Origin of the sequence: Veillonella sp. AF13-2, from assembly GCF_003603295.1 — a bacterium.
GTDB classification, from domain to species: Bacteria; Bacillota; Negativicutes; order Veillonellales; family Veillonellaceae; genus Veillonella; species Veillonella parvula_E.
In genome coordinates, this window is record NZ_QTMT01000002.1 from 346,029 (window position 1) to 403,699 (window position 57,671).

At 39.3% G+C, this 57,671-nt stretch carries 48 protein-coding genes and 1 pseudogene (1 of these 49 only partly in view); 19 read left to right on the forward strand and 30 right to left on the reverse strand.

Features of this window, described 5'->3' with window-relative positions; translation table 11 throughout:
- Window positions 1-29: 29 nt before the first annotated feature.
- The 5 genes and pseudogenes from DWV85_RS05470 to DWV85_RS05490 form a co-directional block, all read right to left on the reverse strand.
- Complete coding sequence (locus tag DWV85_RS05470; RefSeq protein WP_123138231.1) at window positions 30-1,094, reverse strand: ATP-binding protein; 1,065 nt, start codon at window positions 1,092-1,094, stop codon at window positions 30-32.
- 471 nt (window positions 1,095-1,565) lie between these two features.
- Window positions 1,566-2,714: pseudogene (locus tag DWV85_RS05475) on the reverse strand (glycoside hydrolase family 3 N-terminal domain-containing protein).
- Window positions 2,715-3,103: 389 nt separating this feature from the next.
- Window positions 3,104-4,534 carry a [FeFe] hydrogenase, group A gene (locus DWV85_RS05480; protein WP_038125620.1) on the reverse strand — a complete coding sequence of 477 codons (1,431 nt, stop codon included), beginning with the start codon at window positions 4,532-4,534 and terminating at the stop codon, window positions 3,104-3,106.
- 436 nt (window positions 4,535-4,970) lie between these two features.
- Window positions 4,971-5,345 (reverse strand): hypothetical protein, encoded by a 375-nt coding sequence (locus DWV85_RS05485; RefSeq protein WP_004694437.1) that lies wholly within the window; start codon window positions 5,343-5,345, stop codon window positions 4,971-4,973.
- A 112-nt stretch (window positions 5,346-5,457) separates the two neighbouring features.
- On the reverse strand, window positions 5,458-6,555 hold the full coding sequence (locus DWV85_RS05490) for a metalloregulator ArsR/SmtB family transcription factor (RefSeq protein ID WP_123138232.1): 1,098 nt from the start codon (window positions 6,553-6,555) through the stop codon (window positions 5,458-5,460).
- Window positions 6,556-6,657: 102 nt separating this feature from the next.
- Here DWV85_RS05490 and DWV85_RS05495 point away from each other — a divergent pair, with 102 nt between their 5' ends.
- Window positions 6,658-8,013, forward strand: coding sequence for an MFS transporter (locus tag DWV85_RS05495; RefSeq protein WP_123138233.1), 1,356 nt, complete (start codon window positions 6,658-6,660; stop codon window positions 8,011-8,013).
- 314 nt (window positions 8,014-8,327) lie between these two features.
- Here DWV85_RS05495 and DWV85_RS05500 read toward each other — a convergent pair whose 3' ends face one another.
- From DWV85_RS05500 to sfsA, 4 genes are all read right to left on the reverse strand, one after another.
- On the reverse strand, window positions 8,328-8,699 hold the full coding sequence (locus tag DWV85_RS05500; RefSeq protein WP_123138234.1) for a hypothetical protein: 372 nt from the start codon (window positions 8,697-8,699) through the stop codon (window positions 8,328-8,330).
- Between the two features lie 78 nt (window positions 8,700-8,777).
- Window positions 8,778-11,246 (reverse strand): DNA gyrase subunit A, encoded by a 2,469-nt coding sequence (gyrA, locus tag DWV85_RS05505; protein ID WP_004698046.1) that lies wholly within the window; start codon window positions 11,244-11,246, stop codon window positions 8,778-8,780.
- Between the two features lie 170 nt (window positions 11,247-11,416).
- Window positions 11,417-12,223, reverse strand: coding sequence for a hypothetical protein (locus DWV85_RS05510; RefSeq protein ID WP_123138235.1), 807 nt, complete (start codon window positions 12,221-12,223; stop codon window positions 11,417-11,419).
- Between the two features lie 222 nt (window positions 12,224-12,445).
- Window positions 12,446-13,711: a DNA/RNA nuclease SfsA gene (sfsA, locus tag DWV85_RS05515; RefSeq protein WP_123138236.1), complete on the reverse strand. Its 1,266-nt coding sequence runs from the start codon at window positions 13,709-13,711 to the stop codon at window positions 12,446-12,448.
- A 391-nt stretch (window positions 13,712-14,102) separates the two neighbouring features.
- Here sfsA and DWV85_RS05520 point away from each other — a divergent pair, with 391 nt between their 5' ends.
- From DWV85_RS05520 to DWV85_RS05530, 3 genes are all read left to right on the forward strand, one after another.
- A complete protein-coding gene (locus DWV85_RS05520; protein ID WP_004694418.1) occupies window positions 14,103-15,059 on the forward strand; it encodes a DUF1858 domain-containing protein in 957 nt (318 codons plus the stop codon).
- 1 nt (window position 15,060) lies between these two features.
- On the forward strand, window positions 15,061-15,726 hold the full coding sequence (locus tag DWV85_RS05525) for a hypothetical protein (RefSeq protein WP_119563120.1): 666 nt from the start codon (window positions 15,061-15,063) through the stop codon (window positions 15,724-15,726).
- Window positions 15,727-15,959: 233 nt separating this feature from the next.
- Window positions 15,960-16,247 carry a DUF1637 domain-containing protein gene (locus DWV85_RS05530; RefSeq protein ID WP_123138237.1) on the forward strand — a complete coding sequence of 96 codons (288 nt, stop codon included), beginning with the start codon at window positions 15,960-15,962 and terminating at the stop codon, window positions 16,245-16,247.
- Window positions 16,248-16,409: 162 nt separating this feature from the next.
- On the opposite strand, the gene DWV85_RS05535 is transcribed toward DWV85_RS05530, so the two are convergent.
- From DWV85_RS05535 to DWV85_RS05585, 10 genes are all read right to left on the reverse strand, one after another.
- Window positions 16,410-16,931 (reverse strand): nitroreductase family protein, encoded by a 522-nt coding sequence (locus DWV85_RS05535; RefSeq protein ID WP_123138238.1) that lies wholly within the window; start codon window positions 16,929-16,931, stop codon window positions 16,410-16,412.
- 88 nt (window positions 16,932-17,019) lie between these two features.
- A complete protein-coding gene (locus DWV85_RS05540; RefSeq protein ID WP_004698051.1) occupies window positions 17,020-17,478 on the reverse strand; it encodes an OmpH family outer membrane protein in 459 nt (152 codons plus the stop codon).
- Window positions 17,479-17,758: 280 nt separating this feature from the next.
- Window positions 17,759-18,136 carry a spore germination protein GerW family protein gene (locus tag DWV85_RS05545; protein WP_123138239.1) on the reverse strand — a complete coding sequence of 126 codons (378 nt, stop codon included), beginning with the start codon at window positions 18,134-18,136 and terminating at the stop codon, window positions 17,759-17,761.
- Between the two features lie 77 nt (window positions 18,137-18,213).
- Window positions 18,214-19,353 (reverse strand): hypothetical protein, encoded by a 1,140-nt coding sequence (locus tag DWV85_RS05550; protein ID WP_123138283.1) that lies wholly within the window; start codon window positions 19,351-19,353, stop codon window positions 18,214-18,216.
- 29 nt (window positions 19,354-19,382) lie between these two features.
- On the reverse strand, window positions 19,383-19,961 hold the full coding sequence (locus DWV85_RS05555; protein WP_004694402.1) for a cob(I)yrinic acid a,c-diamide adenosyltransferase: 579 nt from the start codon (window positions 19,959-19,961) through the stop codon (window positions 19,383-19,385).
- Between the two features lie 129 nt (window positions 19,962-20,090).
- Complete coding sequence (locus tag DWV85_RS05560; RefSeq protein WP_105087297.1) at window positions 20,091-21,047, reverse strand: M23 family metallopeptidase; 957 nt, start codon at window positions 21,045-21,047, stop codon at window positions 20,091-20,093.
- 9 nt (window positions 21,048-21,056) lie between these two features.
- A complete protein-coding gene (locus tag DWV85_RS05565; protein WP_004694397.1) occupies window positions 21,057-21,578 on the reverse strand; it encodes a DUF4446 family protein in 522 nt (173 codons plus the stop codon).
- 216 nt (window positions 21,579-21,794) lie between these two features.
- Complete coding sequence (gene hydF, locus DWV85_RS05570) at window positions 21,795-23,060, reverse strand: [FeFe] hydrogenase H-cluster maturation GTPase HydF (protein WP_123138240.1); 1,266 nt, start codon at window positions 23,058-23,060, stop codon at window positions 21,795-21,797.
- A 339-nt stretch (window positions 23,061-23,399) separates the two neighbouring features.
- Window positions 23,400-24,329: a ParB/RepB/Spo0J family partition protein gene (locus DWV85_RS05580; RefSeq protein WP_123138242.1), complete on the reverse strand. Its 930-nt coding sequence runs from the start codon at window positions 24,327-24,329 to the stop codon at window positions 23,400-23,402.
- A 180-nt stretch (window positions 24,330-24,509) separates the two neighbouring features.
- Window positions 24,510-25,280: an AAA family ATPase gene (locus DWV85_RS05585; protein WP_004698040.1), complete on the reverse strand. Its 771-nt coding sequence runs from the start codon at window positions 25,278-25,280 to the stop codon at window positions 24,510-24,512.
- 901 nt (window positions 25,281-26,181) lie between these two features.
- On the opposite strand from DWV85_RS05585, the gene DWV85_RS05590 reads away from it, so the two are divergent.
- From DWV85_RS05590 to DWV85_RS05600, 3 genes are read left to right on the forward strand one after another with little or no spacing between them, the layout of a single operon-like run.
- Window positions 26,182-26,949, forward strand: coding sequence for a methionine synthase (locus tag DWV85_RS05590; protein WP_123138243.1), 768 nt, complete (start codon window positions 26,182-26,184; stop codon window positions 26,947-26,949).
- 47 nt (window positions 26,950-26,996) lie between these two features.
- A complete protein-coding gene (locus tag DWV85_RS05595; RefSeq protein WP_123138244.1) occupies window positions 26,997-29,432 on the forward strand; it encodes a homocysteine S-methyltransferase family protein in 2,436 nt (811 codons plus the stop codon).
- A 21-nt stretch (window positions 29,433-29,453) separates the two neighbouring features.
- Window positions 29,454-30,311 (forward strand): methylenetetrahydrofolate reductase, encoded by an 858-nt coding sequence (locus tag DWV85_RS05600; protein ID WP_123138245.1) that lies wholly within the window; start codon window positions 29,454-29,456, stop codon window positions 30,309-30,311.
- A 305-nt stretch (window positions 30,312-30,616) separates the two neighbouring features.
- On the opposite strand, the gene rsmG is transcribed toward DWV85_RS05600, so the two are convergent.
- The 8 genes from rsmG to rpmH all read right to left on the reverse strand — a co-directional run bounded on the left by rsmG (window position 30,617) and on the right by rpmH (window position 37,472).
- Window positions 30,617-31,369 carry a 16S rRNA (guanine(527)-N(7))-methyltransferase RsmG gene (rsmG, locus tag DWV85_RS05605; RefSeq protein WP_123138246.1) on the reverse strand — a complete coding sequence of 251 codons (753 nt, stop codon included), beginning with the start codon at window positions 31,367-31,369 and terminating at the stop codon, window positions 30,617-30,619.
- A gap of 119 nt (window positions 31,370-31,488) precedes the next feature.
- A complete protein-coding gene (mnmG, locus tag DWV85_RS05610) occupies window positions 31,489-33,360 on the reverse strand; it encodes a tRNA uridine-5-carboxymethylaminomethyl(34) synthesis enzyme MnmG (RefSeq protein WP_123138247.1) in 1,872 nt (623 codons plus the stop codon).
- A gap of 50 nt (window positions 33,361-33,410) precedes the next feature.
- Entirely contained in the window at window positions 33,411-34,796 is a 1,386-nt protein-coding gene (gene mnmE / locus DWV85_RS05615; RefSeq protein WP_123138248.1) for a tRNA uridine-5-carboxymethylaminomethyl(34) synthesis GTPase MnmE, read from the reverse strand.
- Between the two features lie 189 nt (window positions 34,797-34,985).
- The gene (gene jag / locus DWV85_RS05620) at window positions 34,986-35,783 is read right to left on the reverse strand and encodes an RNA-binding cell elongation regulator Jag/EloR (protein ID WP_123138249.1); all 798 of its coding nucleotides are present in this window, start codon (window positions 35,781-35,783) and stop codon (window positions 34,986-34,988) included.
- An 11-nt stretch (window positions 35,784-35,794) separates the two neighbouring features.
- Window positions 35,795-36,460, reverse strand: a complete 666-nt coding sequence (locus DWV85_RS05625; RefSeq protein WP_123138250.1) for a YidC/Oxa1 family membrane protein insertase — start codon at window positions 36,458-36,460, stop codon at window positions 35,795-35,797.
- Window positions 36,461-36,628: 168 nt separating this feature from the next.
- A complete protein-coding gene (gene yidD / locus DWV85_RS05630) occupies window positions 36,629-36,850 on the reverse strand; it encodes a membrane protein insertion efficiency factor YidD (RefSeq protein WP_012865047.1) in 222 nt (73 codons plus the stop codon).
- Between the two features lie 48 nt (window positions 36,851-36,898).
- Window positions 36,899-37,258: a ribonuclease P protein component gene (gene rnpA, locus DWV85_RS05635; RefSeq protein ID WP_004692947.1), complete on the reverse strand. Its 360-nt coding sequence runs from the start codon at window positions 37,256-37,258 to the stop codon at window positions 36,899-36,901.
- A 79-nt stretch (window positions 37,259-37,337) separates the two neighbouring features.
- Window positions 37,338-37,472 carry a 50S ribosomal protein L34 gene (gene rpmH, locus DWV85_RS05640; protein WP_004692946.1) on the reverse strand — a complete coding sequence of 45 codons (135 nt, stop codon included), beginning with the start codon at window positions 37,470-37,472 and terminating at the stop codon, window positions 37,338-37,340.
- 1,058 nt (window positions 37,473-38,530) lie between these two features.
- On the opposite strand from rpmH, the gene dnaA reads away from it, so the two are divergent.
- The 9 genes from dnaA (at window position 38,531) to DWV85_RS05685 (ending at window position 48,054) form a co-directional block, all read left to right on the forward strand.
- Window positions 38,531-40,105 carry a chromosomal replication initiator protein DnaA gene (dnaA, locus tag DWV85_RS05645; protein WP_123138251.1) on the forward strand — a complete coding sequence of 525 codons (1,575 nt, stop codon included), beginning with the start codon at window positions 38,531-38,533 and terminating at the stop codon, window positions 40,103-40,105.
- A gap of 326 nt (window positions 40,106-40,431) precedes the next feature.
- Window positions 40,432-41,544, forward strand: a complete 1,113-nt coding sequence (gene dnaN, locus DWV85_RS05650; protein WP_004698016.1) for a DNA polymerase III subunit beta — start codon at window positions 40,432-40,434, stop codon at window positions 41,542-41,544.
- A 23-nt stretch (window positions 41,545-41,567) separates the two neighbouring features.
- Complete coding sequence (locus tag DWV85_RS05655; protein ID WP_105087308.1) at window positions 41,568-41,801, forward strand: RNA-binding S4 domain-containing protein; 234 nt, start codon at window positions 41,568-41,570, stop codon at window positions 41,799-41,801.
- Between the two features lie 3 nt (window positions 41,802-41,804).
- Window positions 41,805-42,899: a DNA replication/repair protein RecF gene (gene recF / locus DWV85_RS05660; RefSeq protein ID WP_123138252.1), complete on the forward strand. Its 1,095-nt coding sequence runs from the start codon at window positions 41,805-41,807 to the stop codon at window positions 42,897-42,899.
- Window positions 42,892-43,794, forward strand: a complete 903-nt coding sequence (locus DWV85_RS05665) for a DUF721 domain-containing protein (protein WP_012863617.1) — start codon at window positions 42,892-42,894, stop codon at window positions 43,792-43,794. Before recF ends, DWV85_RS05665 begins: the two co-directional genes overlap by 8 nt.
- A gap of 13 nt (window positions 43,795-43,807) precedes the next feature.
- Window positions 43,808-44,056 carry a hypothetical protein gene (locus tag DWV85_RS05670; protein WP_058948347.1) on the forward strand — a complete coding sequence of 83 codons (249 nt, stop codon included), beginning with the start codon at window positions 43,808-43,810 and terminating at the stop codon, window positions 44,054-44,056.
- A gap of 77 nt (window positions 44,057-44,133) precedes the next feature.
- Window positions 44,134-46,035 (forward strand): DNA topoisomerase (ATP-hydrolyzing) subunit B, encoded by a 1,902-nt coding sequence (gyrB, locus tag DWV85_RS05675; protein WP_123138253.1) that lies wholly within the window; start codon window positions 44,134-44,136, stop codon window positions 46,033-46,035.
- A gap of 10 nt (window positions 46,036-46,045) precedes the next feature.
- The gene (locus DWV85_RS05680) at window positions 46,046-47,527 is read left to right on the forward strand and encodes an amino acid permease (RefSeq protein WP_004698078.1); all 1,482 of its coding nucleotides are present in this window, start codon (window positions 46,046-46,048) and stop codon (window positions 47,525-47,527) included.
- A 209-nt stretch (window positions 47,528-47,736) separates the two neighbouring features.
- Entirely contained in the window at window positions 47,737-48,054 is a 318-nt protein-coding gene (locus DWV85_RS05685) for a YbjQ family protein (protein WP_004692937.1), read from the forward strand.
- 237 nt (window positions 48,055-48,291) lie between these two features.
- Here the strand turns inward: DWV85_RS05685 and DWV85_RS05690 are convergent, their stop codons facing one another.
- From DWV85_RS05690 to DWV85_RS05700, 3 genes are all read right to left on the reverse strand, one after another.
- The gene (locus DWV85_RS05690; protein WP_123138254.1) at window positions 48,292-51,354 is read right to left on the reverse strand and encodes an efflux RND transporter permease subunit; all 3,063 of its coding nucleotides are present in this window, start codon (window positions 51,352-51,354) and stop codon (window positions 48,292-48,294) included.
- Window positions 51,351-52,415 carry an efflux RND transporter periplasmic adaptor subunit gene (locus DWV85_RS05695; RefSeq protein ID WP_123138255.1) on the reverse strand — a complete coding sequence of 355 codons (1,065 nt, stop codon included), beginning with the start codon at window positions 52,413-52,415 and terminating at the stop codon, window positions 51,351-51,353. The genes DWV85_RS05690 and DWV85_RS05695 overlap by 4 nt, the downstream gene beginning before the upstream one ends.
- Window positions 52,416-52,844: 429 nt before the next feature.
- On the reverse strand, window positions 52,845-54,200 hold the full coding sequence (locus tag DWV85_RS05700; RefSeq protein ID WP_123138256.1) for a hemolysin family protein: 1,356 nt from the start codon (window positions 54,198-54,200) through the stop codon (window positions 52,845-52,847).
- 301 nt (window positions 54,201-54,501) lie between these two features.
- Here DWV85_RS05700 and DWV85_RS05705 point away from each other — a divergent pair, with 301 nt between their 5' ends.
- The 3 genes from DWV85_RS05705 to DWV85_RS05715 all read left to right on the forward strand — a co-directional run.
- Window positions 54,502-55,101 (forward strand): class I SAM-dependent methyltransferase, encoded by a 600-nt coding sequence (locus DWV85_RS05705; protein ID WP_123138257.1) that lies wholly within the window; start codon window positions 54,502-54,504, stop codon window positions 55,099-55,101.
- 338 nt (window positions 55,102-55,439) lie between these two features.
- Window positions 55,440-56,618, forward strand: a complete 1,179-nt coding sequence (locus DWV85_RS05710) for a transcriptional regulator (RefSeq protein ID WP_123138258.1) — start codon at window positions 55,440-55,442, stop codon at window positions 56,616-56,618.
- 411 nt (window positions 56,619-57,029) lie between these two features.
- Window positions 57,030-57,671: the 5' portion of an alkaline phosphatase family protein gene (locus DWV85_RS05715; protein ID WP_123138259.1), read on the forward strand. The gene runs 1,392 nt beyond the window's last position; 642 of the gene's 2,034 nt are visible here — the first part of the coding sequence; its start codon is at window positions 57,030-57,032; the stop codon falls past the right edge of the window.

Genomic DNA, 57,671 nt, shown 5'->3' on the forward strand with positions numbered 1-57,671 from the left:
GTAGTAGTATTCAATCTGAGATTGTCTGATTAAATCGCAATACACGCGGCTTGGACAAAGTCGTTTAGCTGCGGTTTTACATGATTATAATATACATCAGCGCCATAACCGCGCACGATATCGCCCCAGTATTTATATACATAGCGGTACCAGAAATGGAACATACTATTCGTGAAATGGTAATCCGCGTACTTCGCGTTCCCACGGTTACTTGCCTGAATGCGGCCCACGAGTCCCATAGACATAAGATCGTTCAAACGAGATGTAAAGGTACCACTTTTAATTTGGCTTTCTTGTAAAAGCTCCACGTAATACGGTCTTTCCAAGCTAGCAAGGCCCGTTAAAATGGCATTGGCACCGGTTATATTTTTCATATCTCGATGCAAAATATATTGTGTTTCTTCAAAGAGAGCTCCCGTTACTGAGAAGAACAAATTAATAATATTCGTATCAATGCTTTCACCATTATCAAAGTATTGCACATAGGCAGGTAACCCACCGGTTACGGCAAAGACGGTGCGCAAATCATCCTTTGCATAGTGAAGGCCCAAAGATTTCATATCAACCAAGGAAAATGGTTTCACCTCGAGATATTCGGACACGAAAGGACCGATAAGGCTGCGATCGCCAATGATGCGGCCATCGAGTTGTTCCATGCCGTTCGCCATCAAAATGATGTTCAAACGACTCGTATCTTTATAGGTATCTAATAAATCGCGCAAGTGAATGGGAAACTGAGGAACTGCTTCCACCAAGGATGGATAATCGTCAATCACCACAGTTTGAGGTGTTTTCACACTGCTTTCAAAAAGTCTCACAAAAGCCTGCTGCAAACTCTCTACAGGCTCGAATGTATCTTGAGCATTAGCAGGAACAAAACGTGCCTCAAGAGCTCTATTTATATCAGCCACATGGACTGATTCATTGGCCATGCGCCCCGCCAAATATATCGCCTTATGACGGCGTACAAGTTGCGAAGCCACATAGGATTTACCACTGCGATGAGGACCATATACAACACATAAACTCATTTGGCCCATTGCAATTCGGGACTGGATACGCTCTATAATTTCAGCACGTCCCACAAAATTCATATACTCACCTCCAACTATTTACGGAAATTATTATATCATAATTTTAAATCATTATTAAACTTTTTTTCATATAGTTAACATAGCTTTTTATTATGTTAATTTTTTTACGCATCAAATCAGAGCTTTTATGCGATACATGTTGCCTTATCATCATAAAAGGCCTTATGATTACTTTATTTTCATATACATTTGATATCAACATATCCTATAAGGCGTGGTTATATAAGTTATACATTATAAGCTATACATATTAAACTATAGATTTTAATCTATATAGTTTAATATGTATAATTTAATCTATATATTTTAAAAATGACGTGCTACCTGAGAGGTATAGCACGTCATTTGCATATAAAGTATATTAAATTGTTACCGAATTTTCTTATACTAAGTTTCTTAATAGTAAATATCTAACTTGTAAATATCTAATTCGTAAATTCCTAATTACAAAATCTAATATTCCTAAATATCTTATGGATCCATTTGCGTTTGCATTTTCATCAATAAGATGCGCTTAACCGATTCGTTAAGCCGCTCGGTCGTAATCGTTCCATCCGCCACCGCTTGCGTCAGCGCACGATGGACTTCATCGATATGAATCGTATCCGCATCAACAAGAATGAGATCACTGCCCGCCAAAATAGAGGCCACAGCGTAATCGCCTATCTTTTGATTGGATTGCAACGCACCCACATCGATACGATCCGTCATAACGATACCTTTATAGCCGAGCTCCTTGCGAAGCCAACCATCAATAATCGGCTTAGAGGAACTCGCCAAGTGTTCGTTATCGATAGCAGGAATCTGGATATGGCTCATCACAAGCATATAGCTATTCGCCGTCGTCTGCGCAATAAGCCGTTTAAAGACGGCTACATCATTATTGCTGAGATACGCTTTCGCCTCATTAGCTGATCCAAAGGATGCATCCCCTAAGGTCACTGCCGGAAAGTAGTTATAAGCAGACCACATATGATTAATTTGGTAACGCTCCACCATGGCAAGGTTTATATGACCTGCCTACGTGGGGTCGGATGTGTAAGACATATTCGGTACACCAAGGTTAGCATTAGGCCCAATAACCAAGTTAAAGCCCATATCCCGCATTTCAATAGCAGATCGCGTGACCAAATTAATGATACGATCCATAGGCAATTGCCCCCATCGATTGGGCTTCGGCAACCGCAAGAAACTTTCATTCCCATGCAATATGCGATCACGATGCACCGCAATATAGGGTGTCACCATGCTAGAGGTTATCGCCGTTTGCATAATATCGCTGGTGAAAGTTTTCACTTGGTTCTTATTAATAAGATTTTCATTCGTTAGCATAACGCCACTGACACGGTATTTTCGGATCACATCCTTTTGGGATTGTCCTATCGTGCTACCATGAAGGCTGATCATCATCAGCTGCCCCACCTTATCCTCTTGAGACATGGCCGCAATCCAAGTGTCCACCTTTTCAGACACGGGTTTGTTGGACTCCAGGACGGCACGGTACGATACGGTTCGTACCGTTTCTTGTTCTGCCTGACTCTCATGTTGGCATCCAGTTGTACCAACGACAGCAACTAGTAAGGCGAGGCCACTCAGGACCCGCCGAAAAAACTGGTTCATCTCTCCTAAAAGCTCCTTAATGCTTACGCAATATTATGAATATTATGGGCTTTCTATGTTGCTCTCCCAATGCAACACCCATAAGTCCCCTCTTGATCCGTACAGTATATTTCTATATTATACACTAAATGATTCATCTTTTCCTCATAATAAAATAATTTTTTTATACTGAATTATTATAATAAAGTTATACAGTAAAAATATGTGAATTTTGAATAATTATATAAAAAATCCTACAGATCGTTTAGAAAGTGACCGCACTGTAACAAAGGCTACGTGAGTATCAAGTCACTCATGACCCGTAGGATTTTCTATTTTATGTTGTTATACCCTAAATAGCTAACGCTACTATATGTTTACTTGCACCATATTTAAGCAATCGGCTATCATTAGCCTTTAAATTTAGGGGATGTTGGACATGTTTCAGGTGTTACGTCTTTACGAGTACCAAGAACCGCGCTGCGGTCTGTATAGTGTGTGTGTAAAAGTTCGTGTGCCTTATGGCCCAATGGTTCGCCTAAGAAATCTTTGTACAAGGTTTGGATTTCTTCATTTTCATAGGACGCAACCCATTTGTAGTTTTCATCAGCTTCGTAAAGACCGCCGATACGAGCTTCTTTAGTTTTCACGGCTTGCGGCAATTTAGTGCGCGGTTGGCCACCGCCACCAATACAGCCACCTGGGCACGCCATAACTTCGATGAAGTCGTAGTGTTTACCGCTGTCTTTCAATGCATTCAAGAAGTCACGTGTGTTTTTACCACCATGAACAACGGCAACGGACAATGTTACGTCATCACCCAATTGAACAGTTGCCTCTTTTACGCCTTCCATACCGCGAACGTCTTCGAGATGAGTCAACGCGTATGGAGGTGGCTCTTTATCAGTGATGAGCTTGTAAGCCGTACGCATCGCCGCTTCCATAACACCACCTGTGTTACCGAAGATGATGGATGCACCAGTTTCCATACCGATTAAGTCATCAAATTGAGATTCTTCCACTGTGTTGAAGTCGATATGTTCCTCTTGAATCCAACGAATAAACTCACGAGTTGTGATAGAAATATCTGTGTCCATGCCAAGGGATTCGTCATTGTGGTAACGAGCCGCTGCATTTTCTTCTTCCCGTTTCGTTTCTGCTTTTTTAGCCGTACAAGGGTTTACAGATACGGATACAATCTTACGAGGATCGATGCCTTTTTTCTCTGCAAAGTACGTTTTAATCATAGCCGCTTCCATAGCGATACAAGAACGTGTGGAAGACAAGTTAGGAATCAATTCAGGGAAATAGATTTCCGCAAAGCGTACCCACGCTGGGCAACAGCTTGTAAACTGAGGAATTTGACCTCCATTTTTAAGGCGTTCTACAAGCTCGGATGCTTCCTCCATAATGGTTAAGTCCGCACCAAAGTTAGTATCTACTACATAGTCTGCACCAAGTTTACGCAAGGCACCAACCATTTTACCTTCCAAGAATGTACCTGGTTCATAACCAAAGCCTTCACCGATAGATACACGAACTGCTGGAGCTGTTTGGATAACAACGATTTTCTCAGGATCAGCAAGGGCTGCTTTTACCTTTTCAAGCTCGGATTTAGCATGCATGGAATCGAATGGGCATGCTGCGGCACATTGACCGCAATGGATACATACAGGCACATCGCCGTTTGCATCAAGGTCGTAGTAATCAAGAACGCTCATTACATCCGCACAAGCGCGACGGCATAACGTACAGTTTTTACACTTGGAAATGTCGTGATAAATGGATGGATTGTCGAGTGCAATCGGCACGCGTTTATCGATAAATTCGTATTGAGACATGAGGACCTCCTCTAACAAACTATAACTACCAAACCTATTGGGGCAAAATATGCCAAACTACGGAGCACTGCGCCCAAGCCATACTTCTGCATCTTACCTATAGTATACGCTATGGTGAAAGTTTATACTATGTAGAATTGTTACACTTTTGCACAAAATCTCCAAAAAAGTGTAATGTAAATCACATTTTAACATAGAATAATGAATAATTCATCTATCTTAAGGGCGTTAACTAACGTGCCTTAATAAGTGACTTACTTATTAGCACTATAAAAACTAATGGCTTAATTGTTAATACTATAAGAACTAAAACAAAATTATATTGTACATAAAAACGCACGTTCTTCTAAAGAACGTGCGCAAGTGAAGCTTTCACAAAATCATTCAATCTAGACAAGCCTGTACTAATCAACAGTGTACTGTCTATAGGATTCAATTATTTACCGCCCCAAATAAGTTGGAATACAGCGTACGCAGGCGTACCTGGCTCAACTTTACGGCTATTTTTATTAACTTGTTCCTCTTTCACAACATAACCTTGTGGGTTATAAAGAGTCACCTTAAGATCCTTAACTTCCCGTTTTTTATGATTGAACTCTTCAGTCACGATGTAGTGGTAACCTTCGTAGTCCATAGCTTTAATGTCCATTACCGCTTTTTTATCATCTTTTTTAACGGAATCATTGTCGATAGACCAAGTAACACCATTACTATCAGTGCCTACTGTATACCAATTAGCCGCATCAACACTACCAATACCGCCGATTAATAATGCACCTGCTGCCAAAACAGCTGCCAATGTTTTTTTCATATTAATACCTCTCAAAGAAAATACAAAAATATACAAATTAGTATATAAGGGAAAACTAAATGTTATATGAAAACTATCTCTATCAACCCACAACATGATAATTCATCTTCTCTTAATTTCGAAAGAAGCGATAGAAATTTGGCATAAGTTGAGTAACTAACTCTGTCGGTTCATATAAAACAAACTTCTTCACTTTTCTTGCTTTCAATAACTTTGCATCTTTTAAAATTTGTAAGTGTCTCGATACACTTGAATCAGTCATTAATAAAATTTGTGCTAAAGACTGCGTCGTACATGGTTTCTCCAAAATATAGTTCATAATTTGTAGCCGCACTGAATCACTCAAAGCTTTAAAAATAGTAACTAATTCCTCCGGCGTGGAGTTATAGTAACTTGGTTGCTCCATAATATCATAAGTAATAGCAATTCCTTGATTAAAAGGTTCAACAAACAGATGTGGCCAAATAAAATAGCTTGGTAACAACATAATAGAATCGCTATCCTTTAAATGAATCTCTTGGTCAAAAGGTTTAATAATGGATAAGGCATCTTTTTCCCAATGGATTCGATCAATTTGTAAATGATTAAACATCTCTATAAAACCTTTTTCCCTCAAAAATGAAGATTGCTTTTGTATTTCAATTAAAAGCTTTTGCTCAATTGATTTTTCTTTCCAAGTATCATCAAAAATTGATTTTCTATACCAATCAATAAAAGAAAAAAGTCTCCTGTAAACACTTGTAGCATTTCGTCTCAAATCTTTAAGCAATTGATCATTTTCATTTAAAGAAAAATCTTTCCACTCTAGTCCTTTAGCTAATGTTGGAATAAAGGCATTTTCTCTATCATCTACTATTCTCTCCAAATACTCAATTAATCGAATAGTTGAATAATTAGCAAGAAATTCCTTTAAATTTTGTATTTCCTCTTCAATCGTTGTCATATGAGAGCGAAAATTACAAAGCAAAATAGGAGAGACCCCAAGTTCATAAAAAAGTTGGAAATAATGAAGATTCTCATAAAATTCTTCAGTAAGTTTATCTTGTATCTCAATCACCCAGTCAATATTAGTTCCATGATGGCGAGGATTTAGAAGAACATGTAAACTTCTAAAAAGTTCATTTAGAGGGGAATACACAAATTGTATTCTTTGTATCAACGTTTCATTTGTTTTCAAAGCATAATCGCTAAACCGAATTCTAATAGCCATAAACATCCTCCTGAACGATTCGATATTTTTTGAATCGTTTGATTATAGACTTTAGACTTATTATATTATACTTAATAGTTTTAAAGAAAAGGAGAAATCTTTATGAATAAACAATTGCAAGATTTACTCATAACAATTGTTGCAGGTATGGGAATGTTATTATCCACTCTTGATACAGGAATTATCAATATAGCATTACCCTTTTTAAAAGAACAGTTTCAAACTTCAACTGATATTGCAGCCTTCACAATAACTGGTTATACTTTAGCTTTAGCTATCTCTATCCTACCTTTAGGCGTATTAAGCGATAAATTTGGAAAATTAAAAATTTCTTATTTAGGATTCATGCTTTTTGGTCTGAGTTCTCTATTTTGTGGCTTAATTAACAATATCAATTTATTGATTATTGGACGAATTTTTCAAGGCATAGGAGCCGCTGCTTTACAAGCTACTTCTGCCGCACTAATTACAACTTTAGTGTCTGAAAAACGTAAAAATAGCTCTATTGGTATTCTAGGAATTATGATTGGTCTAGGCCCCATCCTAGGGCCTTCTTTAGGCGGGATTATACTTTCTTTAAGTTTCTGGCAACTTATTTTTTTGATAAATATTCCTTTTGTAATTCTCGGAATTGCATGTAATAATTTCCTTCTCAATAAACTCTCCGAAAAAAACAACAACCGACAATTAGATATGCTTGGAATTACTATAAACACTCTCATGTTAGTTTCTCTCTTATTAGGATTATCTTTATTAAACAAATCACATCTATTTGTAGTTGGTATAATCCTGATACTATCTAGCTTGTTGCTCGGAATTATATTTTACTATGTGGAACTTAAGAACAAACACGCACTTATCGATATCAAAGGATTAAAAAATAATCCTCAAGTAATCTCTTACCTTTTTCAAACAGTTACTTTTGGCTTTGCCTCTGCAATGATCTTTTTACTTCCCCCCTTCATTTTTGAACAATCATATCATCTAGAAGTGGGGCAAACTGGATTTCTTGTTCTAGGAGCTCCTACAGGGCTGGTGCTTTTTTCAAGAATATCCAGTAAAATCAATAACGGCAATAAAAATAAGCTATTTAGCCATATTGGTCTAAGTATTATTATCATATCCTTGATTTTTCTCTTACTGATCAATCCTAACTGGCCTTATCAACTCTTAACATTAGGATTATTCATCTACGGTATTGGTGGAGGATACTTTCAACCTGCTAATATTGCCAGTATTATGCAAGCCAGTCCTATGGAAATCCAAGGAAGTACAGGAGCTTTGCAACGAATGCTGCAAAATGTTGCGATTTCAATCGGTTCAGCTATTGGTGCAACTTGCTTAAATATCTGGTCAAATGATTTATTATTAGCAACTCGAATTGGATGGGGAATTACACTAATTCTGGTTATTATAAGTTTAAAAGAAGTATTTAAATTTTCCCATCATAATAGTTAATACAATCTAATCCAGAGGCTGTAATTAAAACTAAGTTTTAATTACAGCCTCTTTGTCATATCTATTCAATAACACACCTACCTAAAACAAAAACACACTCACCTTGGAATATTCTCTCTGTATGAAAAAAATGAATCTGACACGATTGAATATGAATATTCGCTCTGTAAGAGTACTAATAATATAGAAAGCCCCGAACTATTCTGAAAACGACTTAGGTCACTATGGAGGCTTTCAGGATAGTTCGGGGCTACTTATACGTTCTGAATATCTAAATAGACAGAGCGAATATCAGCTTCTATTAAATTGTTGGATTATTTCCCCCATAGGGCCTGCATAACTTCCGCTCCCATGGTATCCGGTTCAATTTTCGTAGGTTTTTGTGCTTGTTTACTGGATAACAATGCTATACCAGCATTGCTATATACTGTTGTATCAAGTTCTGTCCATGTTTTTTCTTTGCGATCGATCCGTACTGTGTAGATATATGTAAAGCCTTCTACATTGTTAATTTTAACAAGTACTGTAGCCGCATCATCTGTCTTATATACAGAAGAGTTGTCAATAAACCATGCCGCATCGTCAGCATCAGCATCGATATAGTACCAGTCAGCAGCACTAGCTTGACCAAAGCCACTTACAAAGAAAACCCCTGCTGCAAACATAGCAGCTAACCATTTTTTCATTTTTAAACTCCTCAACACTAGAGGCGACCATCTAAGATGGTCGCCCATGGTTACTTAATAGTTATATAGTGTTTTATATTATTCTACTTCTTCTTCGATTTCAGCGCCTGGAATAACAGCAATACTAGCTACCTTATCACCTTCGTCGAGGTTTTGTGTTTTCACACCAGAAATAGCTTTGCCCTTCTTCACAGCGATGTCATTCATATTGAAGCGGATGATTTTGCCTTGCTCAGAAATAAGCATGACTTCGTCATCGTTATGAACAACTTCTACGGCTACTACATCGCCGGTTTTGTTCGTAATCTTGAAGTTCTTAGAGCCTTTACCACCGCGTTTTTGCAATGTATAAGCTTCCGCATCATTGCGTTTACCAAAACCTTCTTCAGAGATAGTAAACACTTGTGCTTCACTTTCATCAGTATTAAGAACACCAGCGCCTACAACTACGTCGCCTGCATTCAATTTAATGCCGCGCACGCCGTGAGCCGCCCGTTTCATGAGGCGCACATCGTGCTCGCTGAAGCGAATAGCGATACCCAACTTAGTGCCAATCAAGATATCTTGGTTGCCAGTCGTTACATTAACGGAAATCAAACGATCGCCTTCGTCGAGGTTAATTGCATTGAGGCCAGAACGACGGATATTGCGGTATTCTTCAATAGCCGTACGTTTTACAACGCCGAACTCAGTGACCATGAATAAATTTACATCTTCATGAACCCGTTCAAGGTCGATCATAGTCGTAACGGATTCGCCTACCGCGAGTGGCAATACGTTAACCATAGCGGTACCGCGAGAGTTGCGAGAGCCTGCTTCCGGCACTTCGTACGCCTTGAGGCGATATGCACGGCCTGCAGATGTGAAGAATAACAATGTATTATGGGTCCGCACATGCATAATTTGCGTTACATAATCATCTTCCTTCGTCTTCATGCCGATAACGCCAGCGCCGCCTTTATGTTGGTTGCGATATACGTTCGCGTTCATGCGTTTGATGTAACCTTGTTTAGTCAAGGTAATAACCATCTCTTCGTCAGCGATGAGGTCTTCTACATCAAGGTCAGACGTATCGATGGTGATTTCAGAACGACGAGGATCGCCGTATTTTTTCTTCATATCATCGAGTTCGTCTTTGATGATTTGACGTTGACGCGCTTCGCTAGCCAAGATAGCTTTCAAATCTTCAATCAATGCCAATAATTCCTTGTATTCCTCTTCGATTTTCTCGCGTTCCAAACCTGTTAAACGGCGTAAACGCATGTCGAGGATGGCTACCGCTTGTTTCTCTGAAAGACCGAATTTTTGCATTAATGCATTGCGTGCAATTTCGTCAGTTTGGGAACTGCGGATGGTAGCGATTACTTCATCGATGTGGTCGAGGGCAATCAACAAGCCTTCCAAGATATGAGCACGCGCTTCAGCTTTGTTAAGCTCGAATTGAGTGCGGCGTACGATAACATCTAGACGATGATCTAAGTAGTAACCCAATACTTCTTTCAAATTCAATACGCGAGGATGTCCATCTACGAGAGCTAGCATAATCACGCCGAATGTTTCTTGAAGTTGAGTGTGTTTATATAATTTATTAAGTACGATGTCTGGTTGCACGTCAGCCCGCAATTCGATAACGATGCGCATACCTTGGCGGTCAGATTCATCGCGAAGTGCTGTAATGCCATCGATGACCTTATCACGACTCAAGTTCGCAATGGTTTCAATGACGCGAGCCTTATTCACTTGGTACGGAATCTCAGTCACTACGATTTTATGCTTGCCCTTGGACATCTCTTCGATGGTTGCACGAGCACGCATTTTAACGCTACCACGACCTGTGGAGTACGCTTTTTTGATGCCTTCTCGGCCCAGAATGAGTGCACCAGTCGGGAAGTCTGGACCTTTAATAGCGGTCATCAATTCATCTACAGTCACATCCGGATTGTCGATGAGCATCGCTAGACCATTACATACCTCGTTGAGATTATGTGGTGGAATATTTGTTGCCATCCCTACGGCGATACCGCTGGAACCATTGATGAGAAGATTAGGAATCTTCGCTGGCAATACAGTTGGTTCTTGCAAGCTTTCATCATAGTTCGGCATGAAATCAACAGTTTCCTTGTCGATATCGGCAAGCATTTCTGTTGTAATCTTCGCCATACGTACTTCGGTATAACGCATCGCAGCGGCACTATCGCCGTCGATGGAACCGAAGTTACCGTGACCGTCTACCAAGAGGTAGCGCGTATTAAAGTCCTGCGCCAAACGAACCGTCGCGTCATAAACGGAACTATCACCATGTGGATGATACTTACCAAGTACGTCACCGACGATACGAGCGGATTTCTTGTACGGTTTATTTGGCGTCATGCCTGTTTCATGCATCGCATACAAAATACGACGATGTACTGGTTTCAAGCCATCGCGCACATCTGGAAGCGCACGCATAACGATTACGGACATTGCATAATCGATGTACGCGTTCTTCATTTCTTTATCAATCTGAACGGGATGAATATTCCCGTGGGACCATTGTTGGTCTGCCACAATCTCACCTCATTTTACTAACACTGATACTAATTCATCATATAATTATAGCATTTTTGCGTATATAACGCTATATTTTGTAAAAGTTCCTTCCCATTACATGACCCAATTGTACAACTGTTGCATAGCTGTAATTAATTCTATAAAATATAGTAACCTCTATCTCTTATTCAATGAGCCGCATGTTGTATCATATGATCTAAAATGCTAACAAAATCTCGTTCTACAGCCGAAGTGTCGTTACCAGTACTACCAATACCTGTTAGCATGGTTTCTTTCCAATCATTTTTTGCCATAAATCGAAAGGCGATCAAATACTTAGCTTTTGTTTTGTCCGCTTCTCCTTTTGGTAGATAATAAAAGCCTACGCTTCTATCAGAACGAGGGTGCAATAACGCTGGGCTGTCTTGCGGTTTATACAGGCTATATATAGATTTCATAAAGGTTAGAATATCTCCACCCTTTACAGATTCGTCTACAAAGATAATCTCATCATATGTGAATAAAGATATCTTATTAGTACCTGCTACACGTGTCGCTTTAGACTTAGCTAACTCCAAGGCTTCCTCGTGCGTCGCCATCCGCATGCCATACTGCCTAGCACGTTCCACTAACGAACCATTCAAATGAACTAAATACGCTTGTGAATACGCAAAATCCGCATCATTTTTTCGCTCACCACCAGGGGCCGGCAATGTTGGCGACTTGACTACAGAATTTGTAGTAAAGGAAATACCATTACTTTCATCATAAAACACATACACATTTCGCTGGAATGGCTTCTCCTTTTCTACCACAGACGACTGAAGAACAAGCTTCGGATGCACAACCGAAAACTCCTTCTCCACGCTAGACTTGATATCCTCTGGTGTAGCAGGATCACCATTCTCCGTCGTCCAAATGAAAGAACAACCACTCAACACAACACTACAAACACCAACGACAACCAACAACACAAACTTAACAAACAACCTCATACACAAAATCTCCCCTCTCTCCTTGCACTAACTTTATAATGAATATGCTGATATAGCTATAGATAGGATTAAATTATTATTGATGGGACACCTCTATAGCTAGTGTTTTAAAAAGTGCTATTACCTATTGATGAGCGACTTAGGTCACTATGGAGCGAAGAGATAGGTAATAGCACTTTTTAATTAATTACGTATATAGTTCTCGGGCCCCATCAATAATAATTACCTATTAACTAGTTCATCTAGCATATTCATCCTGTAATTTTCTATTACGTTCATAAAGATTTGATTGTGTATCGGGTTTTCGCTCATTCCGAATAGATGGCTATTGCAGTCACAGTCGCTGCACCCAAAGTTCGGTACATTCCATTCCGCAATAGCTCGCACTGCATCAGCGAGAGCACATTCTACGTCAATTTTGGTTAGTTCTATATCTGCGCTTTCACGAGCAGCTGGAGCATCGTCAGAGAGTTTACCTTTACGCCGTTCCTGAGCAGAAGTTGTCATAGCCTGCGGCCGCCCACTAGTACGAATCGGCAAGCCCGCTATCATTTCACAGTGACCGCGGAAGTAATCTAGATGCCAATGCATTTTCTTCCGTTTTCGTTTATGACGTTCAATGCGTTTCGTTAAATTTGCCTTCGCGGAACCAACATACATATAGTAACCAGGTTTGAAATGCATCATCCCTTTAGAACCGATTTCGAGATCTAGGTCGTGATTGAGGTACATGACCATCACATACACACCACTATCATGAGCCTCTGTGTCGAGGATACTACTTGGATAGGAACATTCATGTGTCACCGTAGGCATGGTGAAAGTCTCATCCCACGCCACAGCCACAGCTTTCCAATCTAATGAAGGTGCCACCTCTTTAAAGGTTTTAGCAAATTCCAAATCCGTATGATAATCTGGCAAGAACCACTGCGCTTGATCCCATTGTACGAGGAATAGAACACCCGTGTGGTAGCCTTCATTTTGTAATTCTTTCAGATGCAATAAATGCTTGCGGCCTCGCTCTGTAATAGCATCAGGGAACATGGCTCCCATCTTAGAGAACAAGGTACACGACTTAACCTCTAGTAAAAACTCATCCCCCTTATCATTGGTGAGGAGCAAGTCAAATCGAGATGATGTGCCATGTAGTTTAACCGTATATTCCCGTCTCACTACGCGCCACTCCTCCCAACCAGGGATACATTTATTTTCAATCAAATGTTGCGCCACATCGTTGCTGTAGTTTGTATCGAGCATGATAACAACGCCATCGCGCTCGATGCCTACCACGCGATATTTCGTCTTCGCATCCGGTTTATCGTGAGGCACGATGTACATCGTTACCCCCGTAAACAAGAGCTCCCACATGCGACCAGGATTTGGCAAATGAGCGAGTACACTTTCACCATTCAAATCTAAAGTCACCACAAAACGGTTCGGGCGACCTATATATGTTGCTTTTAAAATAGTATCGTAAAGGACTTTCATCGTTTCTCCTACATCAAGAACACTCTATATGTCTATTATACGATATGTAACCTTGGGTTTCATCTGTAAACAGTATCGTATATAATGATAGTTAGTAAACAATCAATAATTAATATTGAAAAAGTTCTATTTTTGTAGCTTGGGTTACATTATTGTTTGTTAAAATGGTTTATACTAAGAGCGTCGGGTCAGTATTCTAAATACCCATACTGATCATTACGCCGGGTTTTGATGAGGCATCGCCTAGTTGATCTCATCCCACTGTCCGTATTATGTGCGAAGCTTTCACAAAACCCTAGGCGTAAATAATTAATATATAAAGAGTTTAATAGATTAACTAAGTAGTTTTAGCCACTATTCTCCGCAGAGAGGGCTCGAGAAAGGATTTAATATGGCACAAATTGCAGCAAATTTACAACGCATAAAAAACGGTCAACGCCGTTATGCAATTACACCTCGCGTTCCTGCAGGTTTCATTCAACCAGATCAATTACAAAAATATATCGACGTAGCAAATGAGTTCGGCGCTGTTCTTAAATTAACTGGCAGCCAACGCATTATGATTACGAATTTGAAAGCAGAAGACGTAGATAAAGCATGGGAAATGCTTGGCATGGAGCCAGCGTACACTGTGTCCAACCGCGTGCGCAGCGTAAAAATCTGCCCAGGTACTACCTTCTGTAAACGCGCTAAACAAGACAGCGTACACCTTGGCATGCAAATTGAACGCAAATATTTATCTCTTGAAATGCCAAGTAAAATGAAAATCGGCGTGTCCGGTTGTCCAAATTCTTGTACTGAAAGCCGCATGAAAGATGTGGGCGTTATCGGTACTGTAGACGGTTGGAATGTATACGCTGGCGGTAGCGGCGGTGCGCATCCACGCATCGGCGACCTCATCGCAGAAGTTAAAACAGAAAAAGAAGCTCTTGCATTAGTTGATCGAATCATCGCATACTATAAAGAAAACGCACAAATCGAACGCATGGGCGAATTCATCGACCGCATTGGTTTAGAGGCTTTCAAAGCAGCTGTATTGGGCGACCTTGAAGGTGCTCCAGCTGAAAGCAAGTCCGAAGAACCAGCTGTGTTCTTGCCTGGTCAAGGTAACGATCCTGAAGTAGAAGCACCACGCCTCGAAGCAGGTTCCCCTATCACTCCAGACACAATTATTCGCGACATCGTTGAAACCTATCCACATGTTGTACCTGTATTACAAGGTATTGGTATGGGTTGCCTAGGTTGCCCATCTGCAACAGCTGAGCCATTATGGCAAGCCGCAGAAATCCACGGTTTTAATGTATACGATTTAGTAGAGAAATTAGAAACAGCACGAAAAGGAGCTTAATATGTCCGCATTCTTAGGTCACATCCATTACTGGTTATATCGCAAAATTCAATTGCTCGTTGAGCGTGAAAATTTGATTTTAGAAAAAACTTCTAAAGTTGTTGATGATTTGGCGGAGGAACTACACTCCATCTCCGTAGATACATACGGCGAGCCAATTAATCCAAGCATTCCCTTGGAAAATATCATCGACCATGGCAATATTCACGGCTGGTTAGCTAACCAAATCAACATTGCTTCCGTTCGTGAAGCAGCTTTCATCAAAGATATGCTCGACACAAATTCCGGCGATGAAGCAGTACACGTAGTAACCGCTATTCTAGATGCCTTTGCAGTACAAGGCCAAGCATGTGGCGTTGTGGCTCAAGATAACCTTGAAGAACACACTGCACCAGCGATTTACAATGCGTTACAAAACTTCTACGTAAATGGCATGCCTTGCGATGGTGGTGACCAAGTGGTTTCTGAAAGCCCAGACGAGTTTACATGGGTTGGCGACCACAGATTACAAGCAGGCTACTGGCGTACAGCAGGCGTTGACCCTAAATTCATGGCATTAGCCTACCAAACATGGTTCGAAGCTTTTGTGAAAGCTATCGATCCAGCCTTTGAACTTGTAACAACAGAAGAAAACGGCACACGTTTATATACCATTCGTAAAAAATAATATAAACTATCTACTCTCAGATATATGTACTGAAAAAGGAGCGTAACTTACGCTCCTTTTTTCATACCTATTTTTATATAAATTATACAATAGCTTAACTATTTTCGAAACTGTAGCCATAAGCACAGCATTGATAAACAATATCATTTATAATACAATTATAAGATAAATATACAACATAGTATGTATTACATTAAACTTTCAATATAAAAATTAGAACTAGGAGGTCCATTATGGCAGGCACAGTTAATCAAGAATTAGGTTTATTATTCCAAGGTCCTAATTATGTAATCGTAAAAAAAGGCGGCAAGGCTGGTGAAAAGGTGGAAAAACATAACCACCCTGAAGCTAATGTCATTTTTACAGTTGTAAAAGGTAAAGTACAAGTGTTCCTTAATGAAACTGAAGAGCATGTACTCGTACCAGGCCAAGTATTGGAATTCAAGGGCGATAACTACATCCAAGCAACACTCGTAGAAGACAGCGAGTTCGTTGTAAACCTCATTCATAAACCAGAATAAAATACCAAAGGACAGTTGATACAAACAACTGTCCTTTTTATATAAACTATGTATTAAAGAGAAATCATATAGTTATTAAGTTTTATATAACCATTTAGTGGTTCAATTATATCCATAGTTATTAAATACTTATAGAGTAATACATAGTCTAAAAACATTCTTTTAAAAGGAATTATAGATTGTAAATTCACTCACATCAAAGCGTTTTGTATGGCCTGGTGCAGGAACACAGTCTGGATGAAGGTAACCAATTGGGAAGATGGCTACAGGGATGATATTATCAGGCAAGTTATATGCCTTGCGTACTTTAGCAGGATCAAAGTGAGCAATCCACGTTGTACCTAGACCGATATCGGCTACGGTAAACATAATATGGGATCCCACGATGCTGGCATCTACAACCCCCATATCCGCATCATCGTATTCCCGCTTCCAGCTCACCGTATTATCGTAACAAACAATGATTGCCAACGGTGCATTAAAATGACCATTAGTGCAATCTTTTAGTTTCTTTAAGCTATCTTCTGTATTTAACACGAGCAGTCTTTGCGGCTGGTAGTTATGAGCCGTAGGTGCTAATCTAGCTACTTCTAACAAAATATCTACCTTCTCTTGCTCCACTGGTCGAGTATCGAATTTTCGAACCGAATACCGCTCTGTGGCTAATGCTTTAAAATCTTTCATTAAATCTCACTCCTTTATCGGATTCATCCAAATGTATTTTAATAAATAACCCCCTAGCTGATACCTCAGTTAGGGGGTTTTGTGCTTATTATTTTTTAAGACGGCTAATTACTTCGTTAGTAATGTTTTCGATTTTGCTGTTAGCGTCAGCAGCACGAATTGTGTATGGATCATCCAATACTACGTCCATTTGTTTTTCAACGCGAATAGCTTCAACAGTGTTGTGAATTGCTTGCATCATAGGTTGAGCAATTTTATTGATTTCTTCGTTTTCTTTTTGAAGCAATGGAGCTACAGTTTTGTTGAATTCTGCTTCTGCTTGTGCAGAGTCTTTAATTTTTTCAATTTCTTGTACTTTTTTTTCAATTTGTGGACGGTATTGAGCGTCTACTTGTTGCATTTTCATATCTAATGCACCATAGCCAGGGTAGCTATTTACTACTTGGCTCATATTTACTAAGCCAATGTTAGCAGCACTTGCTACTGCAGCAGTAGCAGACATAGCACCAACGATAGCTAAGGTAGTCAATTTTTTAGATAATTTCATCTGAAATCCTCCTCGATTAAAAGTGTCACTATACAATCCAATAGTGTACTATTTTTACTATAGCAAATCTTGCTAAATTTCACAAGACTATGATAAATAGCATAATAAAGCCCTATGAACTACTTATGAAAGTTATGAGAACTTAAAATAATACCCACAAGCATCCTCTGAGACCCTTAAAGCAGTCGATACAGACCTATTCAGAACACACATGTGGGCATTTCGGCTTTCACCAATTATTTATAATTTGTCATCAAATTATAGTTTATTATTCACCGAATTATTGTTCATCATTTAAATAGATGTATTTATCGGATTTCAATTTGGACACGAGATCAGGCACCAAACCGATAAGGCGATCAAAGCTGCTGCTGTAAGGGTTGCCCTTAATGTTGAACAATTCGATGCGGTCACCTTTAATAACAAGGATTGCGCTTGGTTCCATTTTGGCACCACCGCCACCGCCGCCAGATTCTTGGCTTTTATTGGCTCTGCAGTGGTTTGTACCAGTACCGAAGCCAAAGGTTACATCAACAAATGGAACGAGTGTAGTATCGCCAATTTGCACAGCTTCACCAACTACCGTTTCCACTTTAATCATATTTTTAAACTTCTCGAATAGGACTTCCAAATTCTCTTTTACATTACTGTTCTCCATCACAGTACCTCCGCTTTTTGTGAAAGTATTATAGCTATAATAATACAGCTCATATACTCAATTGACTTTATATATCCTTACGCTGTTTGACCCTGTTCGGCTTTTAGCTTTTCTAGTTGCTTTGCTTCCTTCCGTTTAACCCAGAAGACACGAGCACTTTCACCCAATAGGGAACGCATAGGTTTAGATACCAAGAATCTAGTACCATACCACGCCAATACGGCAAGAATCATACGACCTTTAATATAGCCGCTGCCTTCAGCTATCCAGTTCACATAATCTATCTCAATAGACTCTGCTTGCTCAGGCCAAATGCTATACAACATAGATGCAATAAGCCCCATCCGATACGGATCACCAATACCAAATCGGCCCTCTATAGCCATATCACGTGGTTTAGAGTGGTTATAGCATCGTTTCGACACAAGGAATATCTGACGCCACAACTCTGTATTTCTCAAGTGTTTCATGAACCAGAATGTAGGAATTTCAGACTTGAATGATGCTACCGGATCATTGGGATCAGGCTTTCCAAAACGTTGTTTCACAGTCGTTTTAATATCATTTACCTTTGTAAATACCTTTTCCTTGATAGAGCCGTCACTATTGAAAGTAACATGACTTACCACTTCATCATCATCTTGAATATGAGCCGTTGGATCTTGTTGTATCGAATCATACCGCTCAGCACGAGCTTGTGCATCCATATCCTTAGAAGCCGCATCAGGTCGCTCAATGCGCTCCTTTGCCCTAGGTGCGCTCCCCGCCCCTGGTGATTCGTCATCATCAAAGATTGTATCGGAGCCTTGGGCGCTCTTCAAGTCATCAAAGCTTGTGCCGCTAGAGCTTGCAGTTGGACCTTGTCCGCCTCCTTGCATAGCCTTTGCAAAAGCTTCTGCTTGTGATATGTCGCCGTCATCATCCATTACCTTTTGATATTCTTCATCTACACGATTTTCAAGCCATTGTTCATAGTCTTTCACAGGACCGATCTTAAGTACACCTAAAACGTATAATTCCTTAAAAAATGGTTTATTTTGAATGTACGCTAAGTGGAGTGAAAATACGCGCCACAGCCATTTGATGCGCAGTTCGCCACGATATGGCGTCCGTCCATCAATTTCGATGCTATATGTGATTGGTGCCAGTAGGATAGTCAAGATGAGTGCTACAATGATGGCCACAATAACGAGGGCCACAATAGCCACTGTACTCAACCACATCACCTCCTTAGGTGTTCCTATGATTAGTTTTCAATGCCTTTTCGAGCCATTACGCCTTGTAGGTAGTAATGTTTAATCTCTTTCATCTCCGTTACGAGATCGGCCTCATCAATTAATTCTTGAGGAGCCCCACGACCCGTAAATACGAGTTCCGTTTCTGGATGACGAGCATCGAGTAAAGCTTTAGTTTTATCCCATGTAATGAGTTCAAAGAAGAGAGCCATATTGTACTCATCAAGTACAACGAGGTCGTACTCACCACTGCTGATCGCAGCAAGTGCACGTTCATAGCCTTTTTCGATGAGAGCTACATAATCCTTCGGAGGATTACCAGACTCAAAGACAACGACTTCATCGCCCCATTTAGCAAGTTCATCCTTACTCTTCATGCCTTCTTTGATGATAAAGAATGGCTTGCCCACAGTTTCTAACGTTAAATTTGTTAAGGTAGGTAAAATAGTATGTTCACTATATACTTTAGATTTCATAAATTGTAAGAAGAGGACTTTCTTGCCAGCGCCGATGGCACGAATAGCTAGGCCAATTGCGGCAGTTGTTTTGCCCTTGCCTTCGCCGGTATAAACTTGTACATAGGCCTTCATAGATATACCTCCGTTCATATACTTTTATTTTACAATATATATATACAAAAGGAAAGAAAAAGAACTTGCTATAAGCGCATATGCACGCATAACAAGTTCTTTTTAGGTCTTATATAAGCTTTTATATTTCTAATTGCTAATTGGTAAGAAGATCATAGGGTCTACAGGCGTATTGTTAAGGCGTACCTCGTAGTGAACATGGGCCCCCGTACTTTTACCAGTACTACCCATCAAAGCTATGGTTTGACCTTGTTTCACGCTCATCCCTACCGTTACCAATACGGCACTATTATGGCCATAACGGGTAACAAAACCATTGCCATGATCGATTTCAACGAGGTTACCATAACCGCCGCTTGTATACCCTGCAAAGGTTACCACCCCTGCCGCAGTAGCCACGATTTGGGAACCATAGTCATCGGCAATATCGATACCTTCATGGAATGCACCAATAGCACCCGTAACAGGGTCAACACGGCTACCAAATGGAGATGTAATAACGCCCTTACTTGGCCAAATACTAGGTGTCGTACTATTCACAGCACCACCAGAACCAGCGGAGAAATTGATGGATTGTAATGCCATCAAATCTTGTGCGCCACCATCGCGAAGGATATTGCGCATTGTATAGAAACTAACAAGCAATTTTTGTGCTTCCTTATCCATTTTGGATAGTCGAGCCGATAATTGTGCCGCTGTTAACGTCTGTGCTTCACTATTATCAGCGGCTTCCTGCTTTGGGTCGCTACCATCCCCGCCACCTTGAGCTGGTGTGCCAGATTCAGCGCCCTTCAACATTTTCTTATTTTCTTCACTAATTTGATTTAAGTTTTGAATTTTCTTATCCAAAACCTCTGTTTTTTGTTGTAACAATTTCAACTGTTCCGATTGCAATTGCGTTTGTTGACGTAATTGCACAACCTCAGCTTGACGCACAATGCCCCAAATACCGAGTACCAATGCCAAGACCAATACTACAGAACCAATAATGGCAACGAGTTTCGCTTGCTTGGTAGTTAATGTCAATATGCAGTTGTCACCATTTCTTTCAACTTTGTTTGAAATGAATGCCGGTATTTTCAACATAAAACTTCCTTATTTCGAGACGATAGCGCTCGTCAACGCTTCCTCATTGGTACGCTCACCCAACGCTTCGTTCAAACTTTCTAATTCTTCTTGTGAAAGACTTACTAAACTTTTACCTTTCACAATAGGTTTACTAAAAATACGAGATTCGCTACGACCGTAAATACTGGAGATACAGATGCCATTATTGTTGCCATCTAGCAAGGTAAGCGCAAAGGACAGATCATTTCCGATATTTTCAAAGGCATTATACTTAATAAAGCCAATTTTTTGTATCGTATTACTCTGAATATTGCGAATTGCCACTTGCTCGGATAACAAGGACTCAAGGCCTTTCGCAGCATCGCGAATTTCACTGACCTCTACAGATAATTTACGCTCTAGGCTCGCACCATGCTCCCCTTGCATAAAGAAATCGTATTTCTTTTTCAAGCTACCTAAACGAATGTGTAAGATTACACAATATACGAATAACACTATAACAAGAACGATGGTAACCATGCCTATCCACGGTTGAATCGATTCGAACATGTATTTTCCTTCCTATACAATCATCAAAACTCCAACAGTTAATTATACCATTCCTATTGTGAAAGTTAAATGACTGCATGCAATTTAATTTAATATATTTAATATATCTAATATAGATAAACGATAGCTATATAACAATGTATATAACAAGTATGTAATGTATATCTAAATGTATGTGTTACATACATATTACAATGCTATTTATTAGGCTATTTATTAGCCCTCTAGTTCGTCAACAAATGGGCTTATTGCTCGTTCTAGTATACCATGTAGAGCTGCTATGAGTACACCGTAATTTACAATGGGTGTACTTTGTACAACAGCGCATTCTATACGACGTAACACCTCACGGCGTGTTAGCATACAAGCACCACAGTGGATGATCAAATCATACTGTGATACATCCTTAGGGAATGCTCCCCCACTAGTGAATTCTAACTGTAAATCTGTATAGCCTTGCTTCTTTAAAAGATTAGGTATTTTTACAGTCCCAATATCATCGCATTGACGACGATGTGTACAACCTTCACTGATGAGTACCTTGGAACCAGCTTTCAAATTCTTAATAGCCTTAACACCAGTGACTAAATCCTGTAATTTTCCCTTAAATCGTGCCATCAAAATAGAAAAAGATGTCAATGGAATCGAATCAGGTGTCAACTCATCAACCCGATCAAAAGCTTGGGAATCACAGATTACCATTTTAGGGGGATTCTTAAGAGAGTGAATCATAGCCGGTAATTCTTCTGTTTGGCAGACTAAAGCTAGGCCTTTGTGATCGAGAATTTCTCGGATAGTTTGCACCTGTGGCAAGATGAGTCGCCCCTTTGGTGCGGCACTATCGATAGGACATACAAGAATGATTGTATCCCCCTCTTCAACTAAACCTTGTAAAAGAGTTTGCTCCCCTTCTACATCAAGTGGTGTTAGCCCACCGAGTAGATCAAGCAACTCTAATCGTTTCGCATCAGATGTGAAGTCAGCAGAACCAATGACAGTAACCAAATCAGATAAACCCATATAATCCGCTATATAACGCTCTCCCAGTATATCTCTGCCTATACTAGCTTTAGACTCCGTTAAATTGTTTGGCACCGCATTAATCTCATTAATAAAAAGTGCAACAGGTACATTATTTTGTTTCAAAAGACCTAACCAGTGCATATCGTCTGAGGTTGGCTCTTCATCGGTGCGAAGCACATAAACAGCCAAGTTAATCTTTTTCACGACCTCTTCTGTTTTCTCCATGCGCAATGCACCTAATTCAGTTGTATCATCTATACCAGCAGTATCAGTAATCACCACAGGGCCAAGTGGTAAGATTTCCATAGCTTTGCTTACAGGATCTGTTGTAGTCCCTGCCACATCGGATACTAACGATACAGGCTGATCAGTTAACATGTTGATCAATGTAGACTTACCGGCATTACAACGGCCAAAAAAGCCAATATGTATGCGGTTTGCCTTAGGTGTTTGTTCCATAACCTATCCTTGTTACTTAACCTTCACATATATTACAAATATATTATAAAACTTCTTGCGTCTTACCTTATTATTTAATAAATCTATTACATATAGTAAAAGCGCAGCCCGTAGACTACACTTTTACCTCAGATTGTTATTATTACGACTATTACAATTGCTATAGCTGTTATTATTGTTATTGTTGTTGTTATTGTTGTTATTATTATCGTTACTATTATTGTTGGTGTTACGGCTATTGCTATTGCTATTACTATTTCTTTTGCTTTTGCTTTTGCTTTTGCTTTTGCTTTTGCTTTTGCTTTTGCTTTTGCTTTTGCTTTTGCTTTTGCTAGCCAATTATACTCTAAACTCTATTGTTTCCGCATCTTCTGTTTGATCTTGCCCATCCATATATGCAATAAGTCTTTCTAACTCAGCTTCAGAGGAGAAAGCAATTTCAATTTTTCCTTGTACTTTTTTGCCCGCACGGAATTTAATATTCACAGGGGATCCTAAGCTTAGTTTTAAACGGTCCATTAGGGCACGAACTTCTGCCGTATTTTGAGGTTTACCAGCCTTTGCTTTAGACAATTTATTTTGCATAGACTTAACAAGGGCCTCTGCTTGTCTAGCGCTTAGCTCACCCTCTTTAATACGTTCAGCTGCTTCCATTTGTTGAGCTGCACTTCTTAACGCTAATAATGGACGAGCTTGACCAACCGTCAAATCACCTTCGATAAGATCCTTTTGTACAGAATCACATAATTTTAAAAGACGAACCATATTAGCTATATATGAACGGCTACGGCCAAGACGAGCGGAAATCATTTCTTGCGTTTGCTTATAAGTATCCATCAATCCTTGATAAGCCAATGCTTCTTCAATAGGATCTAATCCTTCTCGTTGTAGGTTTTCTACAAGAGCAACCTCTGTCATTTCTTCGGTATTATATTTTTTAACAATAACTGGTACTGTTTTCAATCCAGCAATCATAGCAGCACGATAACGGCGCTCACCAGCTACAATTTGGTATTTATTCTTTTGTTTACGAACTACAATCGGTTGGAAAATACCAAGATTCTTGATTGATTCAGCCAATGTAGCTAGACTATCTTCATCAAAACTTTTACGCGGTTGATCTACATTTGGAACTAACTCAGAAATTGGCAGTTCATGTATCTCCTTTTCAGGCAATACAGACTCTACAGAGTCAACCTTCATTAAATTCTCAAGACCCTTCCCCAATCCAGACGCTTTGCTTTTTTTGCTTTTAATTTCTCTTGGCATACAACTAACCTCTCTCGGCCTTACCAATATTTACAAATTTAAAATATGTAAATCACAAAAACCACCAAAAACTAATATTCATAGCATTAGATACCTACATATTACCAGATACTTATTACCTTTAGGTACTTACTTCGCTTTTGTGTTTATTGAGCTTTAGTACTTATTTATCTCTAGTGCTTATTTAGTTTTAGATGCTTTAATTACCTCTTTAGCTAATTTCGTATATACATCAGCACCTTTGGATTTTGGATCATATACAATGATTGGCTCCCCATAACTAGGCGCCTCACTTAAACGTACATTACGAGGAATAATTGTTTTATATACTTTATTGCCAAAGAATTTTTTTACTTCATCGGCTACTTGAATCGATAAATTTGTGCGGCCATCAAACATAGTCAATAGCACGCCTTCAATTTCAAGATCCTTATTTGATGTTTGTTGTACAATTGTTATCGTTTTAACTAATTGACTAACCCCTTCCAATGCGTAAAATTCACTTTGAATCGGAATCAATACACTATCAGCAGCAGTGAAGGCATTTAACGTTAATAACCCGAGAGATGGTGGACAGTCAATGACGATAAAATCATATGTATCTCGTACTGACGCTAATGCTTTTTTCAACATTGTTTCACGTGAAACAACGGAAACTAGTTCTACTTCAGCACCAGCTAGTTGAATTGTTGCAGGCGCCACAAATAGGTTTTCAAGCATTGTAGGTTGTACAATATCAGCAATTGGTTCTCCATCAATTAGAACATCATGCACACAGAGCTCTAAATCATCCTTTTCAATACCTAACCCAGAACTAGCATTACCTTGTGGATCCAAATCAACCAGTAACACCTTCTTACCTGCATCAGCTAAACAAGCACTCAAATTTACTGATGTTGTAGTTTTACCAACACCGCCTTTTTGATTAGTAATAGCTATAACTTTGCCCACTTAATTCACCTCACATCTTCGTTCAAAATATTTCTTTTTCATTATAACATAAAATAATGCCAATTACGGTATTTATAAATCAAATTCCTATAAATTTATCTATCTACTACATTTTTTCCTGCTTACATTTATATTACGCCCATAAACTTATAGGTAAGTAACTTCATTAATATAATTACAACACTTATTTTTTATTGTTTCACGTGAAACATAGAAATTTATTCCTTTACTATTTAAGTAGAACACAAAATAAGAAAAATTACATCAAATGTTCTATAAGTTTTACGATTAGATGTTTCACGTGAAACATTTAAGGATTTAAATCTAACACAAAAATTAAGTTGTAAAATTAATAAAAAATTTTACAGTAAAAAATTATCATATTAATATAAATCTATACCTATAGACAAATATACACAAAATTATTTTATATCATCTTTTTTATTTATAGAACAACACCATTAGCGAAAGGTATAAAGTAATCAACTTTTGATCGGTAACATTATATATAACAATAATATACGAAATGTAATGAACTAATATTAATATACTTATATACTCATAACAAATTAGATTATATTTAATAAATTGTTTCACGTGAAACATTATGGTTAACATTAAACATATAAAGCCTTCATCACCAATAACTTTTATGAACAAAAATCATTTTGATATAACTTTAAACTATACCTATATACTACTAAATTATATGAGAATACAGGCCCCATATACTTTGACAGGTATTATTCATATCTATATACTATTAGTTAGATAGTAATTAGATTGATAATCTTAAGAGTCTAGAAAAATCACTTTATAAGATTTATATATACAATTAATAACAGTAAGCACACGCTCTACGGACACGCAGAGCTTTTTATTTTGAAGAGGAGGCGTTTCTATGCCCATCTATAACGGAATGCTTCCTGCCATCGATAAAGCAGAAGTAAAACGATACGCAGGACTTCGTCACGCTGAAGATTTTCCACAAAACTATGTTGACGAAGCATGTAAGGAAATCCAATTATTGGCTACACCTAGAGGTGTATATCAAGAATATGATTACGATGCAGAAACAAAAACAATTTTAAGCAATCCACCGCTTAAAATTGAAGGGTCTATCATCGAAAAGCATCTAGAAAAATCTACTAAAGTATACGTATTAGGCGTAACAGTTGGAGAAGATGTAGAAATTCGTAGTGAACAGTTATTTAAACAAGGTAACTATACGGTAGGCTTATTACTTGATGCAGCAGCCACAACTGCTGTAGAACAGGTAGCTGATCAGGTAAACGAAGTAATCAATACAATTGCTAAAAAACAAGGCTATAAGCCAACTTGGCGTTTTAGCCCTGGTTATGGCAACTGGCCACTAGAAATCCAACCACAATTAGCTAAAATCATCAAAACAGAGATGATTGGCTTACAAGTAACAGAGAACTATTTATTATTCCCACGTAAGTCTGTAACGGCTATCATCGGTTTAATGCCAGCAAACGAAGATATTAAAACTAACCGAGGCTGTACATCTTGTTCACAACAAAACTGTGCATCTCGAAAATTACCAGAGAAAGCAACAGTCAACACCCAAGATGGGGGAGAAGAGGAAGGTAGTAAAACTACTGCCGACATTTCTGGTATTGCCATGAAGGGGCAACCAATACAATAGTGTTTCACGTGAAACATTGTAATTTAGGATGTTAAAGGAAGATGTTTATGTATATATTTGACGGTGCTATGGGCACAATGCTTCAAGCGGCAGGCTTAGAAGAAGGCTATTGTCCAGAGCTATTTAATATTGAAAGACCAGAAGTAGTAAAGGATATTCATGCTCAATACTTACAACATGGCAGTGATGTAATCACTACCAATACATTCGGTGCTTGTGGTCTTAAATTAGAAGATTATGACTTGCAGGATCGCGTAAGAGAAATCAATATTGCAGCTGTGAAGGTAGCAAAAGAAGCCATTGCAGAGAATAAACCAACTGCTCGTGTAGCAGGTTCTATGGGTCCTACAGGCCGTTTTTTACAACCATTAGGCAATATGAGCTTTGACTCTATCTATGATACATATCGTGAACAAGCCGAAGCATTAATCGAAGGTGGCGTTGATTTTATTATCATTGAAACTATCATCGACGTACAGGAAATGCGTGCCGCTTTATTAGCCTCTTTAGATGCTCGTGAAGCAGCGGGGAAGACAAAGGATGATGTACAAATCATCTGTCAATTTTCTTTTAGTGAAGACGGTCGTACTATTACAGGTACACCACCAGCAGTAGCAACTACTATCGTAGAAGCTATAGGGGCTGATATCATTGGTATCAACTGTTCCCTTGGACCTGAACAAATTACACCACTTATCGAAGAGATTGCAAGCGTTACAAATTTACCAATAAGCTGTCAGCCAAATGCCGGTATGCCTCAATTAATAAATAAACAAACTGTATTCCCACTTTCAGCTGAAGAGATGGGACCATTGATGCTCGATATCGTTGATGCAGGCGCTAGTTATGTTGGTGGTTGCTGTGGTACAACACCAGCTCATATTCAATCTATTTCCGATGCGGTGAAAGCTCATACGCCAAAAGAACGTACCCACATTACACCTAAAACAATTATTACAAGTCGTACTAAACTTTTAGAGTTGGGCCATCATACAAAACCGCTTATCATTGGTGAACGTATTAACCCAACAGGTCGTAAAGTACTCGCTCAAGAATTGCGCGATGGCTCTTTCATTCGTGTAAAGCGCGATGCCTTAGATCAAGTAGAGGCAGGCGCAGATATCCTCGATGTAAACATGGGCGTAGCTGGCATGGATCAAACTCCATTGATGGAACGAGCAATCTTTGAATTATCCATGCTCGTTGAAACTCCATTGTCTATCGATACATTGGACCCAGCAGCTATGGAAGTAGCTCTTAAAAACTACCCAGGCCGCGCTCTTATTAACTCCGTAAATGGGGAGGAGGAGTCCATCACTCAAGTTATGCCTTTAGCTAAACGATACGGTGCAGCATTGCTTTGCTTGCCATTATCCAGTGGTGACCTTCCTGAAAAAGCAGAGGACCGCGTTACTTTAGCTGAAAGTATCGTAAATCGCGCGTATGGTTATGGTCTTCAACCACATGACTTATTACTCGATCCATTGGTATTAACACTTGCCAGCGGTGAAGATAGTGCACGCCAAACATTGCGTACACTACAATTATATAAAGAAAAATTTGGCTTCCCAACAGTAATGGGCTTGTCCAATATTTCCTTCGGTATGCCTCAGCGTCCATATTTGAACGGCCAATTTTTAACAATGGCTCTCGCATGTGGCTTAACAACACCGATTATGAATCCACTCAATTATCCAGCAAAAAAAGCATTTGTATCTAGTACTACCTTACTAGGCTGGGACCCAGGTTCTGCTGAATTTATTAAAGAATACGGCTATGAAGACGAAACTACCGCTCCTGGTAACACTGCTCCTAAAGGGCCAGATAAAAAATCCTTCGATAGTAATGATCCTTTAGCCAATATTCGCGCATGTGTAGAACAAGGCGAAAAAGAAGCTATCATTGATCTTGTAAAAAAAGCCTTAGCAGATGGTATCGATCCATTAGATCTTACGAAAAAAGGCTTATCTGAAGCGATGAACGTAGTGGGGGATAAGTTTGGTTCTGGTAAGTTATTCTTACCACAAGTAATGCTTGCTGCTGAAACAATGCAGGCTGCTTTCAACACCATTAAAGAAATTATTCCTGCTAGTGAAAGCTTAGATAAAGGCACCGTTGTCGTAGCTACAGTTAAAGGCGACATTCATGATTTAGGTAAAAATATCGTAGCAGCATTGCTCGAAAACAATGGTTACAAAATCGTCGACCTGGGTAAGGACGTTGACCCAGAAGTTATCGTACAAGCTATTAAAGATAACAAAGCTGCCCTCGTTGGCATCTGTTCCTTGATGACGACAACCATGCCACAAATCGACAATACTATCGCTGCTATCCGTGCAGCAGGCCTTAAAACTAAGGTCATGGTTGGTGGCGCCGTAGTATCTCAAGACTACGCAGACCAAGCAGGCGCGGATATCTACGCTAAGGACGGCATCGCTGCTGTTAACCATGCTAACGATTTCTTTGAAACACTAGAAAAATAATGTATAGTAACGAGGTACATGATGACATTAAGAGAAAAACATCAACAAGGGCAGTTCACCATTACTGTTGAATTGGATCCTCCTAAAAGCAGTTCTGCAGAAAAGACCTTCGAACAAGCAGCCCGTTTGAAAGGGAAGGTGGATGCTATCAACATCGCTGATAGCCCTATGTCCAAAATGCGCATGAGCCCAATTTCTCTTTCTTATTTATTACAACATAACAAAGAAATTGAAACTATTTTCCACCTTACATGCCGCGACCGTAATATTATCGGATTGCAATCTGAATTACTCGGTGCAGCAGCTTTGGGCGTGCATAATATTTTAACACTCACTGGTGATAAACCAGATAATGGGGACCATCCATTTGCACAATCCGTATTTGAAGTCGACTGTATGGGACTACTCAACATCGCTAAGACATTAAATGCAGGCAAAGACCTTGCAGGTAATGACCTAGACGCACCTACAAACTTCTACATCGGTGCCACTGGTAATCCTGGTGCTCCAGATTTAGAGATTGAACGCCAAAAATTAGCTGCTAAAATTCAAAATGGCGCTCACTTTGTACAAACACAACCAATTTACGATTTAGAACAGGCAAAACGCTACATTGACAAGATGTCTGAATTCGATGTACCTATCATGCTAGGCTTGATTCCACTTAAAAGCTTTAAAATGGCTACATACCTCCATGAAAAAGTGCCTGGAATTAACCTTACTCAAGAAATCTTGGACCGCATGGAAAAAGGTGGTAAAGAAGCGGGTACAGAAATTGCGATTGAAACACTTGAACAAATCAAGAAAATTGCAGCAGGCGTACATATTATGCCTTTAAATGATATCGATACAACGTTACATATTATTGACCACGTATAAGTCATTTTAATGTTTGCATAGAATACCTTTCCCACGGACTCCAAAGCGAGCTAAGTCGTCCTTAGGGAAAGGTATTCTATTTTCATTTAAACTAATTTATCCTATATCAAAATAACTCCTCCTTAAAATGTTGTTGTAAACGATATCATTTAATAGGTAGTGGGGAGGGGGATAGAAAACGAGCTAAGTCATTCCTAATGAAAAGGAAAGAGGATGCAAATATAAGATTTGCATCCTCTTTTTGTACTTGTTTTGTATTGTATTGCTAGTTTTATTAAGTTTCACACGGTATGTACTAGTGAAAATCATACTAATGGTTTATCTTTGATTTCTTTTGGTTTCCGTGGGTATTGTTTTGGCGTTTTTCCCGTTTTCTTTATATATATGATTGCTCGTTTATCATCTAGGGTTGGCAGAGTAATGGTTCTTACTTCTTCGATAGTGGCTTTTAGTATGCTAAGAGCTTTATTAGATTCTTTAACTTCTTCTTCGTAGATAGCTCCTTTTAAAGCAACTACATATCCACCTTCTTTTACATATGGCACAGTCCATTCTAAAAGAATCGGCAAACGTGCCACGGCACGGCTCGTAGCAATATCAAAGCTTTCACGGTAATCTTGATGACTCAAATCCTCCGCACGTCCGTGTAAGGTAGTACAGTTCGTCAGTTTTAGTTCATCTATAACCGATTCCAAAAAGTTAAGCCGCTTTTTTAAAGAATCAAACAGGGTAACCTTGAGGCTACGGTCATAGATAGCCAATGGAATACCAGGAAAACCTGCACCGGTACCAACATCGATAATCGTCATGCCAGATTTGATAATTTCAGAATCATAACATGAGAGGGAGTCAATCATATGCTTAATCACGACCTCTTTCATGTCTGTAATACCCGTTAGATTGAGATATTTATTTGTTTCAATCATATGCACATAATACAAGTAAAAGTCTTTTACCTGTTCTTCTGTACAGGGCAAACCAAAATGACTCATTTGCTCCATCATATACGAAACAAATTCAGACTGAGGTGCTATAGGCACATCGTATTTTTCTTTCATAAGTACTCCTAATGAATTGTCTAATATGTATAGGACAATAAGATTTGTAGGAAATATCTTTTAAAAAGTTCATATAAATTGCATGTTATTACATGAATTCATATTATTACATGCTATTTTTATTTACTTCTGTTGTATTGCTCTAATTGGATCAATAGAACAGATACGTCTGCAGGGGAGACGCCAGAGATACGGCTTGCTTGGCCGATGGAGTGAGGACGAATCTTGTTGAGCTTTTGTTGAGCTTCAAGAGAAATGCCCTTAATTTCTGTGTAGTCCCATTCTTTTGGAAGAATTTTTTCTTCTAGTTTGCGAACTTTATCGACTTGGTCCATTTGCTTTTTAATGTACCCTTCGTAGGTAATGGAAATATCGACAGCCTCTTCTACATCAGGTGTATAGCGTTTCAAACCAAATGCATCAGCTACATTGGCGTAAGAGAGTTCATTACGTTTTACTAAATCATAAGCGTGAATACCTGTTCTAATAGGTGCTGTACCTAAACCTTCAAGCAAAACTTGTGTTTCTTTGGATGGATTGACAGGTGTATTTCGTAACATATCCATTGCTTCTTCGATAGCAGCTTTCTTTGCTGTAAATTTGGCCCAACGATCGTCTTTTACAAGACCGATTTCACGGCCTTTTTCTGTAAGACGCAGGTCTGCATTATCTTGACGAAGCAATAGACGGTATTCACTGCGGCTTGTCATCATGCGGTACGGTTCATTTGTACCTTTTGTTACAAGATCATCGATAAGAACACCGATGTACGCTTCGGAGCGAGCAAGGATGAACGGTTCCTTTCCTTGAATCCACAATGCTGCGTTGATACCAGCCATGAGGCCTTGAGCAGCCGCTTCTTCATAGCCGGATGTACCGTTGGCTTGACCTGCAGAGTAGAGACCTTCAATATGTTTCACTTGAAGTGCTGGTGTCAATTGCGTTGGATTCAAGCAATCGTATTCGATAGCATAGGCAGGACGCATAATTTCAACATTCTCAAGACCTGGGATGGTACGCAAGAAAGCATATTGTACATCCATTGGAAGAGACGTACTCATACCTTGTACATACATTTCATTTGTACCCGTGCCTTCTGGTTCTACGAATAATTGATGGCGTTCTTTATCGGCAAAGCGCACTACTTTATCTTCGATGGAAGGACAGTAACGAGGGCCTACGCCTTCGATTTTGCCACTATACATAGGAGCCCGGTGAATATTGCTATGAATGATTTCGTGCGTTTCTTTATTAGTATAGGTCAACCAACATACATCTTCATTACGATTAATCCATTCATCCATGAAGGAAAATGCGTGATGATGTGCATCGCCTTCTTGAACTACCATATTTTCGAGGTTTAAAGTACGTTTATCTACACGTGCTGGTGTACCCGTCTTAAAGCGCATCAATTCAATACCATTATCGAGTAAGGATTGAGAGAAATGTTCCGCTACGCGTTGACCATTTGGACCGCCCACATAATCGATATCACCGATGAGGATTTTACCTTTCAAATAGGTACCTGTACAAAGAATAATAGCCTTAGCACCATAAAATTCACCAAGCTCTGTAACGATACCTATTACCTTATCATCCTCAACCTTAAGTTCTGTCACCATGATTTGCTTAACATTAAGATTATCTGTATTCTCCAATGTTTGTTTCATCAAATGTTGGTATTTAATCTTGTCGGATTGGCAGCGCAAAGAATGAACGGCAGGCCCTTTGCCCATATTGAGCATACGCATTTGGATAGCCGTAGCATCCGCATTGATACCCATTTGACCGCCTAATGCGTCAACTTCGTAAACAAGATGGCTTTTACCAGGGCCACCCACGGCAGGGTTGCACGGCATAAGCGCAATATTATCTAAACTGATAGTCGCCATCAACGTGCGATGACCCATGCGGGCAGTAGCGAGAGCCGCCTCACAACCAGCATGACCGCCACCGATGACGATGACATCATAATTATCTACTGTGTACATATCAATTAAATTCCTTATATTTGTTACTTATCTTACTGTGAAAGTTTAAATCACTTACCAAGGCAAAAACGACTAAACAATTCATCTATCATGCTTTCTCGGATGGTATCGCCCGTGATGTCGCCTAGTAGTTCCCAAGCGCTACGCAAGTCGGTGGCCACAAAGTCTACAGGCATGCCCATGTCGATAGAGGAGAGGGCTTGTTCTACTTGAGCCTTCGCTTGTTCCATGAGGCTGATGTGGCGCACATTACTGATCATGGCGCTATTGTCTTGTTTTACGCGACCGCCGTAGACGAGTTCTTGCACCCATTTGGCAAGAACCGCAGAGCCTTCGCCTTCTTTAGCACTGATTCGTTCGATAGCCGTGAAGGTTCCGTGTTCTTTAATATTTTCATCTGTAACGACTTGTGCCACATCGGACTTATTAAGGAGTACGATAGTATTCAAACCGCTCACAGAGGTCAAAATTTCGATTTCTTCAGGGGTTAAAGGAGTAGACCCGTCTATAACACAAAGCACGATGTCTGCTTTGTTAATATAATCACGAGCACGCTCAACACCGAGGGCTTCCACCGTATCTTGTGTGTCGCGAATACCTGCTGTATCGATGAGGCGCAAGGAAATGCCTTCTACGGTCATATATTCTTCAATACTATCGCGTGTCGTCCCCGGAATATCCGTTACGATAGCGCGATTTTCGCGCAAGAGAGCATTCATAAGGCTCGATTTACCTGCATTTGGACGGCCTACGATAACCGTTGTAATACCGTCCCGAATAAGGCGACCTGTGTTTGCTGTGGACAAGAGTTCATCCATAGCTTTCAAAATAGGCTGCAACTGTTCGCGAACCTCTTGGCTCGTTACGTCTTCTATATCCTCCTCAGGATAGTCGATGGTTACCTCTAAATGAGCAATCATGGCGATGAGCTGTTCACGCACATCTTTTACAAAGGATGAAACAGTTCCATCTAGCTGAGCCACAGCGAGGGAGAGGGAGTCCTCTGTTTTTGCTTCAATAATATCAATGATCGCCTCCGCTTGGGTGAGGTCGATACGTCCGTTCATAAAGGCGCGCTTCGTAAATTCACCGGCCTCAGCCATGCGCACATCGTGATTGACGAGGAGTTTCAGAATTTGTCGAACCGGTACAATGCCACCGTGACACTGAATTTCTACCACATCTTCCGCCGTGTAGGAATGAGGCCCTTTCATTAATAGTACAAGAACCTCATCGATGGTCTTGTTCGTCATCGGATCCACAATGGTCCCATATTGAATCGTTCTATTTTGGCGGTCCATCAAAGGAACGATGCCAGTGCTCTTGAACAGGCTATTTACAATAGGAAAACTATCCTTGCCGCTGACCCGAATAATACCAACCCCACCGATGCCGGGCGGTGTCGCAATGGCCGCTATTGTATCATCTATATACATACATATCTCCGTATTTCGATTATCTAGTATTTGTTTTTGTATATGTTCTTCGCCTGTGAAAGTTAAACTAAACTAATCTTTGCATGCGAAGATTAACTTAGGTTAGCTTTCACCATAACCTAAAGAATAAAGGGAACAGCCCTCAAGTAACGGAAAATCCTAGCTACTTGAAAGCTGCACCACTATATTTTATTTTTTGTACGAAATCACAACGTGACGGAATGGTTCATCCCCTTCACTGTTGGTAACAACGTTTTTGTCGCCTTGAAGGGCAGTATGAATGATTTTACGTTCAAAAGCATTCATCGGTTCTAAGGAAACCTTTTGACGGTTGCGTTTCACCTTAGAAGCCAAACGTTTCGCGAGATTTACCAATGTTTCTTCTCGGCGAGAACGATAGTTTTCCACATCTACCACGATATGGCAGTGGCCAGATACATCCTTGTGAGCCACGAGATTTGTTAAGTATTGAATAGCATCCAAGGTTTGACCATGTTTGCCTATCAAAATACCTAAATCTTCGCCATGTACTTGGAATGTAATCTTGTCTTTGGTCATCATCTTTTCGATAACAACAGTGAGGCCCATTTGTGTAAACATATCATCGAGGAATTGTTTACCTTTTTCAGCAATTTCTTGTTGATCCTCTTTTGAAAGTTCCTTTTTAGAAGGTTTTTCTTCTACAGTACTTTCAGAAGTTTCAGCTGTCGTATCTTGTACTTCTGTTTCGCTTATTGCCACTGGTTCGGAAGCAATAGCTACAGATTGTTCTTTAACATTAGCTGCTTCTTCTGCAGTAGCAGATTTAGCTAAAGCGGTGAAGAATAAGCGAACAACTGCTGGTTTACGACCAATGCCTAAAAATCCACTAGAAGGTTGTTCTAAGACCTTAGTTTCTACCAATTCTTGACCTTCAGAGGCCAATTGAGCTACACCTTTAGCAATGGCATCTTCAATGGTTTTAGCAGATACATCGATAAATTCCATAGTGCCTCCTATTATTTAGCTTCTAAGCCTTTGTAAATGAAATGTTGTTGTACAAATTGGAACACATTGGATACGATCCAGTAAATAACTAAGCCAGAAGGGAAGTTAAGAGAAATGTAACCAATGAATAGAGGCATAAAGATTGTCATAATCTTTTGTTGTTGCGCAGCAGCACCAGTTGCACCGCTACTAGTTTGACGGGACATAATCCAAGTGGACACCGCACTCAATACTGGCAAGATGTACATAGGATCTGGTTCGCCAAGACTAGGAAGCCATAAGAAATGTACATAGTTTTGATCGTATGGATAGCTTTGTAAAGCATAGAAAATAGCGATCAAGAATGGCATTTGCACCAATAGAGGCAAGCAGCCCGCTAATGGGTTAACACCCATTTCTTTGTACAATGCACCCATTTCCGCTTGCAGTTTTGCAGGATCATTTTTGTATTTATCTTGCAATTCTTTCATGCGAGGCTGCAACTCTTGCATAGCCTTCATGGATTTGATTTGTTTAACAGTAAGTGGCGCCAAAATCGCTTTAATAACAATTGTTAAAAGGATAATAGCCACACCGTAGCTCGGATAGCCTACCATTTGAGTCAATTGGAACGCATAGGTTACCAATGTACTCATCAAATTAACGATAGGTTGGAATACACTACTTAAAAATTCCATTGTTTCTCCTTTTTCTTACAGTCCGAAACCGTCCTTTGCGCATCTATATATCGTTATGGTATGGTCTAAATTTCATCCATACAGATGCTCAGGTATTTCCAAAACTGTGCTAGATAATGATGGTGAAAGTTACTTTCACAGAACACATCCAGTCTAATCCCAAAGGGGTTAGGGAACTGGATCGTAGCCACCCTTATGGAAAGGATGACAGCGAAGAATGCGTTTTAAACCCATCCAGCTACCTTTCAAAGGACCATATTTTTCGATGGCCTGCAGAGTATATGTGGAACATGTCGGATAATAACGGCAACATCCAGGTTTTAAGGGAGATATGGCGAGCTGATAAAACCTAATTAAAAGTCGTAAAAGCATAGTTATACAGCGTTTCATGGAAACCTCCATATACACAAAAAGGACCAAAGCCTCTAACTTGTGGTCCTATTTATCATTTTGTATCAATAATTTGCTTTTTCGCAAGAGATACAAAATCTCCTTTTCCGCTTTTTCGTAGGTAGCGTTTTTCAGAGGGCCACGTCCAACAATTACGATATGATACCCTTCGCGAATGGCGTGCTGATTGAGGCGATATACCTCTTTCATCAGGCGTCTAGCTCGGTTGCGCTCCACTGCACAACCAACCTTTTTGCCTGTTACAAAACCAATGCGCGTAGGTTGCTTTGCCACGGGCATACGATACAGTACACACATACGACCTACTTCGTATTTTCCGTGCTTATACACAAGGCGATATTCATTATTGTGCGTCAGTCGTCTTGCTTTATCAAGGCAATAATCCATATGCATTATCCTTAAGTCCTAAGAATAGAAAAACTTGGCAGCAGCGCCAAGTTTTTTCTCCTGCCTAACAGCTATTATATTATGCAGATAAGCGTTTTCTGCCTTTTGCACGTCTTCTTTTCAAAACGAGACGGCCACCAATAGTTTTCATGCGTTCACGGAAACCATGGGTACGTTTTCTCCAAAGAGTATTTGGTTGGTAAGTACGTTTCATTAGTAAAACACCTCCTCGTCATTCTGTATTGTTTTACTTATACCATAACAGGGTAATTATAGAGGTAAAACGTAAATTTGTCAATATAATAAAGGGGTTCTGCTGTGAGTTCTTGTATTTCTGAAAATAATTCTACTACACATTTTATCCTGTAATTGATGTTACGTTTCCAGGGGGAGGAATATAGGGATCCTTCATCGCTCCATACTCATCGTAAAGTCGCTCAAAAGGACCCTATATTCCCTCCCTAAGGCAACCCTAATGTCACCTTCAACACCACTACACGATGTAAACGTAACATCAATTTATCAACATACAAGAACTCACAATTCAAATCTTTTTATACTTTGGCAAATTTATGTTTTGATCTCCAGTTGAAGAGAGGGGAGGAATAGATGTGGTTTTCTCCCTCCATACTCATTGTAAGTCGGTCAAAAATCCACATCTATTCCTGCTCCTAAGACTCCCTTTTAGAAAAATCACTAGTTTGTCATTTTTATCTATCATTTATTTTTGATTATCTGAAGGTTGATGTTGTTATGTTCATCAATTACTTTTCCATCTATGTGTATAATAATCATAAAAATTATCTTATTGGAGGAGGGGAATGAAAACTACTTTTTGAGCGACTTGCGTTAGAATGGAGCGATAAAAGTAGTTTTCATTCCTTCCCCAAAAGTAATTGATGAACAAATAATGATATAATTATTGATTTATTAACACATTTCCTTCAGATAACCAAAAGTTATCCACAGAATAAATGACAAATTAGTGATTTTTTGGTACAATCATACTTGAAATTAGGAAAAATTATATATTTTTATAGGTTTTTGATGGATAACTTTCGAGGTTATCCACATTTTTTCTCTTTTAGTTTATAAAAACTGAAAAATCAGTAATTATCTATATAAAATAGACTTTTATTTTTACTTATTCACAGGTTATACACAAGTTATTCACAGGAATAATAGTTTTTTCCACATCTTTTACAATGGTTATGCACATTATTCCTAAAGTTATACACATTTATCGCAATAGTTATTCACAAGAGGCACGTCATGCAGTCATTTGATTTAAATAATATATGGGAACATATATTGCAAGAGGCGAAAAAGAATATGCAGCATTTACCTGACGCATTGTATTTGCGCGTCACGTCATCGTTGATTCCCATGTCTCTCGAAAGTCATTCGATCCATATTGGGGTCATGCAAACATTTGTAAAAAACTTAATCGACCAGCAGCCGCAGATTAGCAAGGCTTTGCAGGATGCTATTACTACGGTCATCGGTTCCCATCGGGATATGGTATTATTCGATTTCAATCAAGAGAGTGTAGATACTACCTTTGTTGATGAAAGTCTCATCGATACGCCAGTTGTAGCACCGCTAATGCCTTTACCTCCTATAGTAGAGGAAAAGGCTCATCAAGAGGAGTTTTACACACCAGTCTATCAAGATCCTGTCTATATAGACCGTGCACCAGCGCCTGTGGAAATTCCAGACGAACCAATGGTAGCTACACCAAAGAAATCCACAGAAACAACGCCAACATTGCAGTCTGATAATGTACCTGTGGATTTATCGTTATCTAATCTCAATCCGGCGTACCGTTTTGATAACTACGTAACGGGCAACGCCAACCGCATTCCTTTTGGAGCTGCTCAAAATGTAGCTGAATTTCCAGGCGGCGACTACAATCCTCTCTTTATCTACGGTCCATCTGGCCTCGGAAAAACACACTTGATGCATGCCATTGGCAATGCTATCAAGGAAAATCATCCACATATGAAGGTCATGTCCATTACGAGCGAAAACTTTATGAATATTTTCGTCGAAACATTGCAGCGCAACCAAGGTAAATTATTCCGCAATACATTCCGCAATATCGATGTTCTCATGATTGACGATATTCAGTTCCTTGAAAGCCGTGAAAGTACGAAAACTGAGCTGTTTAATACGTTCAATGAATTATTAAATAACAACAAGCAAATCGTACTTACCTCTGATACGATGCCAAACGATATGGAACAGTTCGAAGATCGTCTTCGCTCTCGTTTCCAAGCTGGCTACATTGCCACAATGGAAAATCCAGATTTAGAAACGCGCATCGCCATCTTCAGATCACTGCTCGAACGAGAATATAAAAAGAATCGCATTATTCGTATCGATAATGATTCAATTAACTACGTAGCATTGCAATTTAGCGAAAACGTCCGCGTATTGCAAGGTGCTTTCACCAAGCTCATCGGTACAGCATCCATCGATCAACGTCTCGAATCTATCGACCTAGAATACACAAAACACGCCTTGGCTGGCCTCGTTCATACCGAAGAGGTGAATATGGTTAATATTGAAAGCATCCAGAATTTTGTGAGTTCTTATTTCAATATTAAAAAGCAAGACCTACTCGGCAAGAAACGAAAAGCCCAATTCGCATTTCCACGGCAAATCGCCATGTATCTATGCCGCGATATGATCAATGAAAGCTATCCTCAAATCGCAGCAGCTTTTTCTCGTGACCATACGACAATTCTCCATGCGTACGATAAAATAACGAAGGAAATTGAAAAAAACGAAGAAACTAAACGAATGGTTGCAGAAATTAAACAGAAATTAACAACCTGTGGATAACTCTGTGGATATACGGTGAATAACTTTGTGGATATCCTAAAACTCATACTTTGATGTTAATATGTGGATAAGTAGGTACAAACTATCAACATAGTTATACACAACCCATAATTCACACAGTTAGTGGCGCCAAATCACTTTTACACATATAAACAGGCCCCTACTATTACTACTACTAAAACTAACAAACAATCAAAAAACCAGTAGAAATAGATCTACCGTAGAATATCTATAGAGCATCTACGATAGTAAACATTGAATATTACAAACAAAGCAAGTAATTATTAGTGCTTTTACAATATATAAAAATCATAAAGGAGTAACATATGCATATTACATTCCCTAAAGCAAATCTCCAAAAAGCAATTAACGTATTGCAAAAGGTATCTCAAAATAAAACAAGTTCCAACTTACCAGGTGCTATCTACATGACTACAAAAAATGGTCAAGTAGAATTGCAAGGTAACGACTTTGAACTCGGCATTCGCTTAACCATCGATGGAGACATTAAAGAACCTGGTACTTTAGTGGTAGGTTCCCGCTATTTCCAAGAATTAATTCGCAAATTGCCTGGCGATACTATTGAACTTTACAAACCAGAAGACGGAAATTCTTTGACTATCACATCTGGATCTTCCGAATTTAACCTTGTTACATTACATCCAGATGATTTTTCCTTGGTGGAACAAATTCACGACCAAGATCATGTAAACATCGACAGCTTTGCTATGAAAGAACTCATCGATTTAACAAATTATGCAGCTGCTACTGATGAAGATCGTCCTGTATTTACCGGTGCTCTTCTTGAAATCAAAGAAAACGAAGTGACTATGGTTGCTACCGATACACACCGTATGGCTGTTAAAAAAATTACCATCGATGAACCAGCAACGACTCCAATGCGCGCTATCATCCCTACAAAAACGTTGGCTGAAGTATCTCGTTTATTACCAACAGATAATCCAGCTATGATCAATATCATTTGGAATCGTACACAAATCGTATTTAATTTTGAATCTATTTATATTATTTCTCGCTTAATCGAAGGCACATATCCTGAATATGAAAAGGTAATTCCTTCTCAATTCGATTCTAGCGCTGTAATCGATCGCCGTGAATTCGCTGGTGCTGTTGATCGCGTATCCTTGTTGGCTAAAGACATCAGTTATAACGTAATTCGTTATGATTGGTCTGAAAGCAATGTCACATTGTCTACTCAAAATACTGAAATCGGTATGGCAAAAGAAGACGTAGCTGTTGAATTTAAAGGCACACCTTTTACAATATCTTTCAATGGTCGCTACATCTCTGACATCTTGCGTCACAGCACAGGCGATAATATTCACTTGTTCTTAAAACAAAATGGTCCTGTTGTCATTCGACAAGACAATAATCCGAACTATACATACGTAGTAACACCAGTTCGTACGAATGCATAACCTTTATCACATAGGAGAACATTATGAAAGAGCAACAGCAGGTACCCATTCATACGGAGTACATTCAAATTGATCAGTTGTTGAAGTTAGAAGGCATCATTGAAACAGGTGGTCAAATTAAATCTTTCATCGATGAAGGCATCCTTACCTTGAATGGTCAGGTCGTAACGGAAAAACGCAAGAAATGCCGCGTTGGTGATGTAATTTCTTGTGAAGGTCTCGATGTAGACCTCATAATTACACAAGAGGAGGCATAATCGGTGAGAATTGACTCACTGCAATTATTCCAGTTTCGTAATTATAAGGATGTACAGATACAGTTTAACCCTGAGATTATCGTTCTGCACGGCACCAATGGGGCTGGTAAGACGAATATCCTCGAATCTATATATGTTGGTACGATTGGTAAAAGCCATCGTACTAACGATACATCGGATATGCTCATGTTTAATGCTGAAGAAGCAGGCATAGTTGTAAAATTCGAGAAAAAAGATACGCCTCAAAAGGTAAATATTAAATTATTCCGCCAAGGGGCTAAGGATATTCGTTTAAACGACACAAAAATATCTCAAAAAGAACTGATTGGTACATTAAATACAGTTATTTTTTGTCCTGAAGACTTACAGCTCATTAAGGGAACTCCGTCTGGTCGTAGGCGTTTCCTAGATATGGAAATATCTCAGACCAGCGCTACTTACTATTATCAATTGATGCAGTATAATCGGTTGTTACAGCAACGAAATGCAGTCCTAAAAGAATATAGGGGAAAGAATAATATTCCTCTTGAAGAATGGGATTTGCAGCTAGCAGATATGGCGAGCTTTATCGTAAAGAAACGATTAGAAAGCTTGAAAAAAATCAATTTGCTCATCGATTTGATGAATCGTAAATTGACAGGTGGACTCGAGAATTTAACCATCGGTTATGAACAGCCGTATATGGACAATGGTTCATTAGAATATACAAAGGAAGGCTTTTACGAACGCATCAAAGCAGCGTTGCCGCAAGATCGTCATCGTTTGAGCACTAGTATAGGTCCTCATCGCGATGATTTAAAATTCTTTTCCGATGCTATGGATTTAAAGAAATTTGGATCGCAAGGTCAGCAACGAACCGCTGTATTGTCCTTAAAGTTGAGTGAACTTGAGTTTATCAAGTCAGAGGTAGGAGAATATCCAGTTCTTCTCTTGGATGATGTATTGAGCGAACTTGATGAGTCGAGACGAGTGAATTTATTGCAGTTTATTCATAAACGAATTCAAACATTTATTACCACTACAGATATTCACGATTTTAAAGATTTGAAATCCGTTCAATTTATTTCTTGTGAAGGAGGAAAGGTTCAGTATGGATAGCCTTGATCTTTGTTTACCAAAGGCCTTAGCAGAACTGAATTTACTGGAACAATATAAATTAAATACCCTCGTTCACAAGTGGCGTGATGTAGTAGGCGATGTTATCGCTGATCATACGAAAATTGTGTCTATCAAGCCTCCAGACATGGTTATCAGTGCAGATAATTCCATGTGGATGCAGGAATTACAGATGCAAAAACGACGTATCATCGAGGCTATCAACAAGTATTACCGCCAAGAGGTAATCACCGATATTCGATTCATCATGAAACGTCAGAGCTATGTGAAAGTAGAAATTAATACGTCTCTAACGATTCCTGATGAACAGATTATTACAAAACGTATTAATTTTGCTAATATCGTGCTTTCAAAAGAAGATGTAGACGCCATCGATAAATCCTTAGAACAAACGGATAACGAAGAATTACGAGCTGCTTTCAGAAAAGTACAAATTACGGCTCGAAAGCGTGAAATATATTTAGAGCAGCATGGGTATCATCGTTGTAAGCGATGTGGCATGCACATGGAATCTAAAAAAGAAATCTGTCCGACTTGTGAATATGAATTGCATCGAAAACATATTAAGGACATTAAGTCTGTTATTAGAAAGTATCCATACTTTAAATACAGCGACTGTCAGCAATTTATACAGTGTACTTTCCCAGACTTTGCAGAAGCGATGCGGGAATCCATATACTTTTACCTGGATAAGATTTATAAAGGATCCATCAATCGCCGTCATATGTTTATGGTGGCCATGCTCATCACCCATAAGAAGCCTGATGAGCTAACGGATCAGCATGTTATCAATTTGTGTAATAAATATCGATCAAAGTTCCTCGCTGAAGAGGAACAGCGCAAAATTGATGCTCTTAATGGGACATTAGAAAAGTAGAGGGGGCATTCTTATGTACGTTCATATTGGAGATACCATTTCCGTGCCTATAGAATCCATCATTACGATGGTGCATGCCAAGGGCGGAAAGTCCCATAAAAGTCCTATTCATCACTATGAAACGCTAGAATATATCGCCATGGTACCAGAGGAGCAAATCAAGACATATGTGGTCACTGATGCTTGTGTGTATGGATCTGGTATCAGTATTAAGACTTTAATGAGACGGATTGATGAGTTTTATAGTATAATAAAGAGATAAAGTTTAATCCTGTACATGTTTTGTCACTTTATTTCAATCAAGTACAGTATGATAGATTGTTAGGAGGAGTTTGTTTCATGCCTGAACAAAATTATGGCGCTCAGAATATTCAGGTTCTTGAGGGTCTAGACGCGGTGCGTAAACGCCCAGGGATGTATATTGGTAGTACGTCTGCTCGTGGTTTGCATCACCTCGTATACGAAGTTGTAGATAACTCTGTAGACGAAGCGCTTGCTGGTTACGCTACACATATCGAAGTATCCATCAATCCAGATAACAGTGTTACCGTTGTCGATGATGGTCGTGGTATTCCAACAGGAATGCATGAATCTGGTATGTCTGCGGTAGAGCTAGTATTAACGAAATTGCATGCAGGTGGTAAATTCGGCGGTGGCGGCTACAAGGTATCTGGTGGTCTTCATGGCGTAGGTATTTCCGTAGTTAATGCGTTGAGTGAATGGACTAAGGTTCAAGTATCTCAAAATGGCATTGTTCAAGAGATTTCCTTTGCTCGTGGTCATAAAATTTCCGAGTTGCACGAAATCGGCAAGGCTTCAGGAACTGGTACTACAGTTATTTTCAAGCCAGATGCAGAAATCTTTGAAACTACCGTATTCAGCTTTGATACATTGAAAATGCGTTTACAAGAATTGGCATTTCTTAACAAAGGCCTTCGCATTACATTGAGCGATTTGCGCCTAGAGGAACCTCGTGTTGAAAGTTTCCACTATGAAGGTGGTTTGATTTCTTTCATTACCTTCTTGAACGAAAATAAAGAAGCAATTAATCCAACTGTTATCAACATTGAAAATACAAAAGACGATGTTGTGGTAGATGTGGCATTGCAATATAACGATAGCTATAGTGAAAACTTGTTGTCCTTCGTAAATAACATCAATACGATTGACGGTGGTACACATCTATCTGGTTTCCGTGCTGCTTTGACTCGTACCCTCAACGATTATGGCCGTAAATCTGGTTTGATCAAGGAAAATGAGTCCAATCTTTCCGGTGAGGACGTACGTGAAGGTTTGACAGCTGTCGTATCTGTAAAAGTATTGGAACCTCAATTTGAGGGCCAAACAAAAACTAAACTTGGCAATAGTGAAGTTAAAGGTATTACAGACGTTATCGTTACAGAAGGTCTTAAAACATTCTTCGAAGAACATCCTCAAGATGCGAAGAAGATCATCGAAAAAGCAACGATGGCAAGCCGTGCTCGTGAGGCTGCTCGTAAAGCCCGCGACTTAACACGCCGTAAAAATGCGTTGGAAGTATCTAGCCTTCCTGGTAAATTGGCGGACTGCTCCGAAAAAGATACATCTATGACTGAAATTTATCTTGTGGAAGGTGATTCTGCAGGTGGTTCTGCAAAACAAGGTCGCGATCGTCGTTACCAAGCGATTTTGCCATTGCGTGGTAAAATCCTCAACGTAGAAAAAGCACGTCTAGATAAGATTTTGGCTAATAACGAAATTCGCTCCATGATTACCGCTTTTGGTACAGGTATTGGCGATGAATTCGATATTACAAAATCCCGTTATAACAAGATTATCATCATGACAGATGCGGACGTTGACGGCGCTCACATCCGTACATTGTTATTAACATTCTTCTACCGCTATATGAAACCATTGGTAGAGGAAGGTCATATCTATATTGCTCAACCACCTTTGTATCAAATCAAGAAGGGTAAATCTCACTGGTATGTATACTCTGATGCTGAGTTGACTGCTAAACTTGATGAAGTAGGCCGTGATGGTACTACAATCCAACGTTACAAAGGTTTAGGTGAAATGAACCCTGAACAATTATGGGAAACTACAATGAATCCTGATAATCGTACGATTCTACAAGTTAGTTTAGAAGATTCTATCGAAGCTGACAAAATCTTTACGGTTCTCATGGGTGATAAGGTAGAGCCTCGTCGTAAATTTATTGAAGATAACGCGAAATACGTGCGTAATCTAGATTTGTAAGAGGTGACCCATGTCTGAAAATCATAATAGTAACGTAGAGTTTACGTCTAACAAAGATCAACACCTAAAACGGTCCCTAAAAGCTCGTCATATGAATATGATTGCTTTAGGTGGCGCCATCGGTACAGGTTTATTCGTTGCTGGTGGTGAAGTGGTAAGTACAGCAGGCCCTGGTGGTGCGCTAGTAGCTTACGGCCTCATTGGTATCATGGTTTATTTCCTCATGACATCTCTTGGGGAAATGGCTACATACTTGCCAATTCCAGGTTCCTTCGGGACTTATGCAAAACGCTATGTAGACCCTGCTTTTGGTTTTGCCTTAGGTTGGAATTACTGGTTTAATTGGGCTATTACCTTGGCTGCTGAAGTATTAGCAGGGGCGCTTATCATGAAATATTGGTTCCCTGATGTGCCTGCCATCGTATGGTCTGCTCTGTTCTTGCTCATTTTATTTGGCTTGAACTATTTATCTACTCGTTCCTTTGGTGAAAGTGAATATGTGTTCTCTAGCATCAAAGTTATTACAGTATTCGTATTTCTATTCTGTGGCTTTATGCTCATCTTTGGTATCGGTGGTACATCTCCAGGATTTGCAAACTGGACTGTAGGAGAAGCTCCATTTGTAGGTGGCTGGGAATCTATTCTAGCTATCTTTATGGTGGCAGGATTCTCCTTCCAAGGTACTGAACTGATCGGTGTAGCCGCTGGTGAAGCGGAAGACCCTGAAAAGAACGTGCCAAAAGCGATTAATACAATCTTCTGGCGTATTCTATTATTCTATATCGGTGCTTTCACGGTTATCGGTTTCTTGATTCCGTACACAGATCCAAATTTGTTGAACTCTAGTGTAGAGAACGTATCTATTTCTCCATTTACACTCGTATTTGATCGTTTTGGTTTTGCCTTTGCTGCTAGCTTTATCAATGCTATCATCTTAACAGCTGTATTGAGTGCTGGTAACTCTGGTTTGTACTCTTCTACGCGTATGCTGTACGCACTCGCTAAGGAAGGTCAAGCACCTCAAATTTTTGCTAAGTTAAATAAACGCGGCGTTCCAGTGCCTGCGTTAATCTTAACGACAGCAATCGGTTTATTTGCGTTCCTAACAAGCTTTATCGGCGAAGGTACAGCCTATACATGGATTGTTAATATTTCTGGTCTATGCGGTTTCATCGCTTGGGTTGGTATCGCAGTATCTCACTATCGTTTCCGTCGTGCTTTCATTGCACAAGGCAGAGATCTTAGTGAATTGCCATACAAAGCGTGGTTATTCCCAGTTGGCCCAATCTTGGCGTTCATTCTTTGCGTCATCATCATTTGTGGTCAAAACTACTCCGCTTTCACAGGCGATACTATCGACTGGTACGGCGTATCCGTTGCCTACATTGGCTTACCAATCTTCTTCGCAGTGTACCTTGGTTACAAATACATCAACAAAACTAAAGTTGTGCCGTTGAAAGAAGTTAACTTAGACCGCGATTTTGATAGATAAAAATATAAAATTAGACCTGTTCATTATGAAAGTAGTGAACAGGTCTTTTTTTGATGTATAATATGTAAATTTTTGATATATAGTATGTAATTTTTGGAGATACAATATGTAATTGTTTTATGTGAAAGCTATATTTATATTTGTTTTTCTCTAAAAGTCTTGTTATAATAAATCAAAATATATTGTAGTCAATTAGAAAGGATACAATTATGATTATTACTACAACTATGCATATTGAAAACAAACCTGTACAAGAGTACAAAGGTATTGTATTTGGTGAAGTCGTAGAAGGCCGTAACTTTGTAAAAGATTTCATGTCCGGTATTCGTGACATTGTTGGTGGTCGTAGCGGTAGCTATGAAGATTCTTTGATGAATGCGCGCAAAGCAGCTCTCGACGAAATGTCTCAACGAGCTTCTAAATTGGGTGCTAATGCTATTATTGGCGTATCCTTCCAATACAGCACAGTAGGTGCACAAAATGGCATGCTTATGATTACATGCAATGGTACAGCCGTTGTAGTTTAATAAATAATAGACTAAGTCAGATATAATTATTAATATAATCCTAAGGGAAATAAGTAAGTCGTAATGTATTATTGTGACTAAAAAAACAGCAGGGGAAAGCCCTGCTGTTTTTTTATATGATATTTATTAAAAAACCCCCTATAAAAAGTATTAGAAACTTTTATAGGGGGTTTTTTGTATTGTGGTTTATCTATATATCTTATAGATAATAAAAAAGCAGAAATAATTACTGCTTTTTTATTTTACCTTATACCAGCTTGCATACATGACTGGTAATACGATGAGTGTTAGAATAGTTGCCACTAGTAGGCCTCCGCTAAAGGCGATAGCCAATGGACTCCAGAATACAGATCCCATGAGAGGAATCATGCCTAAAATCGCTGCGATAGCGGTGAGCATGATAGGGCGGAAACGAAGTGTAGCGGAGTTGATAATTGCTTCACGAGGTTCTTGGCCTTCTGCCTTGTGGATTTCGATTTGGTCTAACAAGATAATGGAGTTACGGATGATCATACCCGAGAGGGCGATGATTCCTAGAATAGCCATAAAGCCTAACGGTGTTCTCGTAATATTAAGTGCTAATACAACACCGATTAGCCCCAATGGAGCAGTGAGTAGAGCCATTAACATGAGGGCGATACGCTTTAATTGGAACATGAGGATTGTCATGATTACGAAGAGCATAATTGGGATTGGTGTTAATAGCTTTTGAACGGCTGTTTCGCTTTTTTCAGCGGCGCCGTCTAGGTCAATAGAATAGCCTGTAGGCAAGGAATCTCGAATGTCTTGTAATGATTTATAGACCTCTTTTGTTTTCGCATTGCCTAAGACACCGGCTTTTACATTGGCATGAACACTAATAGTTGGCATCATGTTGCGATGCCATATAATACCATCCTCTTGAGCCATGGTAATAGTTGCAATTTGGCTAAGAGGTACGTAGGAACCATTGCCTGTTTGAATTGGCAAGGATGAAAGAGCACTTAAGTTATGTTGCTCGTTGTCACCTAAACGGAAGGTAACAGGAATGGTTTGGTTCCCTTCGTAGTATTCACCAGATTTAGTACCAGACAATAGACTTTGCAAGTGCAAGGATACAGCATAGCTATCGATGCCGAGTAAACGTGCCTTGTTTTGATCGATGTGAATATTGGCTACAGGTTCTGTATCTGGCCAGTCAAAGGCGATATTTTGTAAGTCTTTATCGTCTTGCATTTTAGCTTTTACTTGATTTGCAATTTCTTTTACCACCTTTTGATCAGGGCCAGCAACGCGAAGCATGACTGGAAATTTGGATGGTGGACCGATTTGTAAGAATTGCGTATTTACAAGGGCCGATGGGAATTGCTCGTTTAAATAAGGAGTCAATTCAGCATAAAGTTTATCGCGATCCTCTAAGGATTTTGTGACAATCACATATTGCAAGAAGTTGTTCCGTTGCAATTCCGGTTCCAAGGTGAGGACGAAACGTGGAGAACCTTGCCCAATGTAGGAGGTGAAGGTTGCAATGCGTTCGTCATCTTTCAAATGTTCATCGATGAGTTTTGCTTGGTTAGCAGTATACTCGATGGACGAGCTTTGAGGAAATTGCATGGATATAATGATTTCATTACGCGTTGATGATGGGAAAAATTCCTGTTTGATCAATGGTAGTGAAAGCAAGGATAAAACGAAAGCTCCTAATGTGGCTAGCAAGACTACCTTGTGATGTCCTAGAGCCCAATGTAATAGTTTTTCAAACTTATCATAGAAGGTTACATTGAGCTTATGCATGATACGGTCTCGTTTAGTCCATTCCGATTCTGGCTTGGGAGCCTTGTTTTCGATGATTTTATAACCCAATACAGGGCTGACGAGAACAGAGGCAAACCAAGATAGAATAAGTGCCATAAATACAACGATAGATAGGGATTTTGTAAACTCTGCTACCATACCTTGTGCCAATGCTAATGGCAAGAAACCTGCACAGGTAATGAGCGTACCCGATAGCATTGGAAATGCTGTAGATTGGTAAGCAAAGGTAGCTGATTTAAAGTGACCCCACCCTTCTTCAAGCTTAACGCTCATCATTTCTACAACGATGATGGCATCGTCTACTAGGAGGCCTAAAGCTAGGATTAAGGCACCTAAGCTAACCTTATGTAGATAGATGCCGCTTTCATACATCAAGATGAACGTCGTAGACACAACGACCGGAATGGTGAGGGCTACAACGATACCGGTTCGTAAGCCGAGAGATGCAAAGCTTACGAGCAATACGATGGCGATGGCTTCAAATAAGGATTGAGAGAAATCGCCGATGGATTCTTTAACGATATGCGGTTGATTCGATACTTGATTGAGTTCGAGACCGGCAGGAATCGTTTTCTGTAATTCCTCGAGTTTTTTGTCGATGGCTTCGCCAAATTCGATATTATTAGCCCCTGCATCCATGGAGATGGCGATGCCAATGGCTGGCTTGCCTTTGTAATAGAACTGTGGATCGCTAGGGTCTTGGTAGGTCATGGTTACATCAGCCATGTCACCGAGGCGCAACGTTTGATTGTTGATGCGGATTGGCATATCCCGCACCGCTTGAGGACTATCGAATAGGCCATTGACGCGGAGATATACATTGTTTGTATCTGTTGTAATCACACCAGCCGGAACCATCATACTTTGCTGTTTAAGCGCTGTTAACAGCTGTTGTGTACTGACTTTATAGGATGCTAGTTTATCCTTGTTTATGGTTACATTGAGGGTTTGTTGTTGCACCCCAATGAGGCTGATTTTCTTAACATTAGGCACAGATAAAAGTTGACGTTTTAGGTCTTCTGCTTGTTGTCGTTTTTCTTCGTACGAATACTCATCACCACTGATGGCATAGATAATGCCATATACATCGTCGAACCTGTCGTTAATGGTCGGTCCTTGAACGCCTGCAGGCAATGATTTCCATTCGTCGTTAATCATATTCCGCGCTTCTTCCCAAGCGGGACGAATCTTATCGGATGGCAAATCCTCTCTTAAATTGATATAAATAACGGATTTGCTGCCATCTGTAAAAGATTTTGTATAATCTACACCAGGAAGGTCGCGTAGTTTTTCTTCGAGTTTGTCCGTTACCTGATCCGACATTTCTTGTGGAGAAGCCCCCGGCCAAGCAACACCGACCACCATGGTGCGCATCGTAAAATCAGGATCTTCCATGCGTCCCATATGGGTGAACGAGAAGATACCGAAGGTGAGGAGTACAGCCATGAAGTAGTAGATAATGGACTTGTGTTTAAGAGCCCATTCGGCTAAGTTAAATTGTTTCATTGACTAACCGCCGTCCCTTCTTGTAATTGTTGGGTACCTGCGGTGATGACAATGTCACCTTTAGCTAAACCAGATGTGACGATGACGGAGTTCTTACCAAACTCACCAGTCTTGATAGGCACGAGATGAGCCTTCTTATCGCGGATGATATAGACCGCATTATTACCGTTAGAGTCTTTCACAAGAGCCGTTAACGGAATAGAAATATTGGTACTATCTGTGGTAGATAGATTAGCATTGACCGTCATGCCTAGTTGTACCTCTTTAGGCGCATTTTGTAAGGTAATTTTTACGGTATACGTTCTGGCTACAGGGTCAGGAACTGGTGAAATTTCACGTACTATGCCTTGTACTGTTACATCTGGTAAGGCCCAGAAGGTAATAGTAGCAGGGCTTCCTACATGAATTTTACTCAACTCTTGTTCAGGAAGGGCAATGACTGCTTCTGGATCGTGACCAGCCGCTAAGGTACCAACGCTTTGACCCGCTGCTACGACTTGTCCTGCTTCAATATTGAAAGCTGTAATAATACCTGTATCAGGAGCCGTCAAATTAGTATAGCTATTTTGATTGCTGCTCAAATTAAGGCTTGCTTGTGCTTGTTGTAATTGAGCAGATGTGGCATTCAATTGGTTTTCAGCTTGGTCTAATTGTAATTTACTAATCGCTTGTTGTGCATAAAGCTCGCGGTATCGTTTAGCATTGGTTTCTGCCAATTCGTAGGCCGATTGAGCAGCTTTTACAGCACCTTCAGCATTTTGCACTTGAGCTGATGTGTCTGAACCATTGACTTGAGCAATCACTTGGCCTGCTTGCACTACATCACCAACATTTACAAATTTGTTGATGACACGCCCTCCAATTTGAAAGGCTAAGTTTGTTTCTGTTTTATTATGAATGGTGCCTGCATAGCCAGCATCAGTAGTTCCAGACTCTTCACCTATAGTGATGGTACGCACCTTGAGACTTGTATCTTCAGGGGGCTTTTCTGATCCACAACCACTTATGATGGCGGTCCCTATTAATAGGGCTCCTATGGTTGCTATGATTCGTTGATTCATAGAATCTCTCCTTTGACTACCGCATATAAGCCCTATGACACAGAACTACACATAGGTAGTAATCATAGGACTCTATATGTATATTAAAAAACTCTAATTTCTAATTATATATTTTATAGAAAAAACTAATTATATATTTTATACAATTTAATAATACTATATTTATATTGAAAGTTCTAGCCTTTATGCAGAAAATAAAAGAATTATATAATTAATTTATATAATTGATGATATATTTTAACGATAATTTTTAAAAGTAATCTATATTTTGCCAGTATATGTATTACTTATTTTATGAATACAAAATTGTAGCAAAAAAAGTGAGTCCTCTATTGATTGAGCTGTATTCCAAAATATGTCCAATTTTGGGGGTGCAGTTCATAGTAAGAGAACTCACTTTTTTAGGTTTTGTCTATTTATTTTTGAACTTTATTTTTCTTCTTCTTGTTCTACAATAGGTTCTTCATAGGTTACAAGGATTTTATCGATACGAGTATGATCCATATCGATGACTTCAAAGGTATAGCCGTTCCATTTTGCCTTGTCGAGTTCCTTTGGAATACGGCCGAAGAGGACGTTTAAAAGACCGCCCATAGTTTTGTACAAATCGTCTTCTTCGCCTGGCAATTCTTGATCGATGTGAAAGAATTCTTTAAATTCATCTACGTTGAGAAGGCCATCTACGAGCCATGCTCCATCGCGTTCGATGATCTTGTTTTCTTCTTCCTTGATTTCTTCCTCACCGGAAGGCATAAGGCCTACGATTTCCTCCATGATGTCATGCAAGGTGACAAGGCCAGTGAAACCACCATATTCGTCGAGGATAATTGCTTCGTGAACGCCTTCTGTACGTAGAACGTTCAATAATTTCATGAGTGAAATGGATTCAGGAACGAGAACAGGTTCTTTCAAACAAGCTTTGATGATATCGTGAATGGAACTTTCACTAGGACGTTGCATAATTTGAACTAATACATCGGATACGGTAACGAGACCCTTTAATTCATCCAAGGAATCGGTACCTACAGGAATGCGGTAATGGTTGGCATTCTTGAGAACCTCCATGATCTCGTCTTCCGTGCCATTAAGATCAATCCATTTGAGCTGTGTACGAGGCGTCATGATGTCACCTGCGTTCATATCTGCGAGATGGAAGATATTTTCTACGAGGATAGGTTCTTCCTCTTCGTAAGCACCCATGGCAACGCCTTCGGTAAGCATTTTATTAATTTCAGACTCTGTAACAGGGGCTTCTTCTTTTACGGTAACGCCTAGCATTTTTAAGAGGAATTCTGTGGAAATGCCGAGGAAGCTAACGATTGGTTTTAACGCCACAGATAGCCAGTAAATTGGTTTTGCTACTACAACGGCAATGCTTTCAGGGCTATTTAAGGCCAAGCGTTTAGGCACGAGTTCGCCGATAACGAGGGATAAATAGGTGATGATGGCAACGATAATGAAGGAGCTTATAGAGGCTGCGTATGGTTCGATGCTTGGAATATTTGCTACTAATATATCTTCTAAAGGTCCAGAGAAGGTAGCACCAGAATATAAACCAGTTAAAATGCCTACAAGGGTGATGCCGATTTGAATGGTAGAGAACATTTCATTTGGGTTCTCTGACAATTCAAAGGCTGTTTTCGCGCGTTCATTGCCTGATTCTGCCAACTCTTCAAGTTTACGTTTTTTTGCATTTACGATGGCTAACTCCGTCATGGAGAATAAACCATTTGCAATGATTAATACGATGATAATGATAAAATCTAAGGTCAGATCACTGTCCATGTAAGTAGATACTCCTTTTTAATGACATATAATTCTGCACATGAGAATAATAGAAATATTACTCCTAGTATACCATATTGGCATTAATAAGTGTTTCCAGCACAGAAAAAGGAGGGTTGCCGCCCTCCTTTTTTCCTTTTGCATGCATTAAATACTACAAAAACATTTATTTCCTTCGTTATCTATCATGATTGATTTTAATTTGTAAATAGTACCCTAATAAGGGTATAGTATGTATAGAAATTAAGATTAGTATCAGTATTAGGTCATATAATTTGGGCCTCATAATAGGATTATATAGATGGCAACAGAGCAAGAGTGGGAAAGTGTATTACAAATTAAAACCTCTGGTCGCGATGATAGTCGTTCCGATACGGAGCATCATCCGTATGAGCCGACGGATTATTGCGTGTTGGAGCGTTTGGCAAATAGTGGTCATATTTGCAAGAAACATACCCTCATTGACTATGGCAGTGGCAAGGGTAGAGTTAGTATTTTCATGGCTTACCAAACGGGCTGTCATTCTATAGGCATTGAATATGATGAACGGCTATATGAAAAGGCTTTGATTAATGGCGAAAGTCCAGCAGCGCGCCATCGCGTGTCATTTGTACACGGTGATGCGGCTCTCTACGAGTTACCTGAGCAGGCTGATCGATGTTTTTTCTTTAATCCCTTTGCACTCCATACGATTAAGCGGGTACTAGGAAATATCTTTGATTCGCTATATCATAACCCTCGGGAGATTAAGTTATTTTTCTACTATGTTAATGACGAGGTGGAGAACTTTTTAAATAACCATGTGCGCTTGGAACAAGAGGAACCTATTGATTGTAGTGATCTCTTTGAAGCAAGCGATGCAAAAGAACGAATTCTCGTCTATTCAGTTAACTTGTTTTAGTGCAGTAATTTAATACTTTTATAATGAAATAATTTAAGACCTTTAAAGACATTTATGTAACAATTTGATATATTTTGATGTAACAGTTAATTAAATAACCTCGGTTTGAATAGTGCTTTAGTAGTATGAAATGCATACTATTTGGAACGTATTCAAATTGAGGTTTTATTCTATTTTTAAGGAACTTTTACACATATTATTAAGGAAAAAGCAGATAAATTCTGCTATAATAATATATTAGAGATTATAAAATCAATTTATTTTTATGGTTCTATACATTGATTCGTATACGCTAATGTAGCGGATAGGACTGAGTGTATTGAATACAGGAGGTGCATATGGAACTCATAGATACAATGTTGATTGAACGCATTCGTAAAGCTTTAATTAAACGATATGACCGAGATCAACAGATTCAACAAATGATTGAAGAAATTGGTACAGAGGAAGGCCTTAATGAGTCCGAATTGGCTATCGTTTATCAAGCTTATTTAGAGGTAAAGGAACGGGTGTACTATACATCTTCTCTCGTTGATTTGTGGAATCAAATTGAAGATGTTCAAAAACGTATGGCCTTATTGCATTCTTACGAATCTTTAGAAGAAGATCTATTTGGCGATGTGCTAGGTGGCGATAAGGAAGATATCGTCATTTCTAATACATCTGGACTTGGCAAGGGTGCAAGTCATAATTATGATGCATATGCTATGGAACAGGTACAATTATCTGACGTTCCTGTGCATCATGATTCTACGGTGGGCATGAATCATATTAAATTGAATGAATTAAAATCTATAGGCGGCCTCTTTACTGGTTTTGGTGAAAGCTCCGGTAAGGAAATGGCAGATTTTGAAGATACTGCGATTGAGCACCTTGATGTTAAACCATTAGAAGGCGTTGAAAGCTTAGCAATTCATCATTTAGATGAAGATGAAGCGTTAGATGTAGATGGTTTTGATGAACTTTCAAAAGATAAGAAATCAGAGGCGGCTAAAGTAGATGATGAGGATATGTCCTCTATTGATCCATACACGGCGGTGAATGCTTTGTTATTTGGTAAAGCTGGTTTAGAGTCCGATAAAACAAATAAGAAGATGGAGAAGCTTCTTAAAAAGAAATTGAAACGCGTTGATGATGAATGGGCGCGTATCAACAGCTCTGAAGATAAGAAATCTAAGGACGATAAAAAATCCAAGGAAAGTAAAACATCTAAAGAGGATAAGAAATCCAAAGAAGACAAAAAGTCCAAAGGCGAAAAAAAATCTAAGAAAGATAAAACGTCTAAAGAAGATAAAAAAGAGAAAAAACACAAGAAGTCTAAGGAAGAAAAACGTTCTAAAGACGAAGAAAAGTTAAAGAAAAAGAAAGATAAAGCTGAAAAGAAGCTTAAAGTCTTAAATGATAAGTTAAAAACAGTCTTCTTGGCTGATACTTTCAAGAAAAAAGATAAGAAGAAAGATAAGAAAAAGGATAAAAAATCCAAAAAGGATGAATCCGCAAAAAAGCAGAATCGATAGTTTCCGTATGGAATAGTAAGGCCTCTGAAAAGATGGTCAAGGAGAGTACTAGTGCGAAAAAATCAGCAGGTGCTGAGACTATCGACCGTGGATGCGGTAAATGCAAACGATGTAAAGGTCCTAAATGTAAGAAATATCCGAAATAATTGATAGTTATGTAATTAGTAGAATATGATGTAACAAATTACGTAGAATATATATGTAGTATATTATGTAGCATATATATATAGCATATATATGTAGTTTATGATATTTTATTAATCATTTAGGCAGTATAGTTAGGTAGTTTTGTTATGCATGTAACAATATAGTTATTTTTCTAACATACTAGTTAGGTTATCAGTTAGGCTGATAGTTAAGTTTAGTGTTAGGTTAATAATTAGAGTTATAGGATACAACAGTTAGGGGTTAATGATGAACCGATGGCAGCGATTATTTGAAGGCATACGAACAGAGATTAAGGTATTTATCTTTTTCTCTGCTTTGTTGACTGCATTTAGAATCGTGTTTCTTGCAGTATTTCAATCACAACTAGCTTCTGTGACGATGGAGAATATCCTCACGTCCTTATGGCTAGGCTTTAGATTGAGTCTCAAGACCGTCGGTTCTTTGTGTTTACTGGGCTTTTTAGGGGGTACATTGGTGTATACCTTTGTACCCAAATGGCCGTCCTTGCGCATTAAACAGGTTATCTACTCCATTGCGACTATATTGTTGACCTTCCTATTTCTGGGACGCATTCCATTCTATAAGATTTTCAACTCTTCCTACAACGCAATGCTTATCAACGGTAAAAACGATGATATCGGCGCCATTGTAAATACAGCAATCAACGAATATAACGCCCTCATGTACATCATTGGGGCCATTGTATTGAGTGCAGCTCTTTGCTATTTCCTCGTTAAATTTTTGGCGTGGAACACGAAGAAATATAATGACTACGCTGATGATCTAAGGAATGGTGATGATGCGGATAATCTAAGAAATAGTGACTGTGCAGATAATCAACGACTTTGTACTACTTGGTATCCTAAGACGAAGAAAACTCAATGG

Coding starts and splice junctions, on each gene's coding strand:
- sfsA (WP_123138236.1), bottom strand. CDS start 13,711: ATGAAAGTCCTTTACGATACTATTTTAAAAGCAACATATATAGGTCGC.
- yidD (WP_012865047.1), bottom strand. CDS start 36,850: ATGAAACGCTGTATAACTATGCTTTTACGACTTTTAATTAGGTTTTAT.
- DWV85_RS05545 (WP_123138239.1), bottom strand. CDS start 18,136: ATGGAGAACAGTAATGTAAAAGAGAATTTGGAAGTCCTATTCGAGAAG.
- DWV85_RS05700 (WP_123138256.1), bottom strand. CDS start 54,200: ATGGACAGTGATCTGACCTTAGATTTTATCATTATCATCGTATTAATC.
- DWV85_RS05565 (WP_004694397.1), bottom strand. CDS start 21,578: ATGTTCGAATCGATTCAACCGTGGATAGGCATGGTTACCATCGTTCTT.
- gyrB (WP_123138253.1), top strand. CDS start 44,134: ATGCCTGAACAAAATTATGGCGCTCAGAATATTCAGGTTCTTGAGGGT.
- DWV85_RS05580 (WP_123138242.1), bottom strand. CDS start 24,329: ATGCCAAGAGAAATTAAAAGCAAAAAAAGCAAAGCGTCTGGATTGGGG.
- DWV85_RS05655 (WP_105087308.1), top strand. CDS start 41,568: ATGAAAGAGCAACAGCAGGTACCCATTCATACGGAGTACATTCAAATT.
- DWV85_RS05685 (WP_004692937.1), top strand. CDS start 47,737: ATGATTATTACTACAACTATGCATATTGAAAACAAACCTGTACAAGAG.
- DWV85_RS05535 (WP_123138238.1), bottom strand. CDS start 16,931: ATGAAAGATTTTAAAGCATTAGCCACAGAGCGGTATTCGGTTCGAAAA.
- mnmE (WP_123138248.1), bottom strand. CDS start 34,796: ATGTATATAGATGATACAATAGCGGCCATTGCGACACCGCCCGGCATC.
- rpmH (WP_004692946.1), bottom strand. CDS start 37,472: ATGAAACGTACTTACCAACCAAATACTCTTTGGAGAAAACGTACCCAT.
- DWV85_RS05695 (WP_123138255.1), bottom strand. CDS start 52,415: ATGAATCAACGAATCATAGCAACCATAGGAGCCCTATTAATAGGGACC.
- mnmG (WP_123138247.1), bottom strand. CDS start 33,360: ATGTACACAGTAGATAATTATGATGTCATCGTCATCGGTGGCGGTCAT.
- DWV85_RS05680 (WP_004698078.1), top strand. CDS start 46,046: ATGTCTGAAAATCATAATAGTAACGTAGAGTTTACGTCTAACAAAGAT.
- DWV85_RS05625 (WP_123138250.1), bottom strand. CDS start 36,460: ATGGAATTTTTAAGTAGTGTATTCCAACCTATCGTTAATTTGATGAGT.
- DWV85_RS05470 (WP_123138231.1), bottom strand. CDS start 1,094: ATGAATTTTGTGGGACGTGCTGAAATTATAGAGCGTATCCAGTCCCGA.
- DWV85_RS05495 (WP_123138233.1), top strand. CDS start 6,658: ATGAATAAACAATTGCAAGATTTACTCATAACAATTGTTGCAGGTATG.
- dnaA (WP_123138251.1), top strand. CDS start 38,531: ATGCAGTCATTTGATTTAAATAATATATGGGAACATATATTGCAAGAG.
- DWV85_RS05490 (WP_123138232.1), bottom strand. CDS start 6,555: ATGGCTATTAGAATTCGGTTTAGCGATTATGCTTTGAAAACAAATGAA.
- DWV85_RS05665 (WP_012863617.1), top strand. CDS start 42,892: ATGGATAGCCTTGATCTTTGTTTACCAAAGGCCTTAGCAGAACTGAAT.
- DWV85_RS05540 (WP_004698051.1), bottom strand. CDS start 17,478: ATGAAATTATCTAAAAAATTGACTACCTTAGCTATCGTTGGTGCTATG.
- DWV85_RS05485 (WP_004694437.1), bottom strand. CDS start 5,345: ATGAAAAAAACATTGGCAGCTGTTTTGGCAGCAGGTGCATTATTAATC.
- DWV85_RS05710 (WP_123138258.1), top strand. CDS start 55,440: ATGGAACTCATAGATACAATGTTGATTGAACGCATTCGTAAAGCTTTA.
- DWV85_RS05510 (WP_123138235.1), bottom strand. CDS start 12,223: ATGAGGTTGTTTGTTAAGTTTGTGTTGTTGGTTGTCGTTGGTGTTTGT.
- DWV85_RS05705 (WP_123138257.1), top strand. CDS start 54,502: ATGGCAACAGAGCAAGAGTGGGAAAGTGTATTACAAATTAAAACCTCT.
- DWV85_RS05530 (WP_123138237.1), top strand. CDS start 15,960: ATGGCAGGCACAGTTAATCAAGAATTAGGTTTATTATTCCAAGGTCCT.
- DWV85_RS05670 (WP_058948347.1), top strand. CDS start 43,808: ATGTACGTTCATATTGGAGATACCATTTCCGTGCCTATAGAATCCATC.
- DWV85_RS05555 (WP_004694402.1), bottom strand. CDS start 19,961: ATGAAGGCCTATGTACAAGTTTATACCGGCGAAGGCAAGGGCAAAACA.
- jag (WP_123138249.1), bottom strand. CDS start 35,783: ATGGAATTTATCGATGTATCTGCTAAAACCATTGAAGATGCCATTGCT.
- DWV85_RS05600 (WP_123138245.1), top strand. CDS start 29,454: ATGACATTAAGAGAAAAACATCAACAAGGGCAGTTCACCATTACTGTT.
- DWV85_RS05690 (WP_123138254.1), bottom strand. CDS start 51,354: ATGAAACAATTTAACTTAGCCGAATGGGCTCTTAAACACAAGTCCATT.
- DWV85_RS05480 (WP_038125620.1), bottom strand. CDS start 4,534: ATGTCTCAATACGAATTTATCGATAAACGCGTGCCGATTGCACTCGAC.
- DWV85_RS05595 (WP_123138244.1), top strand. CDS start 26,997: ATGTATATATTTGACGGTGCTATGGGCACAATGCTTCAAGCGGCAGGC.
- rnpA (WP_004692947.1), bottom strand. CDS start 37,258: ATGGATTATTGCCTTGATAAAGCAAGACGACTGACGCACAATAATGAA.
- DWV85_RS05520 (WP_004694418.1), top strand. CDS start 14,103: ATGGCACAAATTGCAGCAAATTTACAACGCATAAAAAACGGTCAACGC.
- rsmG (WP_123138246.1), bottom strand. CDS start 31,369: ATGAAAGAAAAATACGATGTGCCTATAGCACCTCAGTCTGAATTTGTT.
- hydF (WP_123138240.1), bottom strand. CDS start 23,060: ATGGAACAAACACCTAAGGCAAACCGCATACATATTGGCTTTTTTGGC.
- dnaN (WP_004698016.1), top strand. CDS start 40,432: ATGCATATTACATTCCCTAAAGCAAATCTCCAAAAAGCAATTAACGTA.
- DWV85_RS05560 (WP_105087297.1), bottom strand. CDS start 21,047: ATGTTGAAAATACCGGCATTCATTTCAAACAAAGTTGAAAGAAATGGT.
- DWV85_RS05500 (WP_123138234.1), bottom strand. CDS start 8,699: ATGAAAAAATGGTTAGCTGCTATGTTTGCAGCAGGGGTTTTCTTTGTA.
- DWV85_RS05590 (WP_123138243.1), top strand. CDS start 26,182: ATGCCCATCTATAACGGAATGCTTCCTGCCATCGATAAAGCAGAAGTA.
- DWV85_RS05525 (WP_119563120.1), top strand. CDS start 15,061: ATGTCCGCATTCTTAGGTCACATCCATTACTGGTTATATCGCAAAATT.